Here is a 57,671-nt window from a genome sequence, read left to right as displayed (position 1 = left end):
GGAGCGAATGTGAGGAAAGTGGGAGGAGGGTGGGGGGTGCACCATGACCCGCAACGGCCACCCGGGTGGCCCCCGCCCGTCCCGCCGATCTCGTGGGGCGGCCCCGGGTGGCCGGGCGGGCCGCCGGCNCCCCGCCGTAGTCGGGCCCGGTGGCTGATCCCGCTCGTCCTCGTGCTCGCCCTCCTGACCGGCGCGGGCGGAACCGGTCTGTTCCTGCTCCTCCGCTCCACCGACGGCCCTGCCAACGCCGTCCGCGCCTACCTGATGGAGGTCAGGGACTCGCGCTACGAGGCCGCTTACGTCCGCCTCTGCCCGTCGGTCCAGGAACGCCGCCCAGCGTCCGAGTTCGCCATCATCATGCGGGCTCTGGACGATGTCCAGGGCGGTATCGCCTCGTTCGCCGTGCGAAGAGTGCAGATCCACCGGTCCGTGGGTTCCCCGACGGTCCGGGAGGTTCAGGTCGACGTCCGGCGCGGCAGCGCCGCGGCGAGCCACGAGACGTACCAGGTGGGAAAGGAATCCGGAAGCTACTGCCTGCTGACGCCCGGCGCCCCGTTCTCCTTGGACCCGTCGCTGCCCCCGGATCTTCAGCAGCCGGGCCCGTTCGATGATTCCCCCGGCGATGGCNGACGCGGCGGTGGCGACGACGAGCCACCGGTCCGCACGGCCTGACCGGCGCCGATGGTCAGGGCGGCCGATTGGATCAGCGCAGGGTGGCGACCCCCGGCGGGGCGAAGCGCTGCCCGGTGACGGCCTCGCTGATGCCGCTACGGTCCAGGTAGGGCGTGATGCCGCCGAGGTGGAACGGCCAGCCGGCGCCGAGGATCATGCACAGGTCGATGTCGGCGGCCTCCGCGACGATCTTCTCGGTCAGCATCAGATGGATCTCCTCGGCGAGCGCCCGCAGCGCCGCCTCGCGTACCTCGTCCCCGGTCAGCGGGGTGGCGGCCGGGGACGGCGTGAAGATGAGCGCGGCGGCGTCCGGGTCGACGGTCTGGACGCCGTCCGGGCCCGTGGTGTAGACGCCGCTCCGGCCCGCCTCGACCAGCCGGGCGAGAGCCGTCGGCCGCCGGAACCGGTCCGGGAACGCCGCGTGCAGTGTCTCCGCGACGTGCAGGGCGACCGGCGGCCCGACGAGGGCGAGCAGGGTCATCGGGGACATCGGCAGCCCCAGCGGATCGAGGGCGTGGTCGGCCTCCTCGAGCGGCGTACCGCCCTCTGTCGCGCCGAGCACCTCCCCGAGGAACCGCGTCAGCAGCCGGTTGACGACGAACGCCGGGGCATCGGCGACCAGGACCGCGTTCTTCTTCAGGTTCTTCGCCACGGCCAGCGTCGTCGCGATGGTGGCGTCGTCGCTGCGGGCAGCGCGGACCACCTCGACCAGGGGGAGGACCGACACCGGATTGAAGAAGTGCAGCCCGGCTACCCGTTCGGGATGATCGAGCCCAGCGGCCATCTCGGTGACCGACAGCGCCGAGGTGTTCGTCAGGAGCACGGCCGTGGGCGCCACGACGGCCTCGAGCTCCGCGAGCACGGTCCGCTTGACGGCCAGGTTCTCGAAGACGGCCTCGATGACGAGGTCCGCGTCCGCGAAGGCGTCCTTGGTCAGGGATCCGGTGACGTTCGCCTTGTAGCGGTTCGCCTGGTCGGGGGTGATGCGGTGGCGCAGCAGGAGGTTGTCGACCTCCTGGTGGACCCCCGCGACCCCGGCGTCGAGCCGGGCCTGGTCGATGTCGGTGAGCACCACCGGCACCTCGAGCCGGTGCGCGAACACGAGGGCGAGCTGGCTTGCCATGAGGCCGGCGCCGACCACCCCGACCTTCGTCACGGGCCGGGCCAGCGCCGGGTCCGGCCCGCCCACCGGCCGCTTCGCCCGCTTCTGCACGAGGTCGAAGGAGTACAGGCTGGCGGCGAGTTCGTCGCTGACGGACAGATCGGCGAGGGCCTCGGTCTCGGCCGCGTACCCGGTGGCGCGGTCGGCGGTCTCGGCGAGCGCGAGGAGGTCCAACGCCCGGTAGGCGGCCGGCGCGGCCCCGTGCAGCTTCGCGTCGGCGAGCGTCCGGCCCCGTGCGATCGCCTCCGCCCAGCCCGCCCCCCGCTCGACCGGCGCGCGGGCGGCCACCGGGTCGACATCGCCGCGCAGCACCTGGCCCACCCAGCGCAGCGCCTCCGCCAGGAAGTCCGCCGGCTCCAGCAGCACGTCCCCGAGACCCAGCTCGAACGCCTGCCGGCCGCGCAGCATGCGGTTCTGGCTGAGCGCGTTGCCGATGACGACGGACACCGCCCGTTCGGCGCCGATGAGGTTGGGCAGCAGCTGGGTGCCGCCCCAGCCCGGGACGAGGCCGAGGAAGACCTCTGGGAAGGCGAGTGCGGGAATGCCGGCGGACAGCGCCCGGTAGTCGCAGTGCAGGGCCAGCTCCAGCCCGCCGCCCAGCGCCACCCCGTTGACGAGGGCGAAGGTCGGGACCTTCCGGTCACCCAGGCGACCCTCACCCACCCGGGCGAAGGCCTCGTGCCCGAGGCGGCCGAGCGCCGCGAGCGAGGGGCGGATCCGCTCCGGGTCGGTGAGCGATGAGCGGAAGGACAGGTCCGCACCCACGCTGAAGATGAACGGCTTGCCGGTGACGGCGATCGCGGCGACCGGCGGGTCGTGCGCCTCGATCTCGTCGACGGCGGCGAGCAGGGACCGCAGGCCGGCCGGGCCGAAGGTGTTCGGCCGGGTGTGGTCATGACCGTTGTCGAGGGTGATCAGGGCGACGGGCCCGGCCACCTCGGGCAGCCGCGCGTAGCGGACGTGGGCGGCCGTGACGACCTCGCCCGGGAAGGACAGGGTCACCTCGTCGATGGTCATGGATCTCCCCTCGGTTCCGCCGCGGGCCCGGTCGTGTCGGACGGGTCGTCCCGGGTCGGTCGTCGTGCCTGCTCGGTCGTCGTACCTGCTCAGTTGGCCGCGGCGTGGTGCGGATTCGCCCAGATCGTGGTGGCGCCCATGCCGAGACCCACGCACATCGCCGTCATGCCATAGCGCACCTCGGGATGCTCGGCGAACTGCCGGGCGAGCTGGGTCATCAGGCGCNCCCCGCTGGACGCCAGTGGGTGACCGAACGCGATGGCCCCGCCGTACGGGTTGACCCGGGGATCGTCCTCGGCGATGCCGAAGTGGTCGAGGAAGGCCAGGACCTGCACGGCGAAGGCCTCGTTCAGCTCGAACAGGCCGATGTCGTCGATGGTCAGGCCGGTGCGGGCCAGCGCCTTCTCCGTCGACGGGATCGGCCCGACGCCCATCACCTCGGGGGGGACTCCGGCGAACGCGAAACCCACCAGGCTCATCTTCGCCGGCAGGCTTAGCTCGGCCGCCACCTCGGCGGCGGCGAGCAGGCAGCCGGTGGCGCCGTCGTTGAGCCCGGCGGAGTTGCCCGCGGTCACCCGCCCGTGCGGCCGGAACGGCGTGCGCAGCCCGGCGAGCCCCGCCTGCGTGGTGTCCGGTCGCGGCGGCTCGTCGACGGTGACGAACTCCCAGCCCGTCTCGACGTGCCGGGCGGCCACCGGGACGAGGTCGGGCTGGATCTGACCGTTCGCGTACGCCTTGGCGACCTTCTCCTGGGAGGCCAGAGCGAAGGCGTCCGCCCGCGATTTGGTGATCTTGGGGTACCGGTCGTGCAGGTTCTCGGCGGTCGAGCCCATCACCAGCGCGGAGGTGTCCACGAGCCGTTCGGCGACGAACCGGGGGTTGAGGTCGGCGCCTTCGCCCATCGGGTGGCGGCCCATGTGTTCCNCCCCGCCGGCCACGGCCACGTCGTAGGCGCCGACGGCGATCGACGAGGCCGTCGTGGTCACCGCCGTGACGGCGCCTGCGCACATCCGGTCGATCGCGAAGCCCGGCACCGTTTCCGGCAACCCGGACAGGATGGCGGCGACCCGGCCGATGGTCAGGCCTTGATCGCCGATCTGGGTGGTGGCCGCGATCGCCACCTCGTCGATCCGCTCGGGGGGGAGGGAAGGATTGCGTCGCAGCAGCTCCCGGATCACCCGCACGATCAGATCGTCGGCACGGGTCTCGGCGTAGACGCCCTTGGCCTTCCCGAACGGGGTTCGGACCCCGTCGACGAACACGACGTCGCGTACGAAGTTTCTGGATGATCCGAACACGGGACCTCCCGACCCGCGGCCGCCACCGACCGCCGGTTCGTCGCCGTCGAACGTCGGCCGTTGTCCGAAACCCGGTTCCAGGGCCTGGACAGCCAGCCGGCACCGGCGCGGATACCGCCGGCACGGCTAGCCTACGGCAGCGGTTACCAGCCGGTAGACATCCCGGAGCCATGGATGCCGGATGCCCGGGGAGGCCGATGCCGTGATGCGCCGGTCCGTCCCTGGCCCACGACCCGCGGATCCGGTCGTCAGCCCGCCGGCTCGGCTGCCGGTTCGGCCGGTTCGGCCGGTTCCGTCGGTTCGGCCGGCGGCTCGGCGAGGACGGTGAGCAGGGGAGCGGCCGTCAGCTTGATCTGCCAGGGGCGTGCCCCGCCGGTCCGCAGCGCCCCGGCGACGGCCGTGTCCGTCAGGGGATTCGGCGGGGACCAGGCGAGCCGCCGGGACAACGCGGGCTCGAGGAGGTTTTCCACCGGCATCGTGTGGGCGGCGGCGAGGGCGGCCAGCGCGGCCCGCACCCGGGCCAGCCGCGACGCGGCCACCGGGTCGCGCTCGGCCCAGCGGTTGGGCGGCGGCAGACCGTCGCCGCCCGGTCCGGCCGGGGCGGGCAGCTCCTCCTCGGGCAGTGCGGCGGCGCCACGCAGGGCGTCGAGCCAGACGTTCGCGGTGCGGCGGATCCGTGGTCCGGAGAAGATGGGCAGCCGGACCAGCGCGGCCGCGTCGGTGGGGGCGTTCAGCACGGCGTCCATGATCGCGCTGTCCGGGAGGACGCGACCCGGCGCGACGTCACGGGTACGAGCTAGCCGGTCCCGGGCGGTCCACATCGCCCGGACCGCCGCCAGCTGGCGGCGGGACCGGGCTCGGTGGATCCCGCTCGTCCGGCGCCACGGCTCGGCCCGTGGCTCGCGTGGCGGGGCCGCGACGATCGCGGCGAACTCCTGCCGGGCAAACTCGATCTTGTTCTGTTCGATCAGCTCCGCCTCGAGCGCGTCGCGCAACTCCACCAGCAGCTCGACGTCGAGTGCCGCGTAGCGCAGCCACGGCTCGGGAAGCGGGCGGGTCGACCAGTCCGCGGCCGAATGGCCCTTCTCCAGCCCGTAGCCCAGCACCCGTTCGACCATTATCCCCAGCCCGACCCGTTCGTAGCCCAGCAACCGGCCGGCGAGCTCCGTGTCGAACAGCAGACTCGGCCGCAGACCGAGCTCGGACAGGCACGGAAGGTCCTGGCTGGCGGCGTGCAGCACCCATTCGACCCCGCCCACCGCGTCCTGGATGACGCTCAGATCCTCGAGCGCGATCGGATCGAGGAGCAGCGAGCCCGTGCCCCGCCGTCGGATCTGGACGAGGTAGGCCCGCTGGCTGTACCGGTAACCGGACGCACGTTCGGCGTCGAACGCGACCGGCCCGATGCCGGCCGCGAGGCGTTCCGCCGCCGCGGCGAGTTCCGCGGTGTCAACGATGACGGGGGGTACCCCGTCCGCAGGGATGAGCAGCGGGATGGGCTCATGAGCACCGGTGCTGGGCTGTACCTCCACCTCTGCGCTGACACCCCCGCTGACCTGCTGTGTTGATTCAGGAACCGTCGACGTCACGATCGGTGATCGTACGTCTGAATCCTGACGGAGGTAGCCGTGTCCTACAGCGAATCGCGTTATTTATACGCTTTGTAACGACGTGGTAATGGGAGGTGTGCGCGGTGGAAGGTCGGCCGCGGCGCGCGGTGGGTGGTGCGGTGCTGTCCGTCCGGCGGGCCGGTGTGACGCGGTCAACTCCGGCGAGTTGGTAGCGTGATGACTCCGGACAGTTGTGGGGGAAGCCCGGCCATGGCCGCGAGCAGGTCCCCGAACGCGAGCAGGTGGGCGACCGTCGCCGAGGCGCTCCAAGGCAGCCGGCCCTGCGTGTCCGGCCCCGCGGGGCCGCGGTCGGATGCGAGGGCGGTCTCCGCCCAGTCGGGTGACCAGGAGCAGCGCAGCTCCACGTCGAAACTGTCCCCGTCGGCCGCGAGCACACCGAAGCGTTGTGACGCGGTGGCCGTGTGACCGTGCCGCCCAGGGCGCGCACGCCCGCGCCGTGCGCCTCCAATGATTCCCGCAGCCACGACCAGGCGACCTCGGCGAGCAGGGGATCGCCGGCGATCTCCCGGTCGATGCTCGCGCGGGCGTAGCAGACGATGCGGGCCGTGCCCTGCCAGGCCGGCTGTCCCTGGGGATCCATGAGCAGGATGAGCCGGCCGGCCGCGGTGTCGGCCTCGTCCCCGGTCAGCCCGCCGGCCAGAGCGAAGGAGAACGGCGCGACCCGGGTGGGTGCCGCCACCTCGTGCACCGCCACCTCCGGGCGTAGCCGCGCGATCCCCGCGCGCAGGGCGTCGGTGACCGCGAGGAAGATCGGAGGGCTCGCCTCGGATGACTGCGCGACCCCCATGACGGCAACGGTAGGACGTCGGTCGTGATCATGCTGGCCAGACGCCGGAGCGTACGGGTTCGGTCCCGTTGCGTGCGGGCGGGAACCGGTGAGCCGGTGTCCGGAGTACCCCGGCTGAGGGGCGGAACTGTGCAGGCTCACGCCGGGATCCGCGCGGCGGCACGATCGCGGCCGCGGAGATCTCGGACTGCGGGGGTCTCGCGCACGGGCCTCGGCCGGGTCGTCGGCCGCTCCGCGGGGGCCGGCCCGACCAGCACCGCGGTGCCACAGGAGGTGCAGGCCCACTCCGGGCAGTCGTCACCGTGCCCGTCGGAGCACGGAGGTTGCTCGAAGATGCGCTCGTCGCGGCATGCGATGCAGACGAGAACGATGTGATCCTCGGCGCTCATCCGGACCTGTTCCACTCGACCACCACTCCCCGCGCACGTCTGCCCGTGATGCGTCCCGTTGGATCGTGGTGGGCGCATAACCACGGATCGCGCGCCATTCGCCACGGCCGGAGGGAGAGGAACGCGGGATGACGCGCACCCTCTACCCCAATTCCGACCGGACTGACGGTGCCACGGGACGAGCGGATGTCCGTGCATTCTCTCCGGCGTGTCGCGTGAGCCCGTCTCGGGGCGGTGCGGGGCGGATCGCCCGGTCTGTGGGCCGGTGGGGTCGGGCCGGCCCCAGGCTCAGCCCGCCTGGCCGGCCGGCTTCGAGGTGGGGCGTGCCGGCTCCGCGTTGCCCAGCCGGACGGCGTCGCCGCGCAGCCAGTGCCGCTCGACGAAGAACGGGGCGACAGGCAGCACCGCGGCGATCAGCGCGAGTACGGTCCGCTTACGGCGCCAGCGCCCGACCATCGAGAGGTAGCCGATGAGGGCGCAATAGGTGAGGAAGAGCACGCCGTGGATCGGGCCGAGGATCCGCACGCCGATCGGGTAGCCGGCACCGTATTTGATCGCGGTCGCGACGAGCAGCAGAAGGAAGGACGACGCCTCGGCGAGCGAGACGACGCGGGCCAGGGCAAGGGGCTGGAAGGCGCCGCTCGGGGCACGACCGGTCATCGGTGACTCCTCGTCGTAGCAGATGGCGTCGTAGCAGACGGTGTAGTAGCAGACGGCGTAGCAGATGACACTGAGGTGTTCCACTGTTCGGGCGCCTTGGCGCTCCGGGACCCGGGACGCGCCGTGGCCGTGCCACGGCGACCGCGGGATTCGTCACGTCCGCTCGATCGTTCGTCCCCGTCCGCCGAGCGCGGCCTCGACGGGCGGGAGCGCCCGACACCGGCTGAACCTGGAAGTTCTTCTACTCAGAGTAGAAGATAGCGGATGTGCAACGTTCCGGTTCGTACTCCCCGGTCCTCGCCGCTGGGAGCCGTCAGGCCCGTGTGGTGGCCCATCCCGCTACGGCCGTCCTCCCACACCTCCCACAGGCGTGCAACGATCGACCCATGCCTGTCCTCCACGTTGACGCGCGACCCGGATCCGGGCCGGGTGGCGTCTCGCCCCCGCCGAGCGGTGCAGCGCTCGCCCGGCGGCCCGGCCTGGCCGACACCGCGCCCTTCCTGCGTGCCTGTCGACGGGAGCACCCCGGGACCACGCCGGTGTGGTTCATGCGTCAGGCCGGGCGGGTCCTGCCCGAGTACCGGGCCCTGCGCGCGGGAGTCGCCATGCTCGACTCCTGCCGGGACGCCGAGATGATCACGGAGATCACGCTCCAGCCGGTACGCCGGTTCCGGCCGGACGCGGCGATCTTCTTCTCCGACATCGTGGTGCCCCTGGTCGCGATCGGCCTCGACATCGACATCGTCGCCGGGATCGGACCGGTGGTGGCCGAGCCCGTGCGGGACGCCGTCGGGCTCGCCGCGTTGCGTGCACTGGAGCCGGACGACGTTCCCTACGTGGCCGACGCGGTCCGGTTCCTGCTGGCCGAGCTGGGTTCAACCCCGCTGATCGGGTTCGCCGGGGCGCCGTTCACCCTCGCGAGCTACCTCATCGAGGGCGGACCGAGTCGCGACCACGCCCGCACCAAGGCGTTGATGTACAGCGAACCGAAGCTCTGGCACGCCCTGCTGGCCCGGCTCGCCGACATCACCACCGCCTTCCTGCGCGTCCAGGTGGATGCCGGTGTTGACGCGCTGCAGCTGTTCGACTCCTGGGCCGGGGCGCTGGACGAGGCGGACTACCGTCGCTACGTCGCGCCGCACAGCGCTCGGGTGCTGGCGGCCTTCGCCGGTGAGGTGCCGCGCATCCACTTCGGTGTGAACACCGGTGAGCTGCTCGCCGCGATGGGCCAGGCGGGTGCGGACGTCGTCGGCGTCGACTGGCGGGTCCCTCTCGACGAGGCCGCCCGGCGGATCGGGCCCGGTCATGCCGTGCAGGGAAACCTCGACCCGACCGCGGTCTTCGCCCCCGAACCGGTGCTCGCCGCCAAGGTGCGCGACGTCTGCGCCCGCGGGGCCGAGGCAGAGGGGCACGTGTTCAACCTCGGCCACGGGGTGCTGCCGCAGACCGATCCGGGCGTGCTCGCGCACGTCGCCGACCTTGTCCACGGCGGATGATCCACGGCGGATGATCCGCCTTCATCGGGCCGGTTCACTGGCACCGGCCCGATGGTGAAAGCTGGCGGGCGGCACCACTCAACGTGAAGGGCGGCAGGAACGTGCGGGTTGTGATCGTCGGTGGGGGTATCGCCGGGCTCTCGGCCGCCCGCGCCTTGGCCGGGCACGCCGAAGTGACCGTCCTCGATGCGGCGGACCGGGTCGGTGGCAAGCTGCGTACCACCCCGATCGAGGGTCTGGACGTCGAAGAGGGCGCGGAGTCCTTCCTCGCCCGGGTTCCCGACGGACTCCGCCTGGCCCGGCAGATCGGGCTCGGGCACGAGATCGTGCATCCGGCCACGACGTCAGCCTCACTGTGGATCCGCGGCCGGCTGCATCCCATCCCCCCGAACACCCTGCTCGGAGTGCCGACCGACGTCCTCGGCCTGCTCCGCTCGCGGGTGCTGTCCCCGTGGGGGCTGGTGCGGGCCGCCGCCGACCTGGTGCTGCCGCGGACGCGTTTCGCCGACGATCCGACCGTCGGTCGCTACGTCGGCACGCGGGTCGGGCGCGAAGTCGTCGACCTGCTGGTGGATCCGCTGCTCGGGGGGGTGTATGCGGGCCGGGCCGACGCGCTGTCGCTGCGGGCGACCGTGCCCCAGCTCGTCCCCATCTTCGCCGAGGACCGCTCGCTGCTCCTCGGCGCGCACCGGGTGCGGGCCCGTACCGGACCCGCGACGACGACCTCGACGGCGCCGCTGTTCGCCACGCTTCGGGGGGGGCTGGGCTCCTTCGCGGCGCGAGTGGCGGCGCAGTCCGGCGCCACCGTGCGCACCGGGGTGCTCGTCCGCTCGATCGCGAAGACCGCGGGCGGCTGGCAGGTCAACTGTGACCGGGTGGGCGGCGCGGACGCCCTCGGGCCGTTCCAGGCCGACGCCGTGATCCTCGCGGTGCCTGCCGGGGTGGCCCGCGCCCTGCTGGCGCCGCTGGCCCCGCATGCCTCCGCCCCGCTTGCCGGCGTGCCCTACGCCTCGGTCGGCCTGGTGACGCTGGTCTACCGGGACGCCGCGCCGCCACCCGGCAGCGGATTCCTCGTGCCCGCCCGGGCGGGCACCGCGGTGAAGGCGGCCACCTTCCTGTCCGCCAAGTGGCCGCACCTGGGCTCCGACCGGCTCACGGTGGTGCGGGCGAGCATCGGCCGCGCCGGTGCCGAACAGGACCTGCAGCGCGGGGATGTGGAGCTCGCCGGGGTGGCGGCGGCGGAGATCGCGCAGATCACCGGCCTGTCCGGTCGGCCGGTAGCGACCCGGGTGAGTCGCTGGGGCGGGGCGCTCCCGCAGTACCTGCCGGGTCATCTCAACCGGATCGCCGCGGTGCGCCGGGGGCTTCCAGCGGGGATCGCCCTCGCCGGCGCGGGATACGACGGTGTAGGCATCCCGGCCTGCATCCGGTCGGGGGAGACCGCCGCGCACGCGGTGCTGAGGGCTACCCGGACGGCGCAGGGCAGTCCGGCCGATCCGGTGGGCCCGGGAATCTGATCACGTGCACCGGCCCGGACCGCGTCCGGCCGCCGGTGAAGGAGGCTGGGAATGTCGGAGTCTACGAAATCGGCCCGCGAACTCAACGCGGAGCTGCTCTACACGGGATGGTCGGTCTTCGCGGCCGACCGTCCGCTACCCGCCGAGCGGACCCCGCTGATCGACGAGGCGACCGCCCTGCTCGACGGGGCGCTGGCCAAGGACGTCTACACCCGCGGTGTCTACGAGATCTCGGGCTACCGGGCCGATGCGGACCTGATGGTCTGGTGGACGAGCCCGGACCCGGACCTGCTGCAGGAGACCTACCAGCGGTTCCGGCGGACGGCCCTGGGCGGGCACCTGCGTCCGGTGTGGTCGGCGGTCGGCCTGCACCGGCCGGCGGAGTTCAACCAGAACCACATCCCCGCCTTCGTCCGGCGGGAGGACCCCCGCGGTTATCTCTGCGTCTACCCGTTCAACCGCTCGCTGGAGTGGTACCTGCTGCCGGACTATGAACGGCGCGGGATGCTAGCCGAGCACGGGATCATGGGCCGGGAGTACGAGGACGTCCGGGCCAACACGGTGGCTTCGTTCGGACTGGGCGACTACGAGTGGCTGCTCGCCTTCGAGGCGGATGAGCTGCACCGGATCGTCGACTGCATCCGGCACCTTCGGGCCAGCGCGGCGCGACGGCACACCAGGCTGGAGACGCCGTTCTACACCGGTGCCCGCAAGCCGCTGGCGGACGTCGTCACCGCCCTGCCCTGAGGCGGCTGGCTGCCGGGTAGACCGGCGGAGGACCGGGACGGCAGCCGGCGCCTGCCTGGGCGCCCCCACCCGTCCGGCAGGCGCCGACCGTCCCGTGACTGTGCTCACCGGCCTCACCCGGGCGGCATCACTCCAGGTGACATCAATCCCGGGGACATCACCCCGGCGATATCACGTCGGCGACGTCGCACGGGGCGCGCCGGATCGCACAGCCCCACCCCCCGGCGCCCGCGGGGGCGGGCAGCCGACGGATCCCGAGTCGAGACCCGCGATCCATAACGCAGAGTAGCATTATCACCGCTGTTTGTGTGCGCAGTGTATGCGTCAGGCGTCCGTGGGTCGATGGTGTCCGTCATGTCCGCATCGGTGGGCGGACTTGGAAGGTTCGTCGACTCGGAAGGTTCGTCATGGCGGTCGCTGCCCGACGACCGCATCTCTGTTACTGTGAGTCGCCATAAACGCACGGATCACGCCATCGCCACGGTCGGCGGTCGGGGCGCCACGCCGCCATCGCCTGGCCGGGCCGCTGGTAAATCGTCTTGGCGCAGCCGGTAACGTTGCCCCCGTGACCACGGAGCGCCACCCGTGTCGGCGTCCGGTACTCCAGTTCGCTCCGGTGTGTGCCGACACACTCCAGCGGGACCTGGATGATGCGTGCGTTCGGCTCGTCGTTCGGGATGGCCCACAGTCAGTGGCGGGGGGAAGATCGCTGGAGGTCCGGTCGATGTACCACCGAGGGATGAATTCGTGGCTGTCTGAGCGAGGGGTGCCGCGGGCCGCCGAACGGGGAGGACGATGACACCTCCGGGCCCGCTCGGATCCTCGTTCGGGCTCGGGCACGTGCCGGCGCCACTGGGCCAGTCCATTCGGCCGGGTCCGGTCGGTGTCGTCAACGCGCACCGTCGCGGTGCTGGGGGGGACCACGAGTGACGGAGACGGTGTCCGGCGGCACGCGCGCGACCGCTGGGTCGAACTTCGTTCCGCGCACCCGCGGCGGGCAGGGGATGCCGTTCCCGCCGGACGCGCCGGCGGGAACGGCCGGCCGGCCCGCCGGCGCACCGCCGAGCCGCACGGCCACCGGGCCCGGCGGGCGGCACAGCGCGGGGAGGGTGAGCCCGGCCGCCGTCGAGACGGGCGGCTACCGCGCTCAGGTGACCTGGGAACGGCGTTACGTCCGGCTGCTTGTCCTGTTCGACGCGGCCGCCTGCGTGGTGGCAGCGGGGCTCGCGTATTTCGTGCGATTCGGCGACCTGGTCGACTTCGGCACCCAGCCGGTGTCCTCCAAGCCGTACATCCTCATGACGGTTCTGCTGCCGCTCGCCTGGGTGCTGGCGATGTCCCTGAACCGGGCCTACGAGAGCCGGTTCCTCGGTGGCGGGTCGGAGGAGTTCCGGCGGGTGGTCAACACGGCGGCCCGGTTCACCGCGGCGGTGGCCATCGCCTCGTACGCGACGAAGGCGGAGATCGCCCGTAGTTACGTGCTGATCGCCTTCCCGGCCGCGACCCTGTTCTCCATGGTGGGTCGGGTCGTCGGCCGCGGCCTCCTACACCGGATGCGCCGGGCGGGCCGCTGCCTGCACCGGGTGCTCGTGGTCGGGGCCGGGGAGTCGGCTGCCACCCTGGTCCGGCTGGCCCAGCGGGATCCGACGTCGGGTTGGGCGGTCGTCGGTGTCGTGCTCGACCGCTCGCCCGGCCGGCACAGTCACGACTCCCCGGAACGCAGTGGGTTCGACCTGCTCGGGGTGCCGATCGTCGGCACCTCGGAAACCCTGCACACGGCCATCCGGGCGACGTACGCCACCACGGTTGCCATCAGTCCGCAGATGGACGGCGAGACGTTGCGCCGGGTGCTGTGGACGCTGGAGGGCAGCGACGTCGACGTGCTGGTCTCCTCGGCGCTGACCGACGTGACCGGGCCGCGGATCTCGATTCGTCCGGTGGCCGGGCTGCCGCTGCTGCACATCGAGGAGCCGGAGCTCACCGGTACCCGTCGGGTGATGAAGATGGTCTTCGACCGGTGCGTGGCCGGAACGATCATCCTGCTGTTCTCCCCGCTGCTGCTCGGTCTCGGGCTCGCGGTGCGCCTGACCAGCCGCGGCCCGGCGTTGTTCAAGCAGATCCGGGTGGGGCGGGGTGGTGAGCACTTCACGATGTACAAGTTCCGGTCGATGTACGTCGACGCGGAGGCGCGCAAGGCGGAGCTGGAGTCGCGCAACGAGCGGGCCGAGGGGCTGCTGTTCAAGATGCGTGACGACCCGCGGATCACCAAGGTCGGGAAGTTCCTGCGCAAGTGGTCGCTCGACGAGCTGCCGCAGNTGNTCAACGTNNNGNNCGGCACGATGTCGCTGGTGGGGCCGCGTCCGCCGCTGCCGTCGGAGGTCGCCCGCTACGAGGACGACGTGCACCGCCGGCTGATGGTGAAGCCGGGGCTGACCGGCCTGTGGCAGATCAGCGGCCGGTCGGACCTCGAATGGGACGAGTCGGTCCGTCTCGACCTGCGCTACGTCGAGAACTGGTCACTGGCGATGGACTTCGTCATCCTCTGGCGCACCGTGTTCGCCGTGCTGCGTCGCGAGGGGGCGTATTAGGGGGCCCGCATGATCAGCTAGTCAGCCAGCCGGCGTGGCGTAGGTGGTCGATGATCCGGTCCACGGCGTCCTCGGCGGAGAGCTCCGCGGTGTTCACCGTGACGTCGGCGTCGGTCGGCGTCTCGTACGGATCGGACACGCCGGTGAAGGCGGGCAGGACGCCTGCGCGCGCCTTGGCATAGAGCCCCTTCCGGTCCCGCGCCTCGCACACCTCCAGCGGTGTGGACACGTGTACCAGCACGAATCCGCCGCCTGCGGCCCGGACCATCCCCCGGACCTGGGCGCGCACGTCGGCGTACGGCGCGATCGGCGCGCACACCGCGGTGCCTCCGGCTCCCGCGACCTGGGCCGCGACGAAGCCGATCCGTCGGACGTTGATATCGCGGTCGGCGCGGGAGAATCCCAGTCCCTGGGACAGGTGGGTCCGCACGACGTCCCCGTCGAGCAAAGTGAGCCGGCGTCCGCCGTATTCCAGCAGTCGACAGACGAGCAGGCCGGCCAGCGTCGACTTCCCGGAGCCGGACAGCCCGGTGAGAAACACGGTCAGGCCCCGCTTCGAACGTGGTGGGATGGCGCGGGAGAGCTCCGCGGCCACCGTCGGCGGGGTCAGTTCGGCCGGTATCGGGTTGCCAGCGTCGAGCAGCGAGGCCAGCTCCATCCGCCCGGGTGCCCCGATCGCCGGCCCGATGAGGCTGCCGGTCAGGCCGTAGAAGCTGGCCAGATGCGCCCGCTGGGCGGCGAGTTTCGCCAGTTCGTCGGCGGAGCTCGCCGCCGTCTCCACGCCTGTCCAGGCCGCGCCCGCCGCCGCCCACGCGATGTCCGCCAGGTCCGTCGGCGCTGGGGGGGCGGGCGTCACGGCCGTGGCCGGGCCCGGTACCCCTGCCGCCGCGTCGCTCGGTTTCGCGGATGTTTTCAGGACCGTCGCGCTCATGCCCGGTTCGCGGGGGGTGGCCAGCGCCTCCGACGGGATGACCGGAACGAGGACCAGCAGGCTGCGGTGCTCCGGCGTTCCTGCCTCGCCGGCTTTCGGCCGCCGGTAGGGGTCTGGCGGCGGTTCCGACCGCCGGCCGGCAACACCCGGCGGGCTGATCGCGTCGGCGGCGAGCGCCTCCGAGGAGAGCGTCGCCTCGGCGGCCCGCAACGGGGCGTCAACCGCCTTGAGAGCGGCGAGCAGGCAACGGACCCGCAGGTGATGCTCGGCGTCCGCGGGATCGGCGCCACCCACCGGGGCGAGGACGACACACCGTTTGCCCTGCCGGGTCAGCGCCCGGATCCGGCCCACGTCCGCCGTGTGGAGCAGGCCGTCCGCCCACACCGCCCAGCACGCGCCGGAACCCGCCTCGAGGCTGATCCAGCCTCGGGCGAGCAGCTCGGCCCGGACCTGGGCCGGGGTGAGCCGCAGGCCGGGATGATCGGGGTGGTGGGGCAGCCGGATGCCCTCGACCGTGCCGACTAGCCGGACCCGGGGTCCGTCCGGCCCCCCCGGCTGGTCCGGCAGGGGAATGGTCGTTCGGAGGTGCAGCGCCGCGATCATCACTCCCTCGGTGTCCCGCAGGGCCGCCGTGGAACTCGGTGTCAGTGCCTCGGCCTCGGCCGCGCCGACGACGAGGGTCGGCACCGGCACGCCGTTGATCTCGGGGTCCTCGGGATAACCGGGTTCCGACCCGAAGGCACCGAGCAGCAGCAGTTCCAGCTCGGCGAGCTGGGTCGGGCGCAGGGTCAGCGACGGCCAGGCGACCGACGCGGCCGTCAGCTCCGCGCCCCGGGCCGGCGTCGCCAGGACGGGGGTTGGTCCGGACCCGCCGGACTTGCCAGATCCGCCGGTCACACCGGCGGCACCGTTGGCACCGGACCTGGGGCGGTGATCAGGATCGGGGGCGGGATGGGAGGTGGTACTCACACTTGCGACGGTAGCTGGTGACAGACTCCATCCCAATGAACACCGATGACACCCGCCCGCCGTCCACCGTGCCGGTCGACATCGCGACCGACGAACTCGATGACGACGTCCTGGCCCGACGGTTGGCCACGGACGCCGGCAAACTGCTGTTGCGGATCAGGGAGGAGGTCGGGTTCGCCGAACCCGCGACCCTGCGTGACGCCGGGGACGCGCGTTCGCATCAGCTCCTGACCCGGGCGTTGGCGCGGCACCGCCCGCGGGACGCTGTGCTGTCCGAGGAGGGCGTTGACGACGTCGCGCGGCTGTCCGCGGAGCGGGTCTGGATCGTCGACCCCCTGGACGGCACCCGCGAGTTCGCCGAACCCGGCAGGTCGGACTGGGCGGTGCATGTCGCGCTCTGGCAGGCCGGCGAGCTCGTCTCGGGCGCGGTGGCGCTGCCGGCGCTCGGGTTGACGCTGTCCAGCGCGGGCGGGCTGCCGCCGCAGCTGGCCGGGGCGCGTCCGCCACGGATCGTGGTCAGCCGGACCCGGGCCCCACAGCTGGTCACGGAGGTCGCGGAGGCACTGGGCGCCACCATCGTCCCGATGGGTTCGGCCGGTGCGAAGGCCGGCGCCGTCATCCGCGGGGAAGCCGAGATCTACCTGCACGCCGGCGGCCAGTACGAGTGGGACTCCGCCGCCCCGGTGGCGGTCGCGCGGTCGGCGGGGCTGCACACCAGCCGGCTGGACGGCTCGCCGCTGCGGTACAACCAGCCCGACCCGCTGTTGCCCGACCTGGTCATCTGTGCTGCGAGCTGGGCATCGGAGGTTCTCCGGGCGATCGGCGCCGCGGGGGGCTCCGGCGGTTGAGGCGCGTGCCTGCGGAGTGCGCTCGGAGCGGCCGCGGAGGGTGGCGATTGTCGATCCATGGTTGTTCTGGATGGCGTCGGTCGTGGATGTGGGTCCACCGTGAGGGGCGTAATGCCGCCGAAACCGCCGGCAGGGCCGCCGTGTCCGCTACTTTGGTGGGACACATCGCCTCGACGGGGGGTTTCGCGTGCCGGTGATGGGTTACGAGCTCACCCAGCTGCAGATGCTTGAGGCCGAGGCCGTCCACATCTTCCGCGAGGTGGCCGCGGAGTTCGAGCGTCCCGCCCTGCTGTTCAGCGGCGGGAAGGACTCGATCGTCATGCTCCGGGTCGCGCAGAAGGCCTTCTGGCCCGCGAAGCTGCCGTTCCCCCTGCTGCACATCGACACCGGGCACAACTTCGACGAGGTCCTCGAGTTTCGGGACAGGCGGGCGGCGGNGCTCGCCNCCCNCCNGGTGGTCGGTTCCGTCCAGGCCGCCATTGACGAGGGCGTGCTCACCGAAGACACCCGTCCGGGAGCCTCGCGTAACCAGCTACAGACACCGGTGCTGCTCGACGCCATCGCCGACAACAAGTTCGACGCGGTGTTCGGCGGCGCGCGCCGGGACGAGGAGAAGGCGCGGGCCAAAGAGCGAGTTTACTCCTTCCGGGACGAGTTCGGCCAGTGGGACCCCAAGAACCAGCGCCCCGAGCTGTGGTCGCTCTACAACGGCCGGCACCGCCCCGGTGAGCACATCCGGGTGTTCCCGCTGTCGAACTGGACCGAGCTCGACATCTGGCGGTACATCGCCCAGGAACGGCTGGAGATCCCCTCCATCTACTACGCGCATCGCCGGGACGTGTTCGAGCGTGACGGCATGCTGCTGGCGGTCACGCCGCTGACCCGCCCCCTGGCCGGTGAGACGGCGGCGCCCCGGCAGGTGCGCTATCGCACGGTGGGCGACATCACCTGCACCGGAGCGGTCGAGTCAACCGCGGCGACCGTCGAGGAGGTCATCGCCGAGGTGGCCACCACCCGGCTCACCGAACGCGGCGCGACCCGGGCTGACGACCGGGTCAGCGAGGCGGCGATGGAGGACCGTAAGCGGGAGGGGTACTTCTGATGGCCNAGTTGCTGCGGGTCGCGACGGCGGGGTCCGTCGACGACGGGAAGTCGACCCTGATCGGGCGGCTCCTCTACGACACGAAGTCGCTGTTCTCCGACCAGCTCGCCGCGGTCGAGCGGACCAGTCGGGAGCGCGGCGACGGCTACGTCGACCTCGCGCTGCTCACCGATGGTCTGCGGGCCGAGCGGGAGCAGGGCATCACGATCGACGTCGCGTACCGTTACTTCGCCACGCCCCGGCGGTCGTTCATCCTCGCTGACACCCCCGGGCACGTGCAGTACACCCGCAACATGGTCACCGGCGCGTCCACCGCCGACCTCGCGCTGCTGCTCGTCGACGCGCGCAAGGGGGTCGTCGAGCAGACCCGCCGGCACGCCTTCCTGACGTCCTTGCTGCGCGTGCCCCATCTGGTGCTCTGTGTGAACAAGATGGACCTCGTCGACTTCGATCGGGACGTCTTCGAGAAGATCAAGGAGGAGTTCCGGCACTTCGCGGCGAAACTGGAGATCGTCGACGTCACGACGATCCCGATCTCCGCGCTGGGCGGGGACAACGTGGTCTCCCGGTCGCCGAGCACTCCCTGGTACGGGGGCAGCTCGCTGCTGCACCACCTGGAGGAGCTCCACATCGCCTCCGACCGCAACCTCATCGATGTGCGCTTCCCGGTGCAGTGGGTGGTCCGGCCGCGGAACGACGACCTGCACGACTACCGCGGGTACGCCGGTCAGGTCGCCGGCGGGGTGCTCAAGCCCGGCGACGAGGTCGTCGTCCTGCCCTCCGGGCTGACCACGCGGATCGTCGGCATCGACACGTTCGACGGCCCGGTTGACGAGGCCTTCCCGCCGATGTCGGTGACCATCCGGCTCGAGGACGATCTGGACGTCTCCCGGGGCGACATGATCGCCCGGCCGATGAACCAGCCGACCGTCGGCCAGGAACTCAACCTGATGGTCTCCTGGATGGTCGACGCCCCGCTGCGCCGCCGGGCCCGGATCGGGATCAAGCACACCACCCGTTCGGTACGGGCGATGGTCACCGACATCTGCTACCGCGTCGACATCGACACCCTGCACCGCGACGAGACCGTCGAGACGCTGGGTCTGAACGACATCGGCCGGATCGCCCTGCGGACGACGTCCCCGCTGTGCTACGACCTGTACCGCCGCAACCGGAACACCGGCAGCGTGCTGCTCATCGACGAGTCGACCGGGACCACTCTCGGCGCCGGGATGATCATCTAGCCGGTGGCGACGGGGAGAGCCGGGGGCCGGGTCAGCCCGGCCGCCGCCCCCAGTCCGGTGGCAGGGAGGATCCCCGGCTGCCGGCCCGGCCGTCGAGGAACGAGATGCGGTCGTTGTTCGCGACCATCGCCGGGCTCGCGAGCCAGGCGGCATAGGCACGCCGCTGGGTCGGCGTCATCCGCGCGGACGGACGCGGATTCCCCGAGGCGTCGAGGAAGTTCTCCGCCGGCGAGGTGATGAACCCGTCGGCCCTCGGATCGCCGGTGTAGACGCGGCACGGCCCGCCGGCGGGGGCCACCGCGATCGGCCGGAGCGGGTCACGATCCCGGCGGGCCCAGAGCCGGCGGGCGCTGGTCTCGTAGGCCGCCGCCCAGCCGGGCAGGACCCGGGAGGCGTCTCGCAGGTCCGCGACGACCTGGGCGGGGCGGGTGGTCGGCAGGTCGCTGTAACGGGCCCGGATCCAGGCCTCGATCATCTCCACGGTGACCCCGACGCCCAGATGGACGAAGGTGCCCGGTGGGTTCGTCGGATCGATGGACTTGCCCACCTCCCCGAGCACGTCGAGCAGCACCGCCTGCTGCCGGCGGTGGGCGCCGACCGCGTCGGCATGCTCGCGCAGCACCGCCTCGGTCGCATCGGCGAGGGCGCCGGCGAAGAACGCCTGCGCGCGTTCGACCCGCAGGTAGCCCAATGCCAGGGGGCTCGACGAATACCCGCCGGGGGCCGTTTTCCAGCCCTGGACCGAGGCGGCCACCTGGTCGTCGAGACGAAGACCGTAGGTCGTGACATCCTGGGCGAGCAGACCGGCCAGCGCCCCGCCGCGCAGGCACTCCCGCAACAGCGACTCCCACGCCTCGAGCGGGATCAGCTCGACCAGGGCGGACTGCGCCGCCGCGGCCCCGGCCTGCGGGTCCACCGTGGGACCGGGGACCACGGCGGTGACGGCGTCGTAGAGCTCGTCCCGATAGGTCCGTAGCGCCGGGACGAGGGCCGCCCGCAGCCGGAGGAGCAATGGCCGGTCACCGGTCGCCTGGACGGCCCCGGCCAGCCGGGAGACGAACGAGGCCGAGGCCCGCGGATCGGCACGGCGGCTCTCCTGGCTTCCCGCCGCGGCCACCAGCCGGATCCAGGCATCTTCCAGGGATCGGGCCGTCGCGAGATCCACCGGCAGCGGAAGGGCGAGCACGGCCGCGCCGCGCAGGATGGTGTCGATGTGGTCCGCCGCGAACCGGGCGGCCAGCGCCGGGGTCGCGGCGATGGCGTCCAGCAGCACCCCCTGGTAGTCGGTGACGGTCGGTCGGCCCCGGCTCGTGGGCCCGGCCGCGGCGGGGGCGAGCAGGCCGACGTCGTGCGGCGCCGACGGGGCGACCGCGGCGTCACCTGGTCCGTTACCCGGTCGGTCACCCGGTCCGAAGGCCATCCGGCCCAGCCGGTCTAGCAGCGCACTGTCGAGGCGGGCCGAGGCGAGCAGGGGGGTCAGTAGGACCGTCTCGGCCGTGTCGGTCCTCCCGGCGGTGTTGAACCGACCGAGCCAGGCGGCGTCGAGAGTTCGCCGGTGGCTGTAGGAGGCCAGGGTGGCGCCGAGGATCCGTTCGGCCTCCCGCCGGTCGAAGCCGAGCGGTTCGGGTGGACGGTGGACCATCGGCCCCCGCGACAGTCCCTCCACCCGGTAGAGCAGCCGCGCGAGCCCGTCGGGTCCCAGCGCGTCGTGAAAGCCCAGGACGAAGTCCGGATCGTTCATCCGGGACCGCAGCACGGTCAGCGCGTCACGCGGGGTGACCATGCCTGAGGCGTTTCCGCCCGTTCCGCCCCGGCCCGTTCCGTGCCGGCCTGATCCGTGCCGGTCCGGCTCGTCCCCCCGCAGCGAGTGCGCCAACGCCCGTCCGGCGGCCACGGCCTGCTCGGAGGTGCGGGGCGCCTCGGAGGTACCAGGAATGCCCGGCGCCTCGCGGTGCACCGGCCGCCGAAGCGGGGCGGATGTCGGCCTGATCGTGATGCCGATCCCGTCGTCGACACCCTCGGCGAGACGCAGCCGGCGCCGCAGCATGGTGACCTCGGCCTTGACTTCGTCCTCCAGCGCGCCGAGCCGTTCCGCCGGGGTGGGCGGCAACCCGGCATCCGTCAACGCCGCGACGAGGGAGTGGGACCAGGAGCGCAGCAGATCCCCGGCCTCGGCCACGCTGGACACCAGCACACGCATCCGGTCGGGGTCGACGAGCACCCGGTCGCTTGGTCCGGGCATGCGCGTCAGCCGACCTTCCGCGGCCCGCCGGGGCCCGCCGGGGCGAACGCTGTCTCGCGGACCTGCAACGCTGTCTCGCAGGCCTGCACGCACCGATCGAGGGCCATGGCCGCCTCCGCCGCGAGCCGCCGCATCCGGCGTTGCCAGACCTCGGCCTGACGACCCTCCCAGGCCTCGGCACCGACCGCCGAGATCCGCTCCAGCGCGGCGGCTACGTCCAGCCGGGCACGCCGGGCTTGGGTCAGGGCGACGGCCACCGTCGCGCGACGTCCCTCGGGCACCGTCATGCGCACACCACCCAGATCGTGATCAGGTTTACCGGTGGCGACGCTAACAGCGGCCCGCCCGCCCGCGCCCGCGCGGCGACGCGACTGTGGATGACGCCGGTGCCGGTTCGGCCGCCTGTGGATGACGCCGGTGCCGGTTCAGCGCCGGTAACGCCGGTTCAGCGCCGGTAACGCAGGAACAGGACGTCGTCCTCGGCGAGGATCTGGGTCAGGGTGAGCGCGGCCGGTGCCGGCCACGGCTCGCCTTTCATGATCCCGAGTCGGCCCGGTCCGGCCAGTACCGGGGCGATCGTCAGGCACAGCTCGTCGAGGAGACCCGCCGCGGCGAGCTGGGAGTGCAGCAGCGGACCGCCCTCGGTGAGGATGCGGGTCATTCCCCGTTCCGCCAGGGCCCGGACGGCGAGGTCGGGTTCAACGGCGCTGCCGCCGCAGATCGCGATGTCGGCGACCGCCGCCAGCCGCCGGCGCCGATCGAGGGGCGCGGTCTCGCAGGTCAGTAGCACCGGTCGGATCTCCCCGCGGAACAGCCGGGCACCCGGGTCGAAGCCCGCCGTCGCGGTCACGACCGCGATCGGGGGCACCGCCGCGAGCCCCGCGGCGACGCGCCGCTCCCTCCGTTCGGGCGGGATGACCACCGGCCCGTAGTTCTCCGTCCGGGCAGTGCCGGCACCGACCAGCACCACGTCGCTGAGCCAGCGCAGCAACCGGAAGACCCGCAGGTCGGCTTCCCCGCCCAGGGGGCCCGAGCGGCCGCCCACCTCGGCGGCCCCATCGACCGAGGCCACGAAGTTTGCCCGGATGTAGGGGGTATGCGCGGCGGACGGGGGGTAGGCGTACACCTCGTCGAGATCGATGTCCTCGATGTCCTCGATGTCCTCGACGGCCTCGATGTCCTCGATGGCCTTCCTCGCGAGCCCGGCGCCCGCCGCGGCCGTGGAGTCTGTGGTCGCTGCGGCGTCTGTGGTCGCCGCGGCCTTTCCGGGGGCCACCGCCCCGGCGGCCCCCGCGGAACCGGCGAACGGGGGTGGAACCGGGAAGATACGTCGCACCGGGCCGACTGTAACGGGCGACGGTGCTGGTCATCCGATCGGCGGCGAACCCAGGTCGGCGGCGAGCCCATGGCCGGCCCGGGGCCGATCAACCGTTGTGGTATCGCGGTCGTTGTGACGTCGGCCGCGATACCGCGGGCCGGGACGGCGGGTACGGGCGTCTCCGTACGCTGGGCGGGTGGCGCAGCGTCTCGTCGATCGCCGGCCGATTGTGCCGCCCGGGGACCTGGTCGCGGCGCTCGTCCCGCCGCCCCGGTTCGACGCGGTCCGGTTCGCCGGCTACCTGCCCGATCCGGCCGAGCCGAGCCAGGCCGCCGCGGTCATGGCGCTGTCCGCGTTCGCCGACCGGTTGACCGCCTCGTCCGGGCGGTCCAGCCGTTCAGATCGTTCCAGCCGTTCCAGCCGTTCCAGGTATGCGGGCCATTCTGGGAAGGGCGGCCTGTGCGGGCTCCTGACCCGGGGGACGGGGGTGTCGGGTCCGTTCGGATCGGGCCCGCGCCGTTCCGGAAGCGCCGGTCCGTCCGGAATGCGGCCGGGGGTGTACCTCGACGGCGGCTTCGGCGTCGGTAAGACCCACCTGCTCGCCTCGCTGTGGCACGCCGTGCCCGGTCCGAAGGCGTATGGCACGTTCGTAGAACTGACCTCCCTGGTCGGCGCGTTGGGATTCGCCGCGACCGCGCGGGCCCTCGCGGGCCTGCGCCTGGTCGCGATCGACGAGTTCGAGCTCGACGATCCCGGCGACACGGTGCTGGTGTCCAGCCTGCTGACTCGGCTCGTCGAGGCCGGTGTCCACCTGGCCGCGACGAGCAACACCCAGCCGGAGGACCTCGGTGCCGGTCGGTTCGCCGCCGCCGACTTCCGCCGTGAGATCCAGGGTCTGGCGGCCAGCTTCGACATCCTCCGGGTGGACGGGGAGGACTATCGGCACCGGGGTCTTCCGGCCGCGCCCCCGCCGTGTACCGACGACGAGGTCGGCGCGCGGGCGGCTGCCGTGGAGGGGGCGACCGAGGACGGATTCGCCGCGCTGTGCGAGCACCTCGCCGGGCTGCACCCCTCCCGGTACGGCGCGCTCGTGGCCGGGGTCACCCTGGTCTGCCTGCACCGGGTCGTGCCGGTCGAGGATCAGGCGGTGGCGTTGCGGGTGGTGGTCCTCGCCGACCGGCTCTACGACCGGTCGATCCCGGTCGTGGCCTCCGGCGTGCCCTTCGGGGAGCTGTTCGGAGCGGAGCTGCTCGCCGGGCCGCATCGCAAGAAGTACCAGCGGGCCATGTCCCGGCTGAGCGCGCTGGCCCGGGACGCCGCGGCGGGGAACGACACCGCGGGCCGCGTCGCCGGGATGCTGCCCGGCTGACGCACCCGGCCGGGTGCGGCGGCCCGAACGTGCGGCTGACGCACCCGAGTGGGGTGTCGGAGCCTGCGGTCCGGACGCCGGACCGGCCGGAGTATCTGTTCGCCGTTCCGGGCGTGGACGACCCGCTGGCGGTTGTGCCGAGGCCTGCGACCATGGGTGCATGGGAACCTACGTCGTGCTGCTCGTCATGGTGTTGTTGGTGGGGCTGGCGGTGCTGGGCGGACTCTATTTCGTGCTGTCCAGGGACCACACCCGGCGCTGACGGCTGGTGCGCTGAGGGCTGGTGCGCGGACAGGTCAGCCAGCGGTCGGCTCGACCGGGGGGAGCAGGCGGATGATCACGACCGACTCGCCGTCGAGTTCCACCCGTCCCGGCATGTAGGTGAACCCGTGGGCGGATGCGGCCGGGGCGTCGAACGGGACGCCGTCGAGGGGGACGGCCTGCCGTTCGGCGGCCAGGTTCACGACGATCGCCACGTCGCCGCGACGGACCACCAGCCAGCGGGCCTCCTCGTCGAAGGTGCACGCGACCGAGGACCACGCCGGGTCGGTCAGCGCCGGCAGCCGGCGACGCAGCGCGATCAGCCGGCGGTGCCAGTCCAGCAGGTCGGAGTGACCCTCCCGGCCTGGTTCGGACCAGTCGAGTTTCGACTGCTGGAAGGTCGCCGGGTCCTGGGGATCGGGAACGTCCTGCGGCTCCCAGCCGTGGGCGGCGAACTCGGCGCGCCGACCCTCCCGCACCGCGTCCCCCAGCCCGGGGGCGGTGTGGTCGGTGAAGTACTGCCAGGGGGTGCGGGCACCCCACTCCTCGCCCATGAACAGCATCGGGGTGACCGCCGAGGTGAGCAGCAGGGCCGCACCGATCCGGAGCAGGCCGTCGCTGAGCGTGGCTGACGCCCGGTCGCCGGCGGCCCGGTTGCCGATCTGGTCGTGGTTCTGCAGGAAGGTGACGAACCGGTAGGCGGGCGTGGTCGGGGGGATCGGCCGGCCGTGGGAGCGCCCGCGGAACGTCGAGTAGCCGCCGTCGTGGACGAACCCACTGGTCAGCGCGTGGGCGAGGGTCGAGATCGAACCGAAGTCCCCGTAGTACCCCTGCCGTTCGCCGGACAGGGTTGCCCACAGCGCGTGATGGATGTCGTCGCACCACTGCCCGNCCAGGCCGTNCCCGCCGGCCTCGGGTGCGGCGACCAGCTTCGGGTCGTTGAGGTCCGACTCGGCGACGGCGAACAGCGGGCGGCGCAGCTGGGCGCCGAGCCGGTGGACCGCCTCGGCGATCTCCTCCAGCAGGTGCAGTGCCCGGCTGTCCTGAAAGGCGTGGACGGCGTCGAGACGCAGCCCGTCGCAGTGGTAGTCGCGCAGCCAGGACAGGGCGCTGTCGATGATGAACGTGCGGACCTCGTCGGAGCCGGGGGCGTCGAGGTTGACCGCGGGGCCCCACGGAGTGCTGTAGCGGTCGGTGAAGTAGGGCCCGAAGCGGCCGAGGTAGTTGCCGTCCGGACCGAGATGGTTGTAGACGACGTCCATGATCACGCCGAGGCCGCGAGCGTGCGCGGCGTCGACGAAGCGCTTGAGCCCGTCCGGGCCGCCGTAGGGCTCGTGCACCGCGAACAGACCGACGCCGTCGTAACCCCAGCCGTGCCGGCCCGGGAAGGCGTTGACCGGCAGCAGTTCGATGGCGTCGATGCCGAGCTCGACGAGATGGTCGAGCTTGCCGATGGCCGCGTCGAAGGTGCCCTCCGGGGTGAACGTCCCGACGTGCAGCTCGTAGAGCACGCTGCCGGCCAGCGCGATGCCCCGCCAGGTCCCGTCGGTCCAGGGGAAGGTCGAGTGGTCAACCAGCCGCGACCGGCCGTGAACCCCCAGCGGCCCCGGCTGCCAGGCCGATCGGGGGTCGGGCAGCTCCTCGCTGCCGTCGTCGAGCAGGAAGGCGTAGTCCGTGCCATGCTTCGCGGACGGGACGTTGACCCACCNCCNCCCCCGTTTCCCGGCGGTCATCTCGTGCGTCGAGTCGCCGGCGGAGCCCGCCACGACCAGGCTGACCGTCTTCGCCTCAGGGGCCCACAGCCGCAGGGTGCTCATCGGTCTTGTCTACCTGCCAGAGCCGTCGGACACGCCGTGACGGCGACAATGGTGACGACATCGGTCCCCGGCCGAAGGCGCCCGGCTGCCCGGCATGCCGAGCCGGATGGCACCGAGATGGCAGCGAGGTAGTCCCCGGAGGGGAGGGCAGCCGCCGCGCGATGCCTCCACATCTTGATCGTATGGCACCGTTATGCCATGATTTTGCTGTCGTGATGTTCGACCGGAGGTTCGCTGCACTCCCGCCCCTCCGCCGGGCCTACGACACGCCGTCCCACCTGCGCGTTGATTTTCGGGTCCTCATGATCCCTACGAGGGATTGCAACATGATCATGACGAACCGGCGGGTGGGCCACCACCAGGTCCTCATGATCCCTACGAGGGATTGCAACATGACCATGACGAACCGGCGGGTGGGCCACCACCAGGTCCTCATGATCCCTACGAGGGATTGCAACATGACGGGCGTGAGCCGGTGCGCGATGTCATTTGCCAGGAGCCTGGGACCAGGGTCTTGCCATGACCTAGGGACCATCTTGCGGCTGCCGGGACCTTGCCGCACGCGCGGTGGAACGCACGGGCGGCTGAACGGTCTGGCTCAGGGTCGGTGAGAGGCAGGCGACCCAGCCGTGAGCCGCCCCTGCCAGCCCGGCCGCGGGCCACCAGATGTTGGCNGGGGCCGGCCTGCCGCGTGCTACGCGCGGACGAGCAGGCTCACCGGGAAGTCGCGTAGCAGCCGGAGCACATAGGCGGTGCCGCCGTCGTGCTTGCGGCCGGTGAGCACGTCCGTCCAGCGTCCCTCGGGCAGGGGGATGGTGGTGTCCCGCCAACCGCCGCCGCGGCGCAGGCCGAGGACAAGCCGGGGCACCACGGTGACGACGGACTCGGACCGGCTGAAGGCGACGACGTTCTCCGCGGCCGAGCCGGAGGCCCACAGCGGCCGGTAGATCGCGTCCGCCCCGAACCATTCGGGATGGTCGCGGCGGGTCCGTAGCGCCCGGGCGACGACGAGCAGCTTCGCCGCGCCGGAGTCGTCGAGGGTCGGCGGGCGCCGCGGCGCACCGGTCTCGGCGGTCGACTCCACACCGATCTCGGCGAGCAGCTTGGTGCGGTCACCGTAGTTGACCGCCCGCCGGTTGTCCGGATCGACGAGGGAGAGATCCCACAGCTCCTGGCCCTGGTACACGTCCGCCACCCCCGGCATGGTCAGCTGGAGCAGCTTCTGGGCCAGCGAGTTCTGCCGGCCCAGCTCCACCAGCGTGGCGACGTACCGCTCCAGGATGCCGACGAACTCGTCGTCCTCCAGCACTGACTCGATGTAGTTCGTCAGGGCCGCCTCGTAGCCGGGGTCCTGGTCGGTCCAGCTCGTGTGGGTCTTCGCTTCCCGGACGGCCTTGAGCATGTACTGCGTGGCCCGGTCGGCGGGCAGCGGCCAGGCGCCGACCAGGGTCTGCAGCAGGAAGTAGACGGTGACCCGGTCGGGCCAGCCCTGCTCGGTGTCGCGGTGGCGTTCCCCGAGCCGCGCGAGCCGGCCGGCCACCTCGGCCCAGCCGCGGGGGTCCTCAGACAGCACCGCGAGCCGGGCCCGCACATCCTCCGACCGCTTGGTGTCATGCGTGGACAGGGTGGTCATCGTCAGTGGCCAGTTTCGCTGGACCGACAGGTTCGCCTCGTGGAACTCGGTGACGGCGCTGCGTGGGTGCCCGGTCGTGAACGCCGGGAAGCGGCCGGGGTTGCCGCCGACCTCGTTCAGTGCCAGCAGCCGGGCATACCGGTAGAAGGCGGTGTCCTCGATGCCCTTGGCCATCACCGGCCCACAGGTCTGCTGGAACCGGACGACGAACTCGGCCGGCCCGCCCAGCGCCAGGTCCTCGATGAGATCGACCTCGGTCGCCCGCCCCGGCAGGTGGGACCGGGCCTGCTCGCAGGCGCGGACCACGTGCCCGCGGGCCTCCAGGCTCGGCGTGCCGTCTGGGCGGATGTAGGCCCGGTAGACGTCGAAGGCGGCGAGGATCTCGCACATCGCTTCGTGCAGACCGGTTCGGGTGAGGTCGGCCCGGGCCTCCCTGGCCTCCCCGAGCGCGAGGCTTGTCAGCCGGTCCACCTCGGGCTGGAGCACGCCCGCGAGGACGTCGAGCTTGGCGGCCCGCGCCTCGGCCTCGTAGTCGGGGTCCGCACGGGTGATCTCGCCGTAGAGCACCGCGAGGGGATGACCCGCCATCGGGTCGAGAAACAGCCGGGTCAGCCGGCCGATCCCCTCGTAGCCGGTGGTGCCGTCGCAGGCCCAGGTGTCCGGCAGCGCCTCGTCATCCTCCAGGATCTTCTCGACGACGGTCCACNCCCCGCCGGTGGCCTCCGACAGCCGGCGCAGGTAATCTTCCGGGTCCGCGAGCCCATCCGGATGNTCGATGCGCAGCCCGTCGAAGGTCCCCGCGCGGACCTGTTCGATGAGAATCCGGTGCGTGGCGGCGAACACGTCCGGGTCCTCCTGGCGCAGCGCCGCCAGGGTCGTGATATCGAAGAACCGCCGGTAGTTCAGCTCGGTCGCGGCGACCCGCCACCAGCACAGCCGGTAGAACTGCGCGTCGAGGGTCGCGGCGACGTCGTCGGGGTTGGCGGTGCCCGCGGCGACGGGCAGCACGTGGTCGTAGTAGACGACGACCCAGTCGCCGTCCTCGTCCTGTTCGACGGAGATCTCCCCGGCCGCCAGGCAGTCGGCGAGCCCGGCGCCCAGGATCGGCACCAACACCCGGCCGGGGTTGTCGGGGGAGGCCCAGTCGATGTCGAACCAGCTGGCGTAGGGGGATTCGGGTCCCTCGCGCAGCACCGACCACCAGGCCGCGTTCGTCGTTTCCGGGGCGATCGCCATGTGGTTGGGGACGACGTCGACGATCAGGCCGAGTCCCGCCTTGCGGCACGCGGCGACGAGCCGGCGCAGCCCGCCGGCTCCCCCCAGCTCGGGATTGATCTGCCCGTGCTCGACGACGTCGTAGCCGTGGGTCGAGCCGGGCGCGGCCTCCAGCACGGGCGAGAGGTACAGGTGGGAGACGCCGAGCGTGGCCAGGTAGGGGACGACGACCGCCGCATCGGTGAGGGAGAAGTCCAGGTTGAGCTGGAGCCGGTAGGTGGCGGTCGGTACCACCCGGTCGGCGCCGTACCCCCCGTCGGGGTGCGTCGGGTCAGCTGACACGGCGCAGCACGACGGTCGAGCGGGCGTCGAGTTCGATGGGATCGCCGGCCTTCACGGCCCTTCCCATGCTCGCGGGATCGAGGGCCGAGTGGAGCAGCGCGGTGTCGCTGAGCCGGGCGTCGACCTCGGCCGTCGACGCCCGGGTGTCGACGACGATCTCCCACGAACTGCCGAAACTGGTCGCCGGCGCCTGGAACCCGACCGGTTCATGGTGGGCATTGAAGAACAGCAGGAACGAGTCGTCGATGATGGCCTGGCCCAGCGCGTCGGGGTCCGGTATCCCCTCACCGTTGAGGTAGACGCCGAGTGATCGCGCCGTCCCGGACTCCCAGTCGCTGTCGGACATCTCCGTGCCGTCCGGGCGGAGCCAGGCGATGTCCTTGACGGCGGGGTCGTCCTTGACGGCGGGGTCGTCGCCGGAGCGCCCGCCACTGCCGTCCGCGTCCTGGCCGCCCGCCTGCCCGCCGGTGACCGCCTCGGCCGCGCCGTGCGTCGTGCCGCCCTGCCCGCGCAGCGACTTGCCCTGGAAGAACCGGCGGCGGCGGAAGATCGGATGATCATGGCGCAGCCTTGACAGCATGCCGGTGAACTCGATCAGGTCGGCGTTGCGCTCGGCGTCGGACCAGTCCAGCCAGGAGATCGGGTTGTCCTGGCAGTACGCGTTGTTGTTGCCCTGCTGGGTGCGTCCCATCTCGTCTCCGGCGACCAGCATCGGCACCCCCTGGGACAGCAACAGCGTCGTCAGCAGGTTACGGGTCTGCGCGGCGCGCAGGGACAGGACGGTCGGGTCGTCGGTGGGCCCTTCGACTCCGCAGTTCCACGACCGGTTGTCGTCGGAGCCATCCCGATTGTCCTCGCCGTTGGCTTCGTTGTGTTTTTCGTTGTAGGAGACCAGGTCGTGCAGGGTGAACCCGTCGTGCGCGGTGATGAAGTTGATCGATGCCCACGGCCGGCGCCCGCTGTTCTCGTACAGGTCGCTCGATCCGGTCAGCCGGGAGGCGAACTCGGCGATCCCGTGGTCCTGCCCGCGCCAGANGCCGCGGACGGTGTCGCGGTATTTACCGTTCCACTCGGTCCACAGCGGGGGGAAGTTCCCCACCTGGTAACCGCCCTCGCCGAGGTCCCACGGTTCCGCGATCAGCTTGACCTGGGAGACCACCGGATCCTGCTGGACGAGGTCGAAGAACGATGACAGCCGGTCGACGTCGTAGAACTCCCGGGCCAGGGTCGCCGCGAGATCGAACCGGAACCCGTCCACGTGCATGTCGGTGACCCAGTAACGCAGCGAGTCCATGATCAGTTGTAGCACGTGCGGGTGTCGTACCCGCAGGCTGTTGCCGGTGCCCGTGTAGTCCATGTAGTACTGGGGACGGTTGTCCACGAGCCGGTAGTAGGCGCTGTTGTCGATGCCGCGGAAGCACAGCATCGGACCCATGTGGTTGCCCTCGGCGGTGTGGTTGTAGACGACGTCGAGGATCACCTCGATTCCGGCCTCGTGCAGGTTCTTGACCATTCCCTTGAACTCCTGCACCTGGCGGCCGTGGCCGCCGGAGGCGGAGTAGCCGCTGTGCGGCGCCAGGAACGCGATGGAGTTGTAGCCCCAGTAGTTGCGCAGCCCGCGGCTGACCAGATGCTCGTCATGGACGAACTGGTGCACCGGCAGCAGCTCGATCGCGGTCACGCCGAGCTTGCGATAGTGGTCGATCATCACCGGGTGGGCGACTCCCGCGTAGGTCCCGCGGTACTCCTCCGGCAGGCCGGGATGGTTCTTGGTCAGCCCCCGGACATGCGCCTCGTAGATCACCGACTCGTTGTAGGGCCGGCGTGGCGGGCGGTCCCCGTTCCAGTCGAAGAACGGGCTGATTACCACCGACTTCATCATGTGGGGGCCGGAGTCGGCGTCGTTGACGCTGTCGGGGTCGCCGAAGGTGTAGGGGAACACCGCCTGGTCCCAGGCGACCTCCCCGTCGACCGCCTTCGCGTACGGGTCGAGGAGGAGCTTGGTGGAGTTGCAGCGCAGCCCTCGGGCGGGGTCGTAGGACCCGTGGACCCGATAGCCGTAGCGCTGGCCCGGTCCCACGGTGGGAAGGTAGGCGTGCCAGACGAAGGCGTCCCGTTCCCGCAGGTCGATCCGCTCCTCGTTGCCCGCGTCGTCGAACAGGCACAGCTGGACCCGGTCGGCGACCTCGGAGAAGATCGCGAAATTTGTGCCCGATCCGTCGTATGTGGCGCCCAGGGGATAGGGGCTGCCGGGCCATACCTGTGACATACGACCGAAGCCTACGGGCCGAACGGTATTCGCGGGCCGGGGTCGCTTCATCCCGGGTTCGCGGGGCCTGCGATCCTTGAAGATTCTTTGATCGCCTGCTGAACGCCGCAGTCTATCATGGAGTCATGTCCGACGGGACGATCTGGATCGTCATCGCCGGCGCCCTGGTCGTCGGCGAACTACTGACGCTGGACCTGACGCTGGCGATGTTCGCGCTGGCCGCGCTCATCGGGGCCGGTGTCGCGCTGCTCGGCGTCGATCTGGTCTGGCAGATCGTCGCCTTCGTGGTCGCGGCGGGNGGNTTTNGGNTGGGNCTGCGTCCGGNGGCGAAGCGTCAGCTGCAACGTACGCCGCCCCTGCTCACGGGTGCCGACGCGCTCGTCGGAGAGCGCGCGATGGTGGTGGAGCGGGTCGACGGCGGCGGGGGTCGCGTGAAGATCAAAGGAGAGATCTGGTCGGCTCGGTCCTACCCCACCACCACCGTGCTCGAGGCCGGCAGCGAGGCGCGGGTGCTGCGCATCGATGGTGCCACCGCCATCGTCCACAGTTTCGAGCTCTGACGACCGGGGCCCCGGCGCCCCCGGCGATGCCAGTGGATGTGACAGCGCCGACATCGGGCCGGCCGGCCTTCAACCGGCCGGCATCGGGACGGCCGACATCGAGGGGGCTGACAGTGAGGGGTACGCCATGGCAGGAGTGATCGCCGCCGCGGTGATCGCGGTGGTCCTACTGATTTTTCTGGTCCGGGCGGTGCGCATCGTGCCGCAGGCGCGCGCGATGGTCATCGAACGGCTGGGCCGGTATCACCGCACGCTGACGCCGGGCCTCGCGATCCTGGTCCCGGTTGTCGACCGGGTCCGTGACCGCATCGACCTTCGGGAGCAGGTGGTCAGCTTCCCGCCGCAGCCGGTGATCACCGAGGACAACCTGGTGGTCGGGATCGACACGGTGATCTACTTCCAGGTCACCGACCCGCGGGCGGCGACCTACGAGATCGCGAACGTGATCCGGGCGATCGAGCAGCTGACCGTCACCACTCTGCGCAACGTGATCGGTGGGATGAACCTGGAGGCGACCCTCACCTCGCGGGACCAGATCAACGGGCAGCTGCGCGGCGTGCTCGACGAGGCCACCGGAAGGTGGGGAATCCGGGTCAACCGGGTGGAGCTCAAGGCCATCGATCCGCCGAAGTCCATCCAGGACTCGATGGAGAAGCAGATGCGGGCCGAGCGGGACCGCCGGGCCGCGATCCTGACCGCGGAAGGCGTCAAGCAAAGCGAGATCCTGCGGGCCGAGGGGGAGAAGCAGGCCGCGATCCTGCGGGCCGAGGGGGAGCGGGAGGCGCAGATCCTCACCGCTCAGGGCGAGGCCCAGGCGATCGACACCGTCTTCCGGGCGATCCACGAGGGTGACGCGGACCAGAAACTGCTGGCCTACCAGTACCTGCAGACGCTGCCGCGGATCGCCCAGGGGCAGGCGAGCAAGTTGTGGATCGTGCCCAGCGAGCTGACCACCGCCCTCGGCGGCCTCGGTGGCCTGTTCGGCGGTGCGGACCAGGCGGACAAGACCGTCGGGACCCGTCCCGCGCCCTCCGAGGGCCCGTCCGCGGGACCTCCGTCAACCGGTTCGTAACTCCCGGGTCTCCCGGCCCGGCGGTCCGGCGGCTCGGCGGTCCGGCGGCTCGTCGGCCGTCGTCGCCTGATCTTTTCGGGTGACCCGCCTCCTCGGATGACCTGCCCGATCGGCCCATCCCGAGCCCGTCACCAATGGTTGGTGCGGACAAGACTTCCGGCCATTTAGTGATACTTCAGGAGGAGGTAGGGCTAGTCCGCTGAGCCGGACCATGGGACGATTCACTCAGCCGAACGGGGGCGGGTCGACGGGCGCAGGGGAAGGCGTTCCTCGTCGACGGAGGTCCCGCGTGGTCGCAATGTCCCCGACAGCTCGTGAGCTGTCATCCGGCTCGTCGTCCTTCGCCGTGCCGGGCAAGCTGGCGGTTCTCGCCTGTCCGCCGGCGCTGTGCCCGCACCTGGAGTTCACCGTGTCCGGCGTTCTGTCGTCGCCAGTGTCGTTGACCTGGACGGCGCAGCCCGGCATGCCCGGATTTCTCTTCGCCGGGCTGGAGTGGCGGGCGTCGCCTGCTACCGCGGGGCGGGTGGCTGGCGCGCTGCGCCGGCTCGGGCATGTCACGTTCGAGACCGTCGAGGGACCCTCACCAGGGTGTGACGCCGAGCGGTACTCATACACCCCCGAGCTAGGGCTGCACCGCGCCGCGATCGCCGCGAACGGGGACGTCGTCGTGGGGGAGGCGGCGCTGCGGGCTCTGCTGGAACGGGGGGAAGCCCGGGAGACGCTCTCCCGGGGCCTGCACCGGCTGCTCGGAACCGCCTGGGACGACGTGCTCGAACCGCTGCGCCGGGGCGCCCACGGCGCCCCGGTCACCTGGCTGCGCCGGACCGGGTAGCCGGGTGGGGGCAGCCAGGTGACCGGGGCGCCGGCCGTGCCGTCCGGCTGCCGCGGGAGAGCTGCCGGACGTCGGCCGGGCGGGCTGGCGGGGTGGACGAGGCTCCTGGGCTGCGGAAGATCAGTGCGGCAACGTCGTCGGTCAAGGCCAGGGGATTCTCCGGGGCGTCTGAGGGCCGAGGGTGTGGTGAAGCCCACATCGGGGTAGCGCGGGTCTGACGGGCACATACCCCGGCGGTCGTGCGTTGTGGGTTGCGCACGACTACGCACAACTTCTCTGGGAGTTACTTCAGTGGCCACCGATTACGACACCCCTCGTACAGCTGACATCGAGGACGCCTCGGAGCAGAGCCTCGAGGCCCTCAAGGCTCGGCGGGCGGACGCGGCGGCTGATCTCGGTGACGACGTTGATCCGTTCGAAACCGAGCTCGGCCTGCCCGGCGCCGACCTGTCGGGCGAGGAGCTGAACGTCCGCGTGCTGCCGCGCCAGGCCGACGAGTTCACCTGCACGCAGTGCTACCTGGTGCATCACCGCAGCCAGCTCGTGGACGAGCGACGGATGATCTGCCGGGACTGCGCGGCCTGACCGACCGCATGGTCCGATCGGCTCTTGGTCAGTCTCCACCGCCGAGGACAGCTCCACGATCAGTTCGGGCTCGACCGCTACCGGCGGTTCGGGCTCGTCTGGTCCGGCTTCTCACCCGACCAGAACGCCGGCGTCCCGCAGGCGTGCCACGGCTCGCTCGTCGTCGCCCGGGCGCAGGTTGACGAACCTGGTGAGGTCGAGTGGCAGCAGCACCTTCAGGCCCCGCAGCCGGGCGTCCAGCGCGCTCTCCTGGACGCAGTAGTCGCCGGCCAGCCCGACGACCACCACCCTCGACACGCCCAGCTGTGCCAGCCGTTCACCGAGCACCGTGGCGGCCCGCCGCCCCGATGCCGGGTCACGCACCGAGAAGGCCGAGTAGCCGTCGCTGCCGTCGACCCCCTTGCGGATCACCTCACCCTTGACGATCAGGTCGGGATGGAACTGGGCGCCGGGGGTGTCCCCGACGCAGTGCGGCGGCCAGATCCCGCCGCCGGTGACGAAGTGCGGGGTCTCGTGCGGGTGCCAGTCCTGGCTGTAGAAGACCGGGGAGCCGGCGGCCACCGCCGCGGCGATCTCCGCATTGATCCCGGCGATGATCTGCTCACCGCCGGCCACGTAGAGGCTGCCGGCCGGATCGGTGAAGTCGTTCTGCACGTCCACGATCAGCAGGGCGGTCCCCGGCCCGTAACGCTGACTCATCGTCGTGTCCCCTCCGCCGCGCTCCGCCCTCGCGTCGCGGTGTACCCNCCTCTCCCGGTGTACCAATCTGTCCCGATGTACCCGTTCATCTCGATGCNCCCGTTTGTTCCGATACGCCCGCCTGTCCCGGCGTACCCGTCCGTTCGGTACGACCACACTGTCACATTTTCGACACGCCCGCGTCGATATCCCTGATCATGATGGTGTGTCGGCTTAGGTTCGCAGGATGCGTAGTCGAGACTACGGGCCGGACGTCCTGGCTCCCGCCGCCCGCCCGCGCCCGGTGCGCCCGCCGGAGGTCGAGCTCGAGCGTGACCTCGTGGTCGAGGACGTGGCCACCGGTTTCTGCGGGGCTGTGGTAGGCAGCGAGAACGGTGGGGTGACGCTGGAGGACCGCCACGGCATCCGGAGGGTCTTCCCCCTGGAACCCGGCGCCTTCCTGATCGAGGGCGCGCGGGTGACCCTCGTGCGTCCCCGCCGCGGGACCCCGGCCCCCGCGGCGCGCACCGCGTCCGGGTCCGTGGCGGTGCCCCGCCACCGGGCCAGGGTCGCGNGGGCGAGCCGTATCTACGTGGAGGGTCTGCACGACGCCGCCTTGGTCGAGCGGGTCTGGGGTGACGACCTGCGCATCGAGGGGGTGGTGGTGGAGAGCTTGGACGGGGTCGACGACCTGCCGTCGGTGGTCGCGGGGTTCCNCCCGGGGCCCGGCCGCCGGCTCGGCGTGTTGGTGGACCATCTCGTCCCGGGGTCGAAGGAGAGCCGGATCGCCGCCTCCGTCGCCGGTGGCCACGTCCTGGTGACCGGTCATCCCTACATCGACATCTGGCAGGCGGTGAAGCCGGCGTCGGTCGGCATTCCCCGCTGGCCCGAGATTCNCCGCGGCCAGCCCTGGAAGGAAGGGGTCTGTCAGGCCCTCGGTGTGGAGGACCCGGCGCAGATGTGGCGCTGGATCCTGGCCTCGGTGGACAGCTACACCGACCTTGAGGTGGGCCTGCTCGGCGCGGTGGAACGACTGATCGACTTCGTCACCGGCTGACGGCCGGGCCCGGGCGGCCCCCGTACGGGCGCCGCGCAGCCGACCGCGTACGGTCACTTCCGGTGGGGACGGGCCCCCTCCGTAGGCGGGAGACACCGAATGCCGGCACGGATCAGACCATCGATCCTGCTTCGGATTGTCGGTGCGGCCGCCGTGGCCCTGGTCGCCGTGGCCCTGGTCGCCGGGGTGGCTCTGCATCTCGTGGTGGGCGGGTCCGCCGGGGCGGGCGCACCCGGCCCCCGGCCCGGCGTGGACGGGACCTCACCAACCGCCCTGTCCGGCCGGAAGGTCGTTCTCGATCCCGGGCACAACGGAGGAAACGGCGCCGCCGCGGGGTCGATCAACCGGCGGGTTCCGGCCGGCGGTTTCGACAAGGAATGCGACACCGTCGGCGCCGAGACCGACAGTGGTTACCCGGAGCACGCCTTCACCTTCGACGTCGCTGGGCGGGCGGCGGCCATTCTGCGCTCCCGGGGCGCGAGCGTGATCCTGACGCGCGACAACGACTCCGGGGTGGGCCCGTGCATCGACGAGCGGGCCCGCATCGGCAACCGGACCTCGGCCGACGCGGTGGTGTCGATACATGCCGACGGGGGACCGGCGGACGGGCGCGGCTTTCATGTCATCGCGCCCGCGCTCAGCCCGGACCGGGCCAACGCACCGATCCTCGCCCCGTCGGCACGTCTTGCGGCGATGGTGCGATCCGCCTTCGGCCGGGCCACCGGGCAGCCACTGGCGGACTACCTGGGCGAGGATGGTATGACGATCCGCTCCGATCTCGGTGGGCTCAACCTCTCGCGGGTGCCGAAGGTCTTCCTGGAGTGCGGCAACATGCGCAACCGCACCGATGCGGCCGAGCTCGCCGACCCGGCCTGGCGGGCCCGGGCGGCGGCGGGCCTTGTGGACGGGATCACGTCGTTCCTGCTGGGGGACGAGGCGTCCTCGCCCGGCCCGGGCTGACCCGGCTTCGTCCGGCGATGGGCGCGGCGGGCGGCCGGGCCTATCGCCGGATTTCCGGGCGGCCCACCGCCCACCGGCCGTCGCACACGCAGAGGGCCACCCGTGACGGGTGGCCCTCATAGGACAGCCAAAACGTTTCTCGCGGTGGGCGATACTGGGATTGAACCAGTGACCTCTACCGTGTCAAGGTAGCGCTCTCCCACTGAGCTAATCGCCCTCGAAAGGATCAGAGGCGGAGGCGGGAATCGAACCCGCGTACAGGGCTTTGCAGGCCCTTGCCTAAACCACTCGGCCACTCCGCCGTGGGAGGCCGCTGGGGACGGACCTCAAGCCTCTCTGCTCCCGAGCGGACGACGGGATTCGAACCCGCGACCCTCACCTTGGCAAGGTGATGCTCTACCAACTGAGCCACGTCCGCGCTGCTCCGCGCTTCTCGGCGGTGCAGGTAGCACTCTAGCGGACGATCGGGCCAGACGTCGAACCGTCCGGCGGGCATCGCTGAGATGTTGCGTTGGGTCAAGGTTCTCCGGATGAACACCGGCTTTCGCCCACGGCACGTCCATGCGGCTGGCGGCCGTCGAGGGGCTGGTCCATGCCCTGGGCGGCGGGTCACCTCGGGCGGCGGTAGCGTGATCGGAATGAGCGAGACGAACGTGGCGGCTCGGGAGACGAGCCCTCTCGGGCGTGTGGCACCGTCACCCCCGTGGGATGCCTCCTCGTTCCTGCTCGCCGGCGGCCGGTTCGCGACCGAGGTCGTGGAGATCAGCGATGACGCCGCGGTGCTGGATCGAGATGGCTTCTGGGCGGTCGTCGTCGACTTCAAGGGGGCCGTCCGTTGCATCCGGTTCGCCGACGTGCGGCCGGCGCCTCCCGGTGGTGTCGCGGCGCTGCGGCGTGGCCCCTGGCTCGGACCGTCGCGAGCCGCATGGGCGACGACCATGAACCGGGCAGCCTACCTTGACGGGGTTGCGGCGATCCGTGAGCGCATCGCGGCGGGGGNGGNCTACCAGGTCAATCTCTGCCGATTGCTGTCGGCGCCCCTGTCGGCGCCCGCGGCGGAAGGCGCGGGGGGTCCCGGTGTCGGTGCCGCCGGNGTCGATCTCGGTGCCCTGGCGGCCGTCGTCGCCGCCGGCAATCCCGCGCCGTACGCGGTCGTCCTGGACGTGCCGGAGGCCGGGGTGCGCATCGTCGGCGCCTCCCCGGAGCTGTTCCTCTCCCGCCAGGGCGACGTCGTGAGCTCCAGGCCCATCAAGGGAACCGGTCGGACGGCGGCGGATCTGCGGGAGAAGGACGTCGCCGAGAACATCATGATTGTCGATCTTGTTCGCAACGATCTCGGGCGGGTTGCCCACCCGGGAAGCGTGACGGTGCCTTCACTCTGTGCTGTGGAGAAACACCCCGGTCTCGTGCACCTCGTCTCGACCGTCCGGGCCCGGCTGCGGCCGGGGGTGGGCTGGCGGGACCTCCTGGCGGCGACCTGCCCGCCCGGTTCCGTCTCCGGTGCGCCGAAGTCGAGTGCGCTGCGGATCATCCGAGAACTGGAACCGGCCTCTCGGGGCTACTACTGCGGGGGGATCGGCTGGGTGGATGCCGACCGGAACGTGGGTTGGCTGTCTGTTGGTATTCGTACGTTCTGGATCGAGGACGACCGGATCTGGTTCGGTACCGGCGCTGGTATCACGTGGGGGAGTGATCCGGACTCGGAGTGGCGTGAGACCGAGCTGAAGGCCGACCGGCTGGTGGGGCTGGCGAGCCGATCGGACGATAAGCCGGGCACCGGCGGTGGGCCGAGGACAAAAGGACCCGCCTGGCGGCGCTAGGCCGGCCAGGCGGGCGGGTGCTCTGTGTGTGACTGGTCTGTGTGTGACCGGGTGGAAGCTACCTCGGATGCAGGTGGGGAAGGGCCTCCCCTGGTCGCAAAATGCCCGCACCGGCTTGCCGGGATCGGACAGCGGTCCCGACCCCGGTGAGATCACCGCTCGGGGCCGCCCCAGATGAGGAGGGCGAGTTCGGCGTCAAGATCGATGATGTCGCTCTCCCCGCCGAGGGGGACGGCTGAATACGTCCGCCGTAGGAAGGCCAGCACCTCGGACCGCGGCATCTCGAACAGTGCATGCCCGGACGGGCTGGACAGGGACAGGCAGACGATCCGTCCCCCNGACTGGGCGGCAGGCCACACCTGCACGTCGCCATCCCCGGCAGGTCGGCGCACACCGTCGCTGAGGAGCTGGCGCGCGAATGTCCACTCCACGACCTCGTCCGCACCGGTGCGGAAGCCGATGCTGATCGCGTACGGATCGGCCGGCTCGTACCGGACGGTGGCGGCGACCGGCACGGGCGCCCCGCCGGGAACGACAAGGCGGAGGGCGAGTTCTGCGGTGATTGAATCGTGACGAATAGTCATCGGGCGGCCTCTCATGGTGCGATGGTGCGGGCGAGCACCCGTGTAACGGGATAGTTCCCTCTCCGAGTCCCGTTGGAAACAAGATTATGCCAAGACAACATCCGTTACGGTAGTTCGGGCGAGTTGCCTGGCCCGGAAGGGTGAACCTGCTTCGAGTGATCATGGTTCGGTCGACTATCGGACGGATCTTCTACTTATATCCTATAGATGATTACTGTCCGTAGCGTCCGAACGTCCCCGAGCGCCAGGTCATCCCGCCAAGGCCGTTCCCCCGTGAGCCTTCCCCATCGGGACCCTTCCCAACCACGGCCAGTCGCGGCGAACCTGACCCAGTCCGGCCACCGGACAGGACGGTGGACATCGCCCCATCCGTCCGTCGACCCCCCGCTGCCGCCCCCCTTCGTCGGCCCGTATCCCCGGCGTGTAGGGTGGTCCCACCGGCAAGGGCGTATAGCTCAGTGGTAGAGCGCTGCCTTCACACGGCAGAGGTCCGTGGTTCGAAACCACGTACGCCCACGCGATTGGGCTTGCCATGCTCCGCTCCCGGGCCGGGAGCTTGTTGTGCTCCCATGAGATATCTGTCCGATGGATGATCTTCGCGCCCCCCGCGATGCGGCGTTTTTCCTGGTCCGGGTGGGTTTGTCGGTGCCTGGGAGGGGCTACTCCAAACGGGTGGTGCAGCTCGGCGGTGTCCTCTCCCGCCGGCGGGACTCGGCACGTTTCCCCCGGTGGCAGGCCGTCTCGGTCCCGTCCGAGGTCTGCCCGGGTGTGCCCCCGGCCCTCGCGGCGTGCTGTGGCTCGAAGGGTGGTCGGAGCTGTCCGCCCCCGGTGGGGCGCCTGCCTCGGGGAGTGGTGCGAAATATCCCCGATTGGCCGGTTTCTGGGTGTCTGGGCTGCGACGTCGTGGGCTGGCGACGAATCGACATCTACCCCCACTTTGGTGGGGACATCGCCGATGGAGGCGGATCCCGGAGGGGGTCCCGGCCGATGCTCCAGCCCGGGAGACAGTGTGGGCGACGAGCGCGTCGATACCTCGACCCGGGGTCGGCTCCGAGCCTCGTTCTTCACGGAAAGTGACGTCCAAGCCCGCGTCGCCGTGCCCCTGGGTGCATCGCGCGAGCCGCCACCGCGATGCGTCGCGGCCCTTGGGAGCGGGCCTGTCCACCTTTCGGGCGCATGCTGTTGATTCGTGGTGCCCGTGGAGTTCCGCGTGCTGGAGATGGTCGCCGCCGTGCGTCGCCGTGGAACGATTCCGGTGGTCGTTGATATACCGGTTGGTCCATGGTTGATCGGCATCGTTGTGCGTCCCGCCCCTTTCCGCAGGTCACTGGTTNGCGAGCGGGGTCCACGCCGGGTCCGATTGGCGTTTTCCCCCATGAAGGTGCCGCTGACGCTGTACAGATCGGCTTAACGTCCGCTAAGCTGGTCGGGCAGGGCGTAACGGGCTCGGGCTGTCGCAAGGTTGTCGTGATGGCTTCTCGCGGGGTTGCGCCGGGAGGGCTCCTCTCGGTCGCGGACCTCTCGTGCGCATCATCCGCGCGTCAGATCCAGGGCGCCGTGGTTCGAAACCGATTACGTCACTTGAGGGGGACTGGCGGCGACCCCCCCACGCCGTCAGTCTCCCTCTTCATGCGCCGGACCGCACCCGCACGCGAGCCTCCTCGCCTACCGGGGGCGTCTCTCGTCGCTCAGATCCTGATAAATTGACGAGATGATATTGCTCCCCCCCGGGGAGCTCGTCCCGGGGAGGCGGTGCCCTTGCTGACGGCCGAGCAGGTTCCGGTGTCCATGGCCCGCTCGATGGGCGCTGCCTGCGTGTTCACTCGGCTCGGCCGGGGCGGCGTCGTGGCGGTCGCCCCGTGACGGCCGAGCTCTCACCCGAGGGGGTTCCCCTGGAGGAGCAGGCGGGGGTCGGCGGTCCGGATGCTTNCCAGCGGCTCTACACCCCGCATCGCATGGCTTATATCAGGGGTGAGGGCCGCTCCCGTGACGATGAATGCCCATTCTGCTCCATTGTCGGGATGTCCGACGAGGACGGCCTCGTGGTTGCCCGGGGTAAAAGCGTCTACGCGGTCCTCAACCTGTACCCCTACAATGCCGGACACCTTCTCGTCGTGCCCTATCGCCACGTCGCGGACTACGCCGACATGGACCCCGAAGAGATCGTCGAGATGGCATTCTTCGTTCAGCACGCGCTCCGTGCGCTGCGGGCCGCCAGCGGGGCCCACGGGTTCAACACCGGCATGAACCTGGGGGATGTCGCCGGCGCCGGGATCGCCTCGCACGTGCATCAGCACGTGGTGCCGCGGTGGGGCGGTGACACGAACTTCATGCCCGTGGTGGGCGCGACCAGGGTGCTGCCCGCCCTGNTCGGGCAGACCAGGCAGATGCTCGCCCAGGCCTGGGCGCAGACCGCGTCCGACGAGCAGGGCGGATAGCGCCGGGCCCGGTGGAGGCCGCAGCCGGGTCGGGGCGCCCCCGTCGGGGCTGCCCGCCGCACCGGGTCCCGCCCGGCGTCCTGCCCGGTGCGGCGGGTGTGCGGTCACGGATGTCTCCCGTCGGCGATCCTTCCTGAGTTGGGCCGAAGGTTGCCAGTCGTCCGCCTTTCCCGCTTTATGTCCGATTCCTGCTTTATGCCGATTTTTTCGCTTCACGCCGACAGGGCATCCCCAAGCTGTGGTGGCATCGGCTCGTAGCCGCGATGGTTCCGCGTGAAGCTACCCNTGCCGTGGCTCAAGGATCGTAGTTCAATCGCATATCTGATCATTTCGCTCGCAGGGACCTCTGCGTGAATGACCGCCCGGGGGGTGGCCCTGGGCCTGCCAGGGATGGGTTCCATCCCGACGACCCGTCCTCGGCGAGTGGACAGGTCGCCCATCACGGCCCCGACGTACTCGTCGGGTACCAGGACGTCAACGGCCAGGATCGGCTCGAGCACGACGACGCCGGCGGCCCGGGCCGCGTCCTTGAGCGCCAGTGCGCCGGCGATCTGAAAGGCCATGTCCGAGGAGTCGACGCTGTGCGCCTTGCCGTCAACGAGGCGGACCCGTAGATCAACCATGGGATGGCCGGTGCGGACGCCCTGCGCCATCTGCGCCCGGACGCCCTTCTCCACCGACGGGATGAAGGCCCGGGGAACCGCGCCGCCGACCACCTCATCGACGAACTCGAAGCCCCCGCCCGCCGGGAGCGGTTCGACCTCGATCTGGCATACCGCGAACTGACCGTGCCCACCGGACTGCTTGACCTGACGGCCGAGTCCGCGTGCCGGGGCACGCAGTGTCTCCCGCAGCGGGATCCGGGGCGCGATCCGGTCCACCGCGGCGCCGTAGCGCTGGGCGAGCCGTTCCAGGACCGCGTCGCTGTGGGCCTCGCCCATGCACCACAGGACGAGTTGGGCGGTCTCGGGGTTCTGCTCGATCCGTAGCGTCGGGTCCTCCACGGCCAGCCGGCCGAGTGCGGTCGACAGCCTGTCCTCGTCCGCGCGGCTTCGGGCACTGATCGCGACGGGGAGCTGCGGTTCGGGCATCGACCATGCGGGCAGGTAGCGCGGGTCGTCGCGATCGGAGAGGGTGTCGCCGGTCTCGGCGGTGCTGAGCTTCGTCACCACGCAGATGCCGCCGGCCGGGCACTCGCCCACCGTGTGCAGAACCGAGCCGTACGGCCGGGAGAGCGCCCCGACCTGCTCGTCGTCGTCGTGGTCGGCGTGCCTGGCCGTGGCTCTGCCGTGCCCGCTGACGTGCACCGCATCGTCGGGATGCAGCGTGCCGGAGAACACCCGAATCACCGACATCCGGCCCACGTAAGGGTCCGTGGTCGTCTTCACGACCTCGGCCACGAGCGGCCCGGCCGGATCACCGTGGCTCTGCTCGCAGGGGGAGCCGTCAGGGCGGCTCACCGGCGGCAGGAGATGCTCCCGCGGCGAGGGGAACCCCTGCACGAACAGGTCCAGCAGCTCGACGGAGCCGAAACCGCCGGCCCGATCGACGCCCCGATCGCTCCCTGCACCGGCGCCCGGACCCGAGGTCGAACCCGGAAGCAGACCGGCCGGCAACACCGGGAAGAACGTCCCGCGGGCGACCGCGGTCTCCAGATCGCCGAGCAGGAGCTTGGTGTCGGGCTCATCACCGGACAGGTACCGGTCGAGGAGGGCCTCGTCCTCGCTCTCAGCGATGATCCCCTCGACCAGGGCGGCGCGGGCGGAGGCGTACCGGCCGGTGAGGTCGGCCGGGGTGGCGAGTTCCCGGCAGCCGCCGTCCGGGTACTCCCGCACCCGCCCGGACAGCAGATCCACCAGCCGCATCGAGGCGCCGGCCTCCCGCTCGGGCAGGTAGGCCGGCAGCACACCGGCCCCGAAGGCCCGTTGGCAGCCCTCGACGGCCGCCGCGAAATCGGCCCGGGGATGGTCGAGATGGGTGAGCACGATCGCGCGGGGCATGCCGACCCCGGCGCACTCCGCCCACACCATGCCGGTCGCGCCATCCACCCCGTCGATCGCGCTGACGACGAACAGAGCGGCGTCGGCGGCCCGCAGGCCCGCCCGCAGCTCGCCCACGAAGTCGGGATAGCCCGGGGTGTCCAGAAGATTGATCGTGAGCCCGCGATGACTGACCGAACACAGGGTGAGGCTGACCGACCGTGCCGGGCGACGCTCGGGATCGGCATGGCCGACGTAGCTGGTCTGGGCGGTCTGACGGTCGCCGTTCTGGCGGTCCGGCGGCCCGGCGGTGGCGAGTAGACGGTCCACCAGAGCCGTCTTGCCCGCGCCGGTGTGGCCTACCAGGACGACGTTGCGCACATCGCACGAGGCTGATGACATCCTCGCCTCCTTGACTGGGAGGTAACGGCCTGTTCGGTAACGGCAGAGTCCTCCCCTGTTACCTGGGACACAAGCCCGAGGGCGGCCGTGGTCGGGAATGCGCGGATCGTGGCGGCTGTACTGTGAAGACCGCCCGAAGTCGGGCGCACGCGGGACGACCACGCGGGACGACGGGACGGACATGCTCGCTAGCAAGGCACGACCGCAGATCCAGAAGTTGCTCGACCCGGTGAGCCAGTGGGCCGCCCGGTCGTCGGTGTCGCCGGATGTCGTGACGATCATCGGCATGGTCGGGGTCGCGGGCGGGGCTCTGGGGTTCTTCACCCGCGGGGTGTTCTTCCTCGGCACCGTGGTAGTCACGCTGTTCGTCTTCTCGGACCTGATCGACGGGGTCATCGCCCGCGCCCGCGGCATCTCCTCCAAGTGGGGGGCCTTTCTCGACTCCACGTCCGACCGGGTCGGCGACGGCGCGATCTTCGGATCGCTCGTCCTCTGGTACGCCGGCGACGGCGATTCCCTGCCGTTGGCGGGTGCGGCCCTGATCTGCCTGGTCGCCGGGTCGATCACCTCGTACGTCAAGGCCCGCGCCGAGGGACTCGGCTTCACCTGTGACGTGGGGTTCGCCGAACGGGGCGAGCGGTTGCTGATCCTGCTGGTCGCCGCCGGGCTGTACGGCCTCGGGGTGCCCTACCTCCTGCCCGCGGCGCTGTGGTTCCTCGTCGGTGCCACCACGCTGACGGTCGTCCAGCGGGTCGTCCACGTCTACCGGCAGTGGTACCGTGCGGGGGACCCTCCCTCCCCGTTGACGTCAAGGGCGGCCCCGACCACCGCGTCCCGGACCACGGCTGCGTCCCGGAGCGCGACCACCTTCGGCCCCGGCCGCAACGGCCGCTGAGCGGTCATCGAGACGACCCGACGAAGAGCCGAGCGTTGACGACGGGCGTGCGGGCGACGGCGGCTGGGCGGGCGGCGGCAGCCGGGCGGTTCACCGACCTCGCCTACGCGCTGGGCTGGCGCGGCGTCCGGCTGCTCCCGCAGCCCGTGGCCGCCGCGGCGTTCCGGTTCGGCGCCGACCTGGCCTACCGCCGCGACGGGCGGGGGGTGCGCCGGCTGCGGTCGAATCTCGCCCGGGTGGCGCCGCCGGGAACCGATCTGGACCGGTTGACCCGGGCGGCGATGCGCTCCTACGCGCGGTACTGGCTGGAGGTGTTCCGCTTCCGAGAGATCGGTCTGGACCGTGTCGTCGGCCGGCTGCGGCTGCTGGACCAGTATCGGTTGTGGGATGCGCACGCCCGCGGGAAAGGGACCATCGTGGCGCTGCCGCACATGGGCAACTGGGAGCAGGCGGGCGCCTGGCTGGTGGCGAATGGCGTGCCGTTCACGACCGTCGCCGAACGCCTGCGGCCGGAGGCGCTCTTCGAGCGGTTCTTGGCCTTCCGCTCGGAACTCGGCATGGAGGTCGTCCCGCTGACCGGCGGGCAGGCTCCTCCGTTCGACCTGCTCACCGAGCGCCTGCTGGCCGGGGGGATGCTCTGCCTGCTCGCGGACCGGGATCTCTCCCGTGGCGGGATCCCGGTGAGGTTCTTCGGCGCCACGGCCACCATGCCCGGCGGGCCCGCGGCGCTCGCGTTGCGCACCGGAGCGGCGCTGCTGCCCGCCACGCTCTGGTTCGACCATGACGGGTGGAGCGGGCGGATCCATCCCGCCGTCGAGCCGAGCGACATCCCGACGATGACGCAGGGACTCGCGGACGCCTTCGCCGCCGGCGTTGCCGCGCACCCCGCGGACTGGCACATGCTCCAGCGGATCTGGCGCGACGACGGATGACGCCGCCGTGAAGATCGGTCTGGCCTGCCCCTATGCCTGGGACGTACCGGGCGGGGTCCAGGCGCACGTGCGTGACCTCGCCGAGACCCTGATCGCCGCCGGTCACGAGGTGTCCGTCATCACCCCGGTGGACGACGAACGGACCCTGCCGCCCTACGCGGTGGACGCGGGTCGGGCGTTACCGCTGCCCTACAACGGCTCCGTCGCCCGGCTCCTGATGGGCCCGGTCTCGGCCGCCCGGGTCCGCCGTTGGCTGCGTGAGCACGACTTCGATGTCCTGCACGCCCACGAACCGACCGCGCCCAGCGTCAGCCTCCTGGCCTGCATGCTGGCCGATGGACCGATCGTCGCCACCTTCCACACCGCCAACCCCCGGTCGCGGTTCCTCACCGCGGCCCAGGGCGCGCTGCAGCCGTCGTTCGAGAAGCTGCGGGCTCGGATCGCGGTCTCCGAGGCGGCCCGGCGCACCCTCGTCGAGCATCTGGGCGCCGACGCCATCCTGATCCCGAACGGGGTGGCGGTGCAGAACTTCGCCGGCGCCCGGCCCCTGCCCGACTACGACGACGGGCGGCCCACCGTCGTGTTCCTCGGGCGTATCGACGAGCCGCGCAAGGGCCTTGACGTGCTGCTCGCCGCCCTGCCTGCGCTCGCCGCCGAGATCGACGGTGTCCGGCTGCTGGTGGCGGGGCCCGGTGACGGGGCGGCGGTGCGGGCCCGGCTGGAGCCCACCCTGCGCTCGCGGGTCGACCTCGTCGGCATGGTCTCCGACGCTGACAAGCCCCGGGTTTTCGCCTCCGGGCAGGTCTACTGCGCCCCGAACACCGGTCAGGAGAGCTTCGGGATCGTGCTGCTCGAGGCGATGGCGACCGGGACCCCGGTGGTGGCCAGCGACATCGACGCCTTCCGCCGGGTCCTCGATGACGGGCGCGCCGGCAGGCTGTTCGACGTCGGCGATCCCGCGCGGCTGGCCGCGACCCTGGCCCAGGTGCTGCGTGATCCCGCCGGCGCCGCGCGGCTGGTGGAACGCGGTCGCGCCGTCGTCACCGCCTACGACTGGCGGGCCATCGCCGAGCGGATCGTCGGGGTGTACCAGATGGTCTCCGGGGACATGCGGGTGTCGGTCGCGACGGCGACGCGGTTGCCGGTCCGGGGCGACGCGAGGAGTGGTAACTGACCTGCCCCGGTACCAGAGCCACGTCACATTCGGCCGTTGGTTACGCTGCGCGGGATGACCGTCGTCGTGGTGGTGGTCGCCTTGGTGGTGGCGATCGCGACCTATCTGACCTGGCTGGCCACTCGGCTCGACCGACTCGCGGCCCGGGTCGCGGACGCCCGCGGTGGGCTGGTGGCGCACCTGGTCGCCCGCGCCGACGCCGCGCGCGAGCTGGCCCTGCGATGTGAGCTGGCCGAGCTGGGCGAGAGCGTGGCCCGGGCCCGAACGGCCTATCCGGACCTGCTCGCCGGGGGGGCGTTGGACGCCGCGGTCGAGCAGAGCGAGAATGCCCTGAGCCGGGCGTTACGGTCCGCCGAGGTCGCCGCGGCCGGCCAGCACCNCCCCGCCGAGCTGCATGCGGTCGACTCCTGCGCGGCCCGGGTCGCGCTCGCCCGGCAGTTCCACAACGACGCGGTCCGCGACCTGCGGGCACTCGCCGGTCGACGCGTGGTGCGGATGGCGCACCTGGCCGGCCGCCGGCCGCCGGCCAGCTACTTCGAGATCGACGACGCCCTGCCGATCCGTGGCGAGGGCGTCCCTCGCGACGACCTGCCGGGGCTGGCCTCCTGATGGCCCGGCCGGTCGCGAGATCGCCGTACCATGGAAAACCGACCCACCCGTACGGGAACCATCCGGTGGGGTAGCCGACATGCAGGTGCCAGACATGCCGGTACCCAGCGGCCCTGGCGACCCGACCCAGTGAAAAGAGACGGCACATCATGTCCGAGGGCCAGACTGCCCCCGCCGCCGGCCCGGCGACCGACTCCGCCCGGCATGCCGGTACCGCCCGCGTCAAGCGCGGCATGGCGGAGATGCTCAAGGGCGGTGTGATCATGGATGTGGTCACCGCCGAGCAGGCCCGCATCGCCGAGGACGCCGGCGCCGTCGCGGTGATGGCGCTGGAGCGGGTTCCCGCCGACATCCGGGCGCAGGGTGGGGTGGCGCGGATGAGTGATCCCGACATGATCTCGGAGATCATCGAGGCGGTCTCCATCCCGGTCATGGCCAAGGCCCGGATCGGGCATTTCGTCGAGGCACAGGTGCTGCAGGCGCTCGGGGTGGACTACGTCGACGAGTCCGAGGTTCTCACGCCTGCCGACCCGCACCACCACATCGACAAGTGGCGCTTCACGGTGCCGTTCGTCTGCGGAGCCACCAACCTGGGGGAGGCGCTGCGCCGGATCGCCGAGGGCGCGGCGATGATCCGTTCCAAGGGTGAGGCGGGCACCGGCGAGGNGTCCAACGCCGTGGTGCACATGCGTACCATCCGGGCGGAGATCGCCCGGCTGTCGGGGCTGCCCGCCGAGGAGCTCTACGCGGCGGCCAAGGAGCTGCGCGCCCCGGTCGAGCTGGTCGCCGAGGTGGCCCGGCTCGGTCGGCTGCCCGTCGTGCTGTTCACCGCCGGCGGTATCGCCACCCCGGCGGACGCGGCGCTGATGATGCAGCTCGGCGCGGACGGGGTGTTCGTCGGGTCCGGGATCTTCAAGTCCGGGGACCCGGCGCGCCGCGCTCGGGCCATCGTCGAGGCGACCACCATGTTCAAGGACCCCGACGTTCTGGTGAAGGTCTCCCGGGGCCTTGGCGAGGCGATGGTGGGCATCAACGTCACCGAGCTTCCCCCGGAAGCCCGCTACGCCGACCGCGGCTGGTGAGTGGCCCGCGGATCGGCATCCTCGCGTTGCAGGGGGATGTGCGCGAGCACGCCCGGGCGCTCACCGAGGCCGGCGCGCGGCCGGTGGCGGTGCGCCACGCGGTGGAGCTCGCCGAGGTCGACGGGCTCGTCCTGCCCGGAGGTGAATCCACCACGATCGGCCGGTTGCTGCGCGTGTTCGAGCTGTTGGAGCCGTTGCGGGCGGCGGTGGCCGCGGGGTTGCCCGTGTTCGGTTCATGTGCTGGCATGATCCTGCTTGCGCGGGACGTCGTGGGCGGTCGGCCGGATCAACCACTGATCGGCGGACTGGACATCGTCGTCCGGCGTAACGCCTTCGGCCGGCAGGTGGACTCGTTCGAGGCACACCTCGAGGTCGTCGGGGTGGCGGGGCCACCTGTGCACGCGGTCTTCATCCGGGCACCATGGGTAGAAAAGGCAGGAGACGCGGTCGAGGTCCTGGCCCGTGTCGCCGAGGCGCCGGTGACGGTCCGCCAAGGACCGCTGCTGGCCACCGCGTTCCATCCGGAGCTGACCGGTGATGCCCGGGTGCACCGGCTATTCGTCGACAGCGTCCGATCGTCCGGGTCCGGTCGATGATCGGGCGCAAGAGAGGCAGGTCATGAGCGGCCACTCCAAGTGGGCGACCACCAAGCACAAGAAGGCGGTCATCGATGCCCGCCGGGGCAAGCTGTTCGCCAAACTGATCAAGACGGTCGAGGTGGCGGCCAAGACGGGCGGCGGAGACCCCGCGGGCAACCCGACGCTCGCCGACGCCATCGCCAAGGCGAAGTCGCAGTCCGTGCCGAACGACAACATCGAACGGGCCGTCAAGCGGGGTTCCGGCGAGCTCGCCGGTGGGGTGAACTACGAGGACATCACCTATGAGGCGTACGGCCCGGGCGGGGTGGCGATCCTCGTGGAGTGCCTGACCGACAACCGTAACCGGGCGGCGTCGGATGTCCGGGTGGCGATCACCCGTAACGGCGGCACGGTGGCCGACCCGGGGTCGGTGTCGTACCTGTTCAACCGCAAGGGTGTCGTGCTTATCGAGAAGACCGCCGGCCTCACCGAGGACGACGTACTGCTCGCTGTGCTCGACGCCGGCGCGGAGGAGGTCAACGACGTCGGGGAGGCCTTCGAGGTGGTCTCCGAGGCGACCGATCTGCACGCCGTGCGGGTGGCCGCCACCGATGCCGGCCTGGCGGTCACCTCCGCGGACATCTCCTGGCTGCCGAGTGTGAGCGTGTCGCTGGAGGCCGAACCCGCCGCCAAGGTCCTCAAGCTCATCGAGGCGGTCGAGGATCTCGATGACGTCCAGAACGTCTGGTTCAATGCCGACATCTCCGATGACGTGATGGAGCTCGTCGGCAGCTGATCGTCCTCTCGGGCGATCTGTTGGGCGTGTCGTGGATGTCCGGTTGTGCCGCCGCCCCTAGAATCGAACGAATGTTCTTGTGAACGTGCGGTCGGGAGGGTGGATGCGGGTGCTGGGGGTCGATCCGGGGCTGACCCGGTGTGGCCTGGGGGTCGTCGACGGTGGCCTCGGCATCCGGGCCCACCTGGTCGAGGTGGGGGTGGTGCGCNCCCCCGCCACCGCCGAGGTCGCCGAACGGTTGTGCGCCGTGTCCGATGGCATCGACGCCTGGCTCGATCGCACCCGCCCGGAGGCGGTCGCGGTCGAGAAGGTCTTCAGCCAGGCGAACATGCGTACCGTGATGGGCACCGCGCAGGCCGGGGCGGTCGCCATCGTGCTGGCCGCCCGGCGAGGCCTGCCGGTGGGTCTCTACACGCCCAGTGAGGTGAAGGCCGCGGTGACCGGCAGCGGCCGGGCGGACAAAGCGCAGGTCAGTTTTATGATCACCAGATTGCTCGGGCTGACCGAGGCGCCACGCCCGGCCGACGCGGCGGACGCCCTCGCGTTGGCGCTCTGCCACCTGTGGCGTGGGCCGGCGCTGGCCCGGTTCCGTTCCGCCGCGCCGGGCGGACCCACCCGATGATCGCGTCGTTGGCCGGCACGGTCACCGCGCTGACCCCGCTGTCCGCCGTCATCGAGGTCGGCGGGGTGGGCCTGCTCGTCCACTGCTCGCCGTCGACGCTGTCGCGGCTGCGGGTGGGGGAGTCCGCCTCCCTCGCCACCACCCTGATCGTGCGCGAGACCGAGCTGACCCTCTACGGCTTCGCCGACGCCGATGCGCGCGACGTCTTCGAGATCCTGCAGAGCGCGGCCGGGGTCGGGCCCAAGCTCGCCCAGGCCGTGCTCGGGGTGCACGATCCCGACACGGTGCGCCGCGCCGTCGCCGAGGAGGATCTCGCGGTGCTGACGAAGGTCCCCGGTATCGGGCGCAAGGGCGCGCAGCGCATCGTCCTGGACCTGCGGGACCGGCTCGGTCCGCCGGGTGACGGTGCGCCGCTGCCCGGCCCGCGCCTGACGTCGGGACCGGAACCGATGCCGGCCGATGCCGTCGGGGTCGCGGCGACCGTGCGGGAGGCGCTGGTGGGCCTGGGCTACTCGGGTCGTGAGGCCGACGCCGCCGTGTCCCGGGCGCTCGTGGTCCTGGCCGCGCCCGTCGGCGAGGGCGCCGCAGCCGGTGGCGAGCAGGCCGCCCCGGGCAAGGGAGACGTCCCGGGAAAGGAAGGCGCCCCGGGTTCCCGGGCCGGGGCCGACTCGGGAACCGGCGGCGCTCCGCCCGACACCGCGACCCTGCTGCGCGCGAGTCTTGCCGTGCTACGCAGGTGAGGGCCGTTATGACGCCGCCATGCGGCGCGCGACCGCGTCGGGCGGTGGTCAGCCGGGGCGGCGGTCGGTCGGAGCGGGGGTACGTCGAGGGGCGGGGGTACGCGGAGGTGGGACATGAGTGACGACGGCCTGGTGTCCGCCGCGGCGAGTCCCGAGGAGCGCGCCTTCGAGGCCGGGCTGCGTCCGCGCACCCTGGCCGAGTTCGTCGGCCAGCGTAAGGTGCGCGAGCAGCTCACAATCATGCTCGAGGGGGCGCGGGCGCGTGGTCGCCCGCCGGACCACGTCCTGCTGTCGGGCCCGCCCGGTCTGGGCAAGACCAGCCTTGCGATGATCATGGCGCAGGAGCTCGAGGTTCCGTTGCGGATGACCAGTGGGCCGGCGATCGAACGCGCCGGGGATCTCGTCGCGATCCTCACTGCCCTCTCCCCGGGAGAGGTCCTGTTCCTCGACGAGATTCACCGGATCGCCCGGCCAGCCGAGGAACTGCTCTACGCCGCGATGGAGGACTTCCGGGTTGACGTCATCCTGGGCAAGGGCCCGGGCGCGACCGCGATCCCCCTCGACGTGTCGCCATTCACGCTGGTCGGGGCTACCACCCGGTCGGGCCTGCTGACCGGCCCGCTGCGGGATCGGTTCGGGTTCACCGCCCATCTGGACTTCTACGACGCCGACGAGCTCGCCCGGGTGCTGACTCGCTCGGCCGGCCTGCTGGGGGTCACCCTCACCGCCGAGGGAGCCGCCGAGGTCGCTGGCCGGTCGCGTGGTACGCCCCGCATCGCCAACCGGTTGCTGCGCCGGGTGCGCGACTACGCGGAGGTGCGGGCCGACGGCGTGGTCACCCGCGAGATCGCCCAGGCGGCGCTGCGGATCTACGACGTCGACGGGCTCGGACTGGACCGTCTCGACCGGGCCGTGCTGGAGGCGCTGGTCACCCGGTTCGGCGGCGGTCCGGTCGGGCTCACCACGCTCGCCGTGTCGGTCGGGGAGGAACCGGAGACGGTGGAGGACGTGGCCGAGCCGTTCCTGCTGCGTGCCGGCCTGCTGATCCGTACCGCCCGGGGCCGGATGGCCACTCCCGCCGCCTTCGAGCACCTCGGTCTGGACCCCGTCACCGATCCGCTCGGTCGTACCCAGGTCTCGCTGTTCACCGAGGGAGAATGACTGTGAGAGGGTCGGTCGGCCGGGGAGTAGTCACTGAAGGTGATTACTCCGTCCGGGATGAGTCGTCCCCGTAGCATCGGCCATTCCGGCCGGAGGAGGTCCTGTGTGCCGGGCACAACCGCCCTGCCCACCACAGGCATCCGATCGATACGTACGATCGCCGCAACACATCAGGAGGGCAGGACGTGCACGTACTCGTGGCAGCTTCGGTGGCGGCCGGCAAGGACGGGGGCAGTTCGATCAGCGGGCTTCTGTTCCCGCTGATCCTCATCCTGGTGATCGTCTACTTCTTCTCGATGCAGCGGCGCCGCGCCAAGGCGCAACAGCAGCAGATATCGCGGATCGTTCCCGGTACCCTGGTGATGACCACCGCTGGTCTCTACGCCACGGTCGTCGAGATGGAGGACGGCGACCTCCTGCTGGAGGTTGCGCCCGATGTCGTCTGCCGCTTCTCGCGCAGCGCGGTCGCTCGGGTGATCAGTACGCCCGGCGGAGCCGGGGACGGCGGGGAGTCCTCCGGGGAACCCCGGTCACACGACGACGGTTCCGACGGCCCCGGTGGCGCCGAGGCGTCGCATCCCGGCGGTGGCCTCCCCGGTGGGGACGGCGGCACGGGCGGTGAAACGACACACCCGCCCCGCAAGGAGCTGTGATCGCCGGTCACCTGACCGAGCACTACCGTTCGGGGAGCGGAACGCACCCTCGGTGACATTCGTTCGGATACTTTGGGCACCGCCGGTCCGGGCAGCGGCGAGACGAACGAGCGCCGGCACACCGGCGCGTGAGGAAGGGACTCGCAGGTGGCACGCGGCTCGGCACGGGTACCCAGGGGGATCTCCGTCTGGACCCGGCTGGGGATCCTCGGCGGTCTGATCGTCGTCCTCTACGGCCTCATGGCCGCTACCGGAAACTGGAAGCCCCGGCTCGGGCTCGACCTGCAGGGCGGGACGAGCGTCATCCTCACGCCTCGTGCCACGCAGGGAAACAACGTCGACAGTGGTGCCGTCAACCAGGCCGTCGACATCATCCGGCAGCGCGTTGACGGCTTGGGCGTCGCCGAGTCCGAGGTTCATCGTACCGGCAACCAGATCGAGATCTCGGTGCCCGGCCGCGGCCGCAACGACGTCGTGGATCTGGTCGGGCAGACCGCTGAACTGCGTTTCCGTGAGGTCGCCACGTCCGGCCAGGCCACCCCGGTGCCCACCCCCACTGGGGCGGCCTCCGCACCCACGCCGGGTGCGACGGGCCAGCCGGCCCCGACGGCCGGCCAGAGCACGCCGAGCATCGCGCCGTCANCCCCGGCNCCCGCCGCGTCGAACAAACCGGCCGCGCTCGGTGACGGCACGGGCCGCGGCCTGATCGCCCAGCCGGTGTCGCTGACCGCCGCGGGCACACCCGCGGTGGGCGCGGCCTCGGCTTCTCCGGTGGCCTCGGCTTCTCCGGCCCCGGCCCCCGCGCCGGCGGCGACCGGGTCGACCGGGTCGACCGGGGACAGCCCGCCTGCCGACGTGTTCGCTCGCTACGAGTCGCTGACGTGCGCAGCGGCCGACGTCCGCAAAGCCTCGGTCAGCACCGACCGCCCGCAGGACTGGACCGCCGCCTGTGACCGGACCGGGACGACGAAGTACCTGCTCAAGCCGGCCACGGTGGTCGGGACGGATGTGAAGACCGCCTCCGCGGGCCTGCAGGGCGGCGGCGGGACCACGGGCATCACCACCGGGCAGTGGGTCGTGAACGTCGAGTTCACCGGTCCGGGCCAGAACAAGTTCACCAAGCTGACCGAGAGCACGATCGGCAAGCAGGTTGCGATCGTGCTCGACGGGGTGGTGCAGTCCGCGCCGCAGACCAACGAGCGCATCCCCGGATCGGCCCAGATCTCCGGCGGCTTCAGCCAGTCCGACGCCGAGGACCTCGCCAACGTGCTGCGCTACGGTGCCCTTCCCCTGGCCTTCGAGCGCTCCCAGGCCGAGTCCATCTCGCCGACCCTCGGTCGTGACTCGCTGCACGGCGGACTGCTCGCCGGCGCCATCGGACTCGTTCTCGTCATCGCCTACTCCTTCCTGTACTACCGGGCGCTGGGCATGGTCGTGATCATCTCCCTCGCCGTCAGCGGTCTGCTGATCTACGCCTCGGTGGTGCTGCTCGGCGTGGCGATCGGGTTCACGCTGACCCTGGCCGGCATCGCCGGCCTGATCGTGTCGATCGGTGTCACGGCGGACTCGTTCGTGGTCTACTTCGAACGGATCAAAGACGAGGTCCGGGCCGGTCGCACGGTCCGGGCGGCCACGGATCGTGCCTGGCCCGCCGCGCGGCGCACGATGCTCTCCGCGGACACGGTTTCCTTCCTGGCCGCCGCGGTCCTCTACATCCTGTCGATCGGCTCGGTGCGCGGCTTCGCCTTTACGCTCGGGCTGTCGACGTTGAGCGATGTCGTGATCATGTTTATCTTCACCCGGCCGTTGGTGACGTTGCTGGTGCGGCGCAGACTGTTCTCGGTCAGCCGGTACTCGGGCCTGAGTCCGAAGACCCTCGGCGGGCGTGGCGGTGGCGTGGCGCNGGCCGCTTCCACCCGGGCGCGACTGGCCAAGCGGCCGGCGCCGACCGGGCAGAGGCGGGAGAGCTGAGATGGCACTGGTCGGGCGGATCTACCGCAGCGACTTCAACGTCGACTTCGTCGGCCGGCGCAAGGCCTGGTATGCCGTCTCCGGCGTCGTGGTCGCCGTCTGCATCATCAGCATGATCTTCCGTGGCTTCACCTTCGGTATCGAGTTCTCCGGTGGCGCGGTCTTCCAGCTACCCAGCGGTGGCGGTACCGTCGCGCAGGTCGAGGACACGCTGTCCGGCATCGGGCTCGACCCGGCGGACAGTGTGGTCCAGCAACTGGAGACCTCCCACCAGTTCCGGATCCAGACGCCGACCCTCTCCGACGCCCAGACCCGTGAGCTGACCGGCGCGTTGGCCAAGCGCTTCTCGGTGTCGAACCCGGACCGCGACATCGCCGTGTCGACCGTCGGCTCGTCCTGGGGATCGACGATCACGAACAAGGCCCTCCAGGGCCTGGCCGTCTTCCTCGTGCTCGTCGTGATCTACCTCTCGGTACGGTTCGAGTGGAGGATGGCGCTCGCGGCGATGGCCGCTCTTGTTCACGACCTCGTCGTCACCATGGGTGTCTACTCGCTGGTAGGTTTCGAGGTGACGCCGTCGACGGTCATCGCCGTGCTGACGATCCTCGGATTCTCCCTGTACGACACGGTGGTGGTGTTCGACCGGGTGCGGGAGAACACCGCGGGCATGGGCACGTCGACGCGGCGGACCTACGCGGAGGCGACGAACGACGCGCTCAACGAGACGTTGGTGCGTTCACTGAACACCTCCCTCATCGCCCTCATCCCGGTCGCATCCCTCCTCTTCGTCGGCGCCGGTCTGCTCGGTGCCGGCACGCTGAAGGACCTCGCGCTCGCCCAGTTCGTCGGTATCGCCTCCGGTACATACTCCTCCCTGTTCTTTGCCACGCCGCTGCTCGTCGACCTCAAGCGCGGCGATCCCGCCGTGCGGGCGCTGGATGCGCGGGTCGCCCGTGAGCGCGCCAGGCGGGTCCGGGCCGCCGCGGGTGTGCCGGGCACGGCTGTTCCCGCCGGCGCGGCGGTCGATCCGGCCGGCTGGGGTGAGGACGCTCCCGTCTCCGGCGCGCGTGAACCGGTTCCGGCCGGGGCGAACCTGGGCGGTGCCGCCCGACGACCGTCGGGCGCGCCCCCTGCCCGGCGCGCCGCGGGGCGCAAACCCGGGCGGCGCGGACGGCCGAGCGGTAAGAAACGCCGGTGAGCCAGGTCGCCGGCCGCGCGGATCTGGGCGGGGCTCCGATCGGGTGGCCGCGGATCTCCGGACGATCTTGATGTCGGGACGATCCTGATGTCCGGGCAACCCTGAAGTCCAGACGACCCTGAAGGTGGGAGAAGCGGCACGATGACGAGCATCGACGACGCACCGCAGCGGTCCGCCGCGCACGACGCGGTCGCCGAGGTCCTGCGTGGCCACATCCGCGACATTCCCGACTGGCCGCAGCCAGGGGTCGTGTTCAAAGACATCACCCCGCTGCTCGCGACGCCGACCGCCTTCGGGGTGGTCATCGGTGCGCTGGCGGACGCGGCCCGGGCGCTGGGGGCCACCACGATCGCCGGCATCGAGGCGCGGGGCTTCCTGCTACAGATCTTGAATGGTCGGGGTCTGTTTGATCACATCCGGTCTGTCCGGGTATGACCCGGCCGTGTCCGACGCTTGTATCGGGCATGAGGNATGCGGATGGTNGCGGGCTTACCGNGCAGGGTCGTGCCCGTCGGGAAGTGGTCCGGGTGCAGGCGGCGGACCTGTTCGCCGCCGGGGTCGATCCGGTCGAGGTCGCCGGGCGGCTGCGGGTGAGTACGAAGTCGGCCTACCAGTGGAAACGGCTCTGGCAGGCCGGTGGCACGGCGGCGCTGGCCTCACGAGGACCCAGTGGTGCGTCATGCCGCCTGTCGGACAGTCAGCGTGACCGGCTACGGGTCGAACTGGACCGCGGTCCGGCCGCGCACGGCTGGCCCGACCAGCGCTGGAC

47 protein-coding genes, 4 tRNA genes and 2 pseudogenes (1 of these 53 running past the window's edge) are annotated in these 57,671 nt (G+C 71.4%); 33 read left to right on the top strand and 20 right to left on the bottom strand.

Annotation, left to right across the window (positions count from 1 at the left end; translation table 11 throughout):
- On the top strand, window positions 1-13 hold the final stretch of the coding sequence (locus ALLO2_RS15490; protein WP_023841682.1) for a lysylphosphatidylglycerol synthase domain-containing protein. The gene continues 986 nt to the left of window position 1, outside the view; only the last 13 of its 999 coding nucleotides appear in the window; the start codon falls outside the window, past its left edge; it ends in the stop codon at window positions 11-13.
- 690 nt (window positions 14-703) lie between these two features.
- Here ALLO2_RS15490 and ALLO2_RS15480 read toward each other — a convergent pair.
- The 7 genes and pseudogenes from ALLO2_RS15480 to ALLO2_RS15455 form a co-directional block, all read right to left on the bottom strand.
- Window positions 704-2,851: a 3-hydroxyacyl-CoA dehydrogenase NAD-binding domain-containing protein gene (locus ALLO2_RS15480; protein ID WP_023841680.1), complete on the bottom strand. Its 2,148-nt coding sequence runs from the start codon at window positions 2,849-2,851 to the stop codon at window positions 704-706.
- Between the two features lie 89 nt (window positions 2,852-2,940).
- Window positions 2,941-4,149: an acetyl-CoA C-acyltransferase gene (locus ALLO2_RS15475; protein ID WP_035732902.1), complete on the bottom strand. Its 1,209-nt coding sequence runs from the start codon at window positions 4,147-4,149 to the stop codon at window positions 2,941-2,943.
- A gap of 248 nt (window positions 4,150-4,397) precedes the next feature.
- Window positions 4,398-5,738 (bottom strand): HRDC domain-containing protein, encoded by a 1,341-nt coding sequence (locus tag ALLO2_RS15470; protein ID WP_049760860.1) that lies wholly within the window; start codon window positions 5,736-5,738, stop codon window positions 4,398-4,400.
- Between the two features lie 173 nt (window positions 5,739-5,911).
- Window positions 5,912-6,154: a DUF3000 family protein gene (locus ALLO2_RS27825; protein WP_255361205.1), complete on the bottom strand. Its 243-nt coding sequence runs from the start codon at window positions 6,152-6,154 to the stop codon at window positions 5,912-5,914.
- An 89-nt stretch (window positions 6,155-6,243) separates the two neighbouring features.
- Window positions 6,244-6,567 (bottom strand): annotated as a pseudogene (locus ALLO2_RS27820) (DUF3000 family protein); the annotation flags it as partial.
- Between the two features lie 137 nt (window positions 6,568-6,704).
- Complete coding sequence (locus ALLO2_RS15460) at window positions 6,705-6,956, bottom strand: hypothetical protein (protein WP_023841679.1); 252 nt, start codon at window positions 6,954-6,956, stop codon at window positions 6,705-6,707.
- A 288-nt stretch (window positions 6,957-7,244) separates the two neighbouring features.
- Window positions 7,245-7,700, bottom strand: a complete 456-nt coding sequence (locus ALLO2_RS15455; protein ID WP_023841678.1) for a DUF3817 domain-containing protein — start codon at window positions 7,698-7,700, stop codon at window positions 7,245-7,247.
- 302 nt (window positions 7,701-8,002) lie between these two features.
- On the opposite strand from ALLO2_RS15455, the gene hemE reads away from it, so the two are divergent.
- The 4 genes from hemE (at window position 8,003) to ALLO2_RS15435 (ending at window position 13,964) form a co-directional block, all read left to right on the top strand.
- Complete coding sequence (hemE, locus tag ALLO2_RS15450) at window positions 8,003-9,112, top strand: uroporphyrinogen decarboxylase (RefSeq protein ID WP_011435777.1); 1,110 nt, start codon at window positions 8,003-8,005, stop codon at window positions 9,110-9,112.
- 101 nt (window positions 9,113-9,213) lie between these two features.
- Entirely contained in the window at window positions 9,214-10,629 is a 1,416-nt protein-coding gene (gene hemG, locus ALLO2_RS15445) for a protoporphyrinogen oxidase (protein WP_011435778.1), read from the top strand.
- 51 nt (window positions 10,630-10,680) lie between these two features.
- A complete protein-coding gene (gene hemQ, locus ALLO2_RS15440) occupies window positions 10,681-11,376 on the top strand; it encodes a hydrogen peroxide-dependent heme synthase (RefSeq protein ID WP_011435779.1) in 696 nt (231 codons plus the stop codon).
- 926 nt (window positions 11,377-12,302) lie between these two features.
- Window positions 12,303-13,964 (top strand): sugar transferase, encoded by a 1,662-nt coding sequence (locus ALLO2_RS15435; RefSeq protein WP_198031016.1) that lies wholly within the window; start codon window positions 12,303-12,305, stop codon window positions 13,962-13,964.
- Window positions 13,965-13,977: 13 nt separating this feature from the next.
- Here the strand turns inward: ALLO2_RS15435 and cysC are convergent, their stop codons facing one another.
- The gene (gene cysC, locus ALLO2_RS15430; protein ID WP_035732900.1) at window positions 13,978-15,864 is read right to left on the bottom strand and encodes an adenylyl-sulfate kinase; all 1,887 of its coding nucleotides are present in this window, start codon (window positions 15,862-15,864) and stop codon (window positions 13,978-13,980) included.
- A gap of 35 nt (window positions 15,865-15,899) precedes the next feature.
- Between cysC and ALLO2_RS15425 the strand changes: the two genes are divergently transcribed.
- The 3 genes from ALLO2_RS15425 to ALLO2_RS15415 all read left to right on the top strand — a co-directional run bounded on the left by ALLO2_RS15425 (window position 15,900) and on the right by ALLO2_RS15415 (window position 19,058).
- Entirely contained in the window at window positions 15,900-16,712 is an 813-nt protein-coding gene (locus ALLO2_RS15425) for a 3'(2'),5'-bisphosphate nucleotidase CysQ (RefSeq protein WP_023840932.1), read from the top strand.
- 196 nt (window positions 16,713-16,908) lie between these two features.
- Complete coding sequence (cysD, locus tag ALLO2_RS15420; protein ID WP_035732944.1) at window positions 16,909-17,814, top strand: sulfate adenylyltransferase subunit CysD; 906 nt, start codon at window positions 16,909-16,911, stop codon at window positions 17,812-17,814.
- A complete protein-coding gene (locus tag ALLO2_RS15415; protein WP_035732899.1) occupies window positions 17,814-19,058 on the top strand; it encodes a sulfate adenylyltransferase subunit 1 in 1,245 nt (414 codons plus the stop codon). The genes cysD and ALLO2_RS15415 overlap by 1 nt, the downstream gene beginning before the upstream one ends.
- A gap of 31 nt (window positions 19,059-19,089) precedes the next feature.
- Here the strand turns inward: ALLO2_RS15415 and ALLO2_RS15410 are convergent, their stop codons facing one another.
- The 3 genes from ALLO2_RS15410 to ALLO2_RS15400 all read right to left on the bottom strand — a co-directional run bounded on the left by ALLO2_RS15410 (window position 19,090) and on the right by ALLO2_RS15400 (window position 22,636).
- The gene (locus ALLO2_RS15410) at window positions 19,090-21,300 is read right to left on the bottom strand and encodes a hypothetical protein (protein WP_023840934.1); all 2,211 of its coding nucleotides are present in this window, start codon (window positions 21,298-21,300) and stop codon (window positions 19,090-19,092) included.
- Window positions 21,301-21,305: 5 nt separating this feature from the next.
- Window positions 21,306-21,587: a hypothetical protein gene (locus ALLO2_RS15405; protein ID WP_011435787.1), complete on the bottom strand. Its 282-nt coding sequence runs from the start codon at window positions 21,585-21,587 to the stop codon at window positions 21,306-21,308.
- 158 nt (window positions 21,588-21,745) lie between these two features.
- Window positions 21,746-22,636 (bottom strand): pyrimidine reductase family protein, encoded by an 891-nt coding sequence (locus ALLO2_RS15400; protein WP_023840935.1) that lies wholly within the window; start codon window positions 22,634-22,636, stop codon window positions 21,746-21,748.
- Window positions 22,637-22,814: 178 nt separating this feature from the next.
- Between ALLO2_RS15400 and zapE the strand changes: the two genes are divergently transcribed.
- Window positions 22,815-23,987, top strand: a complete 1,173-nt coding sequence (zapE, locus tag ALLO2_RS15395) for a cell division protein ZapE (RefSeq protein WP_011435789.1) — start codon at window positions 22,815-22,817, stop codon at window positions 23,985-23,987.
- A 296-nt stretch (window positions 23,988-24,283) separates the two neighbouring features.
- On the opposite strand, the gene treZ is transcribed toward zapE, so the two are convergent.
- The 3 genes from treZ to glgX all read right to left on the bottom strand — a co-directional run bounded on the left by treZ (window position 24,284) and on the right by glgX (window position 31,524).
- The gene (gene treZ / locus ALLO2_RS15390; RefSeq protein WP_035732898.1) at window positions 24,284-26,065 is read right to left on the bottom strand and encodes a malto-oligosyltrehalose trehalohydrolase; all 1,782 of its coding nucleotides are present in this window, start codon (window positions 26,063-26,065) and stop codon (window positions 24,284-24,286) included.
- 694 nt (window positions 26,066-26,759) lie between these two features.
- Window positions 26,760-29,255, bottom strand: coding sequence for a malto-oligosyltrehalose synthase (treY, locus tag ALLO2_RS15380; RefSeq protein ID WP_232235125.1), 2,496 nt, complete (start codon window positions 29,253-29,255; stop codon window positions 26,760-26,762).
- A complete protein-coding gene (glgX, locus tag ALLO2_RS15375; protein WP_035732896.1) occupies window positions 29,245-31,524 on the bottom strand; it encodes a glycogen debranching protein GlgX in 2,280 nt (759 codons plus the stop codon). Before glgX ends, treY begins: the two co-directional genes overlap by 11 nt.
- A 125-nt stretch (window positions 31,525-31,649) precedes the next feature.
- Between glgX and ALLO2_RS15370 the strand changes: the two genes are divergently transcribed.
- From ALLO2_RS15370 to ALLO2_RS15355, 4 genes are all read left to right on the top strand, one after another.
- Window positions 31,650-32,084 (top strand): NfeD family protein, encoded by a 435-nt coding sequence (locus ALLO2_RS15370; RefSeq protein ID WP_035732895.1) that lies wholly within the window; start codon window positions 31,650-31,652, stop codon window positions 32,082-32,084.
- Between the two features lie 127 nt (window positions 32,085-32,211).
- Window positions 32,212-33,156 (top strand): SPFH domain-containing protein, encoded by a 945-nt coding sequence (locus ALLO2_RS15365; protein WP_011435795.1) that lies wholly within the window; start codon window positions 32,212-32,214, stop codon window positions 33,154-33,156.
- 298 nt (window positions 33,157-33,454) lie between these two features.
- Window positions 33,455-33,988 (top strand): DUF3145 domain-containing protein, encoded by a 534-nt coding sequence (locus tag ALLO2_RS15360; protein ID WP_035732894.1) that lies wholly within the window; start codon window positions 33,455-33,457, stop codon window positions 33,986-33,988.
- 291 nt (window positions 33,989-34,279) lie between these two features.
- Complete coding sequence (locus ALLO2_RS15355) at window positions 34,280-34,573, top strand: DUF4193 domain-containing protein (RefSeq protein WP_011435797.1); 294 nt, start codon at window positions 34,280-34,282, stop codon at window positions 34,571-34,573.
- 111 nt (window positions 34,574-34,684) lie between these two features.
- Here ALLO2_RS15355 and ALLO2_RS15350 read toward each other — a convergent pair whose 3' ends face one another.
- Window positions 34,685-35,272: an isochorismatase family protein gene (locus ALLO2_RS15350; RefSeq protein WP_011435798.1), complete on the bottom strand. Its 588-nt coding sequence runs from the start codon at window positions 35,270-35,272 to the stop codon at window positions 34,685-34,687.
- Between the two features lie 226 nt (window positions 35,273-35,498).
- On the opposite strand from ALLO2_RS15350, the gene ALLO2_RS15345 reads away from it, so the two are divergent.
- Window positions 35,499-36,308: a DUF3097 domain-containing protein gene (locus ALLO2_RS15345; RefSeq protein ID WP_035732893.1), complete on the top strand. Its 810-nt coding sequence runs from the start codon at window positions 35,499-35,501 to the stop codon at window positions 36,306-36,308.
- Between the two features lie 99 nt (window positions 36,309-36,407).
- A complete protein-coding gene (locus tag ALLO2_RS15340; protein WP_011435800.1) occupies window positions 36,408-37,268 on the top strand; it encodes an N-acetylmuramoyl-L-alanine amidase in 861 nt (286 codons plus the stop codon).
- 145 nt (window positions 37,269-37,413) lie between these two features.
- On the opposite strand, the gene ALLO2_RS15335 is transcribed toward ALLO2_RS15340, so the two are convergent.
- The 3 genes from ALLO2_RS15335 to ALLO2_RS15325 form a co-directional block, all read right to left on the bottom strand.
- Window positions 37,414-37,485: transfer RNA gene (locus ALLO2_RS15335), tRNA-Val, on the bottom strand.
- Between the two features lie 13 nt (window positions 37,486-37,498).
- Window positions 37,499-37,570 (bottom strand) — tRNA-Cys (locus ALLO2_RS15330).
- Window positions 37,571-37,613: 43 nt separating this feature from the next.
- Window positions 37,614-37,686 (bottom strand) — tRNA-Gly (locus ALLO2_RS15325).
- 220 nt (window positions 37,687-37,906) lie between these two features.
- Between ALLO2_RS15325 and ALLO2_RS15320 the strand changes: the two genes are divergently transcribed.
- On the top strand, window positions 37,907-39,088 hold the full coding sequence (locus ALLO2_RS15320; RefSeq protein ID WP_369808167.1) for a chorismate-binding protein: 1,182 nt from the start codon (window positions 37,907-37,909) through the stop codon (window positions 39,086-39,088).
- A 152-nt stretch (window positions 39,089-39,240) separates the two neighbouring features.
- Here the strand turns inward: ALLO2_RS15320 and ALLO2_RS15315 are convergent, their stop codons facing one another.
- Window positions 39,241-39,672 carry an SsgA family sporulation/cell division regulator gene (locus ALLO2_RS15315; protein WP_009739629.1) on the bottom strand — a complete coding sequence of 144 codons (432 nt, stop codon included), beginning with the start codon at window positions 39,670-39,672 and terminating at the stop codon, window positions 39,241-39,243.
- 444 nt (window positions 39,673-40,116) lie between these two features.
- On the opposite strand from ALLO2_RS15315, the gene ALLO2_RS15310 reads away from it, so the two are divergent.
- Window positions 40,117-40,188 (top strand) — tRNA-Val (locus ALLO2_RS15310).
- 1,343 nt (window positions 40,189-41,531) lie between these two features.
- A complete protein-coding gene (locus tag ALLO2_RS15305; protein WP_051875302.1) occupies window positions 41,532-42,110 on the top strand; it encodes an HIT domain-containing protein in 579 nt (192 codons plus the stop codon).
- A gap of 212 nt (window positions 42,111-42,322) precedes the next feature.
- On the opposite strand, the gene ALLO2_RS15300 is transcribed toward ALLO2_RS15305, so the two are convergent.
- Window positions 42,323-44,491: an elongation factor G-like protein EF-G2 gene (locus ALLO2_RS15300; protein ID WP_035732892.1), complete on the bottom strand. Its 2,169-nt coding sequence runs from the start codon at window positions 44,489-44,491 to the stop codon at window positions 42,323-42,325.
- A 181-nt stretch (window positions 44,492-44,672) separates the two neighbouring features.
- Here ALLO2_RS15300 and pgsA point away from each other — a divergent pair, with 181 nt between their 5' ends.
- The 15 genes and pseudogenes from pgsA to ALLO2_RS15225 form a co-directional block, all read left to right on the top strand.
- A complete protein-coding gene (gene pgsA, locus ALLO2_RS15295) occupies window positions 44,673-45,386 on the top strand; it encodes a phosphatidylinositol phosphate synthase (protein ID WP_023840942.1) in 714 nt (237 codons plus the stop codon).
- Between the two features lie 35 nt (window positions 45,387-45,421).
- A complete protein-coding gene (locus ALLO2_RS15290) occupies window positions 45,422-46,318 on the top strand; it encodes a phosphatidylinositol mannoside acyltransferase (protein ID WP_051623774.1) in 897 nt (298 codons plus the stop codon).
- 7 nt (window positions 46,319-46,325) lie between these two features.
- Complete coding sequence (locus ALLO2_RS15285) at window positions 46,326-47,492, top strand: glycosyltransferase family 4 protein (RefSeq protein ID WP_011435806.1); 1,167 nt, start codon at window positions 46,326-46,328, stop codon at window positions 47,490-47,492.
- A 54-nt stretch (window positions 47,493-47,546) separates the two neighbouring features.
- Window positions 47,547-48,101, top strand: a complete 555-nt coding sequence (locus ALLO2_RS15280; protein WP_035732890.1) for a hypothetical protein — start codon at window positions 47,547-47,549, stop codon at window positions 48,099-48,101.
- Window positions 48,102-48,250: 149 nt separating this feature from the next.
- Window positions 48,251-49,183 (top strand): pyridoxal 5'-phosphate synthase lyase subunit PdxS, encoded by a 933-nt coding sequence (gene pdxS, locus ALLO2_RS15275; RefSeq protein WP_035732888.1) that lies wholly within the window; start codon window positions 48,251-48,253, stop codon window positions 49,181-49,183.
- Complete coding sequence (pdxT, locus tag ALLO2_RS15270; RefSeq protein ID WP_011435809.1) at window positions 49,180-49,779, top strand: pyridoxal 5'-phosphate synthase glutaminase subunit PdxT; 600 nt, start codon at window positions 49,180-49,182, stop codon at window positions 49,777-49,779. Before pdxS ends, pdxT begins: the two co-directional genes overlap by 4 nt.
- A gap of 22 nt (window positions 49,780-49,801) precedes the next feature.
- Window positions 49,802-50,557 (top strand): YebC/PmpR family DNA-binding transcriptional regulator, encoded by a 756-nt coding sequence (locus tag ALLO2_RS15265; RefSeq protein WP_011435810.1) that lies wholly within the window; start codon window positions 49,802-49,804, stop codon window positions 50,555-50,557.
- A gap of 103 nt (window positions 50,558-50,660) precedes the next feature.
- Complete coding sequence (gene ruvC / locus ALLO2_RS15260; protein WP_035732886.1) at window positions 50,661-51,179, top strand: crossover junction endodeoxyribonuclease RuvC; 519 nt, start codon at window positions 50,661-50,663, stop codon at window positions 51,177-51,179.
- Window positions 51,176-51,919: a Holliday junction branch migration protein RuvA gene (gene ruvA, locus ALLO2_RS15255; RefSeq protein WP_011435812.1), complete on the top strand. Its 744-nt coding sequence runs from the start codon at window positions 51,176-51,178 to the stop codon at window positions 51,917-51,919. The genes ruvC and ruvA overlap by 4 nt, the downstream gene beginning before the upstream one ends.
- Window positions 51,920-52,033: 114 nt before the next feature.
- Window positions 52,034-53,080, top strand: coding sequence for a Holliday junction branch migration DNA helicase RuvB (gene ruvB / locus ALLO2_RS15250; RefSeq protein ID WP_011435813.1), 1,047 nt, complete (start codon window positions 52,034-52,036; stop codon window positions 53,078-53,080).
- Window positions 53,081-53,265: 185 nt separating this feature from the next.
- A complete protein-coding gene (gene yajC, locus ALLO2_RS15245) occupies window positions 53,266-53,733 on the top strand; it encodes a preprotein translocase subunit YajC (RefSeq protein ID WP_011435814.1) in 468 nt (155 codons plus the stop codon).
- A gap of 147 nt (window positions 53,734-53,880) precedes the next feature.
- Window positions 53,881-55,704 (top strand): protein translocase subunit SecD, encoded by a 1,824-nt coding sequence (secD, locus tag ALLO2_RS15240; RefSeq protein ID WP_035732884.1) that lies wholly within the window; start codon window positions 53,881-53,883, stop codon window positions 55,702-55,704.
- Window position 55,705: 1 nt separating this feature from the next.
- On the top strand, window positions 55,706-56,902 hold the full coding sequence (gene secF, locus ALLO2_RS15235; RefSeq protein ID WP_011435816.1) for a protein translocase subunit SecF: 1,197 nt from the start codon (window positions 55,706-55,708) through the stop codon (window positions 56,900-56,902).
- Between the two features lie 141 nt (window positions 56,903-57,043).
- Window positions 57,044-57,283 (top strand): annotated as a pseudogene (locus tag ALLO2_RS15230) (adenine phosphoribosyltransferase); the annotation flags it as partial.
- Between the two features lie 137 nt (window positions 57,284-57,420).
- Window positions 57,421-57,671, top strand: a 251-nt coding sequence (locus ALLO2_RS15225) for a helix-turn-helix domain-containing protein (protein ID WP_232235123.1), incomplete at its 3' end; no start/stop codon positions are given.

The organism is Frankia sp. Allo2 (assembly GCF_000733325.1).
Classification (GTDB): domain Bacteria; phylum Actinomycetota; class Actinomycetes; order Frankiales; family Frankiaceae; genus Frankia; species Frankia casuarinae.
Note: the sequence above shows the minus strand (reverse complement) of the source record. Positions and strands in the feature narration are given on the sequence as shown.

What these genes read in the sequence shown, in the direction of transcription:
- ALLO2_RS15480 (WP_023841680.1), bottom strand. Translation starts at nt 2,851, where the DNA reads ATGACCATCGACGAGGTGACCCTGTCCTTCCCGGGCGAGGTCGTCACG.
- ALLO2_RS15460 (WP_023841679.1), bottom strand. Translation starts at nt 6,956, where the DNA reads ATGAGCGCCGAGGATCACATCGTTCTCGTCTGCATCGCATGCCGCGAC.
- hemE (WP_011435777.1), top strand. Translation starts at nt 8,003, where the DNA reads ATGCCTGTCCTCCACGTTGACGCGCGACCCGGATCCGGGCCGGGTGGC.
- hemQ (WP_011435779.1), top strand. Translation starts at nt 10,681, where the DNA reads ATGTCGGAGTCTACGAAATCGGCCCGCGAACTCAACGCGGAGCTGCTC.
- ALLO2_RS15425 (WP_023840932.1), top strand. Translation starts at nt 15,900, where the DNA reads ATGAACACCGATGACACCCGCCCGCCGTCCACCGTGCCGGTCGACATC.
- ALLO2_RS15410 (WP_023840934.1), bottom strand. Translation starts at nt 21,300, where the DNA reads ATGCCCGGACCAAGCGACCGGGTGCTCGTCGACCCCGACCGGATGCGT.
- ALLO2_RS15405 (WP_011435787.1), bottom strand. Translation starts at nt 21,587, where the DNA reads ATGACGGTGCCCGAGGGACGTCGCGCGACGGTGGCCGTCGCCCTGACC.
- ALLO2_RS15365 (WP_011435795.1), top strand. Translation starts at nt 32,212, where the DNA reads ATGGCAGGAGTGATCGCCGCCGCGGTGATCGCGGTGGTCCTACTGATT.
- ALLO2_RS15360 (WP_035732894.1), top strand. Translation starts at nt 33,455, where the DNA reads ATGTCCCCGACAGCTCGTGAGCTGTCATCCGGCTCGTCGTCCTTCGCC.
- ALLO2_RS15350 (WP_011435798.1), bottom strand. Translation starts at nt 35,272, where the DNA reads ATGAGTCAGCGTTACGGGCCGGGGACCGCCCTGCTGATCGTGGACGTG.
- ALLO2_RS15340 (WP_011435800.1), top strand. Translation starts at nt 36,408, where the DNA reads ATGCCGGCACGGATCAGACCATCGATCCTGCTTCGGATTGTCGGTGCG.
- pgsA (WP_023840942.1), top strand. Translation starts at nt 44,673, where the DNA reads ATGCTCGCTAGCAAGGCACGACCGCAGATCCAGAAGTTGCTCGACCCG.
- ALLO2_RS15265 (WP_011435810.1), top strand. Translation starts at nt 49,802, where the DNA reads ATGAGCGGCCACTCCAAGTGGGCGACCACCAAGCACAAGAAGGCGGTC.
- ruvA (WP_011435812.1), top strand. Translation starts at nt 51,176, where the DNA reads ATGATCGCGTCGTTGGCCGGCACGGTCACCGCGCTGACCCCGCTGTCC.
- ruvB (WP_011435813.1), top strand. Translation starts at nt 52,034, where the DNA reads ATGAGTGACGACGGCCTGGTGTCCGCCGCGGCGAGTCCCGAGGAGCGC.
- secF (WP_011435816.1), top strand. Translation starts at nt 55,706, where the DNA reads ATGGCACTGGTCGGGCGGATCTACCGCAGCGACTTCAACGTCGACTTC.